The organism is Lysobacter sp. P5_B12, from assembly GCF_056400425.1.
This window is the reverse complement of record NZ_JBFULG010000003.1, coordinates 57,009-113,474: the sequence shown is the minus strand read 5'-3', so window position 1 is coordinate 113,474 and position 56,466 is coordinate 57,009. Positions and strand designations below refer to the sequence as shown.

Genomic DNA, 56,466 nt, shown 5'->3' with positions numbered 1-56,466 from the left:
TGCCACTCGTTTGATTTGAATACATTTTATGCGCGAGCGTGCAATTCCTACCCGCAATCTACCCCTCGGCTTCTAGAGTTAGATACAGATGGGGGGACCGCGTGCCGAAGGGATTGGAAAACTGCGCTCCTAGTATGCCTAGTGCGAGTGACCGCTATAGGGCAGAAGCGGACATTCGCACCTCTAACGGCCCGAGTCTTTCAGTCGCCTCACTTTCTAGCTGTTCGCAAGCAGGCTTACCCAAATAGTTGCGTGCAAGGAAAAGCGGCGCCGTAGGCGCCGCTTCGACACAACCACGTCTCTGCTGGGCCCGCGTTACTGGTACATGTTGGTGCCGATGGTCAGCGTGTAATTCGAACGCCGCAGGATGTCGCGTTCAATTTTGGTCGACTAGCCGGTCAGCGTGAACGGCGCGCGGGTCTTGGCGCCCAGACGCGTGTAGTTCTGGTACAGATTTCCGCTGTGAGTCACGTATCGCGTGCCAACCGCATGTGTCTCGCGGCCCGCGAAACTACTGCGATGACGTCTATTCGGTCCAAAGTTCCCGGAGCAACGCGCGAATGTTGAGCCAGACGGGGCCACCGCCACGCCGCACGGTCAGCTGTGCCCATGCTCTTTCGGCAGGCACCTCCACCACCGGCCAAGTCTCACCCGCCCATAGCTGTCTGATCGTGTGCGCGAACAAGCCAACTTCGACCGCCTCTTTGAGAAGGCGTTCGATGACAAAGCTTTCGGGGTCGTTGCCTAGTTCCATGGCCGGATCGTATGCGGCGGAACGTCAAGGCAGCCTTCTCATCGCGCGGCTAAGCCGCGCCGCCTTCCAGCATGTTTCATGAATCTCAAAGCCGAAGCCCCGCCACGGCGGGGCCTCGTGGATCAGCGCGAACGGGAACTGGGGAGATCCGCGCGGGGCTGGCGTCCCCGGTAACACCAGGCTGTCGCCAATTGCACGAGCGGCCCGATGCCAGTGGTGATCCTCCTAACATTTTGCCTAAGCCGCTCACGAGTTCGCAATACCTGTGCGCTTTCGGCCAGAACGGACGTTGGGGGCGCTTCAATCATTGCCAGTTGCCCATAAGAGCCGATCAGGTGTGCGGGAATCGCCTAAGGACGGGCGCCCCAATTAGGCTTTGCGCCAACGCACATCTCGGGCATTGGAATCTCTCATAAAATGAGCCCATCGCCGTGCTACATGCCTATCAATGAGAAGCCGCACCGTCAGATGGTTGGGGGACACTGGCATTCTCGAGGTGCGGTATGCCGGAGAGATCAGCTACGAATATCGTCTCGGCACCCTGCTGGAAATTGACCACGCGACACCGCCTGGTGGACTGCGCCGATTGTTGATTAACTACACGTCGGCACGGCCCGCAGAGACGCAACGTGAACCCGGTGCAGTCGCTGCATTCGGGGCGCGGATCGCGACGCTTCGATTCGCAGCAGGGGCGCGCGTTGCACTTGTGAACGACCCGAGCGACGTAGGTGCGCGAACGAAGAACGAGTCCATGTCTGCGGGGTTTTCCTTTCGCCAATTCGACGATCGCGTAGCGGCGGTCGCATGGCTTATGGAATCCGATATGCACGACACACCCTCCAGTGATCCGTGATCGCAGTTCAGCGATTGACCGCTTTCGGCCAAAAGCGGACGTTCGTTGCCGCGTTCGCTACGCGCTTCCGGTTGTGCCTGAGATTGTCGCGGCTGTCACTGCTAATAATGCCTTCGCCAAAGAACTGCTGGCGCGAAAGGCGGGCTACGCCATGCGCCTCAAGTTGCCGTTCAATTTCCGCACAAATCGATGCTCCAAGACCGGAGCAGGAAATGCCCCCGAGATACACGGCATCATTCTCATACGCAGGGCTGGGATGGTCGCCGGGGACGCAAGGAACGAGTAGGTAAACACCGTCCCCGCTCCGATAAACGTGCATCTTGTCCGCCGTCCGGAGTTCAGCGTCGGGGAGGCGCTCATCGCAGCCAGGTTGCCTCATGGCCCCGGCCCCGAAGGCTACGGATGGCCCCGTCTCTACCGTTTGTCGGTAATGCGTGGTGCCTCGCCCTAATGTCATCTTGTACGGCAAGGCGCCCGACGGACCATTCTTCGTATTGGTCCACGGCGGCGGCATCGCACAGTGCATGCTCCGCAACTGAACCAGGTTGATGTACTCCGGACACGCTGACGAAGCGATGGTTCTTCTTGGGGCGCAGATCGGAGTCGCGACTGCCATGACCATGCGGTGCTCCAACGTCAGTCTTGTCCCACATCGTTTTTAGGCGCGATTCGACTTGCCTCCACGGGACCTCGGCAAAATCAGCCGCGAACCATGCTCGTTCTGCATAGTGTTTTACCGCCAACCACGGTTCGGTAGGAAATGCGCGCCTCAAACTCATGACGTACTTGTCGAGGCCCAAGTCGAGCGCGGCGGACGATTTGAGAATTGTCATGGCTATCCCCTCATCTCTTCCAATCGTCACGAGGGCCGCCAGGGTTCCACGGCAAGCCATCGGTAGTGCGGCGGCGTAGCAGCGGAAAACGCGAAAGTTGAGGCCAGGCGCTGCGAGTAACGATCCGGTTCGGCTTCGGAGACGGCTCGATGAGCATATGGAGCTCATTGCTCACTATGCGCACGATGTTGCTCTTGAATTTCATTGTGCTTGCCAAGACCGCACTGCGACCTCAGTTGGCGAAGCGGTCAGGCGAGCTACTGAGAACCGGCGCAAGCTGCGCGGCTTGCCCACTATGGGCCGTAGCTGAGCGTTTGGCGTGATGAAGAGAGCCGGTTCGGCATGCCGCTGTACACGTTCGGGCGAGTTTCCATCACCCGCCACCCGAGCAGGTGGCCACTCCACACTTTATCCAGTGGGCAAACCGAACGCACCGCCGGGCGCTATGGCGTGATTGGCAGGGTCGACATCCTGCTCGGCGCTCCGGGCCTCACCGAGGAGGAAGCGCGCGTCATGCAAGCGAAGTTCGCGGGCGTGAGCTACTAGCCTGCCGTGTGTCCGCTTTGGGTCGGAAGCGGTCATTCGCTGACACCTGAGTAAAGCCGCGCCAGTAAAGCCGCGCCGCGAAGCGGCGTCGGCTTGGACGAATTGCACAATCACGCTAATACAGCATGCCACCGAATTTTAGTAGTACGGACTTACCGCGGAATAGACCGAAGTAGTTGGCGCCACTTTTGCATTCAACAAAGCGCAGGTCGTCGCCAGGCTGCATCATGGACATAGCCTCGGCCCATTCTGGAGAATCCGCGAGATTGGGGTTGCCGATCAGATCTGCGTAGTCCAGCGTCTGATAGCGCCTCATTGGTTCGGTGACAGAGCAGTTGGCTAGTCCCAGTTCGCGTCGCGTCGACTCCATCTCGGGGCCAAGTTGATGGGCACAACCCGCAATGAGCGTGAGCTGAGTATCGCTATCACGAGCACCGAGGTTGGGATTTTCGAGTTTCGAGAGCGCATGCCTGTGCCGCCTAACACCAGAATTTAGCCTACCCACGAAGTTGGTTCGGCTGGAATAAGCTGTTAGGCGCCATCCTGCCTTGATCTGACATCAGATTACGGAGCCTGGGGCCGGCTAACAAGCCAACGTATAACCGGACCCAGGGGATCATGGCGAACGGCACATGCAATGACCGCTATGGGTCGAAACCGGTCACCCCGTGACGATGCCTGCAATCGGCCAAGAGCTGACAGTTGGTGAAGCGGATACCGCATCGCCCAGATCACAGTGCACGTGTGTGACCTTATGGAACTGGTCATCACGTTGGCCTTGTGGAATCAACAAGAAGCCGCATGCGCACATGAACGACGTTCCGCAAGACATCTACTGCGTTGATGTTAGCAACGACCAGGAATTGAGATGGTGGTGCGACGAACTGGTTTGCACCGAATCTCAGTTGCGCAAAGCTGTTCGCAACGTCGGCCCATCTGCATTTGCCGTCCGGGAGCATTTGCAAGGATTGAATCAACCTCGCCAGAGATCTCCTCATCGAACGTGAAAAACTGGAGTCTCTGGTGCAATCTGACAGTGGTGTCTGAGGTGATGCTCCGATCTCGCGCCGCCGTACCGGATTCTTGTTCCGCCAATTTGATCACCGAGAAACGGTCGCTTCGGGAAAAGACACGGCGCCCCCTGTTCTCGACTTGTACCAGCGGCACAAAAAGCCCCCGTTAAACCGGGGGCAATTTGCGTTACGCCGGCCATACTATCTCGCCGACAACGTGAAGCTCCCGCCAAAAGGCTGTGCCTCGCTTAATTCCATGTCAGGCCGCCTGACTCTTGGCGGCAGGTGCCTTGCAGCATGGCGTCTGCGTTAGCCCAACCTCCCAGGAAGGCGCGCGGCGTCTTCGCACATCTGCCGCGCGCACGCATATCGCGGGTGTGCGTACGCCTGAATGCCGCAGCAGCGGGTCTGTGGAGGGTGCCACAAAGCCCCGTAGTGACCCCTATCGCCATCGCCAGCGATTGGTTAAAGCCGAACCTCCGCCAATGGCGGGGTTTCGTAGGATCAGCGCGAACGGACCTAGGGAGATCCGCGCGGGGCTGGCGTCCCCAAAACACACAGGCTGTCGCCAATCACACGATTCGGCCCGATGCCAGATAGTGATCCTCCAAACATTTGCCTAAGCCGCTCACGAGTTCGCAATAGCTCTGCGCTTTCGGCCAGAACGGACGTTAGGCGGCGTTTCAATCATGCCATTTGCCCAGTTCCCCATAACACCCGATCAGGTGGTGCGGGAATCGCCTAGGACGGGAGGCCCAATTGGGATTTGCGCCGACAGCTGACCCTCATGGACCGCCAGTCCAGCTCTGTGAAGGGACATTAATGCGGCATGTCCTCAGTGTCGGGCTGTCATTGGGTGATTGAAATGGAAACAGTCCAACTTCAAGTGAGTGCCTCGAACGGCGTGCGTCGAAACCCTGTGCGTCCGTCGTTGCTCAATTTACATGCGGTTCGAGGGAATGTTCCCGAGCCAAGACGAGGCGGTTTGGTCGAAGCGTTTTTGCCTCATCCACGCGGGGAAAGTACGCGTGAACGCAGCGAGACGACACCATTTTCAAATGCAGCTCAGTCAAGCCCTCATTACTGCGCCGTGCGTTGCGGGTGTATTGATTGCGACCCGCTCTTCGCAGGTAGCTGGACGTGAACTTGCTTGTCGCATTTCGGTGTCAGGATGAATCCTACTTGTTGGCACCGCATGCGGCGTCCGCTCCCTGGTACGAAAATCAATCCGTAGAGCTGCTTGGTGATGTCAGAGCCGATTCCTTCGATCAAGCGGTTCGTTTGACTATCGAAAAGGAAATTGGCAGATGGGAGTTTGCTTTGATTTCCAAAGAGAAATTCCATCATTCCTGGTCACAAGCTCAGGATCGAACGCTCACCGAGTCAGTCCCGCCAAGCCGCAAGCGGCGCGGTAGCCGCTCCGTGACGACTCCATGAGAGCGTTTGTGTCCAGCGCGCCAAGGAACGTAAACCGTGCCGGCGAGGCTAGCTCGTGCGTCGCAAACAAAGAACTATTAACGAACTCTTAGGGACGTCATTGCGTCCCGTGTGCACGGGTGGGTCTATTTCTGACCTTTCAGTTTCCGGCCGGACAAGAAATCGGACCCTCTAAGGCGGGAACCTTGGGAGAAGCCGCAATCCTCGAAGGTGCGCCCGCTCACCTTCCGCACTCGCTTCCGCGCGCCTAGTCGACGGGCACATTGCTAATCCACCTCCGAATGGGGCGGATTCCCCGGTTAAACCCCAGACGACGGACGCGACCGACAACGTACTCGACAGACCGCTCATTCTAGTCGCGGACGAAAATATAGATGTCGTGATCGCAGGACATCCGCCCAACGTCGGTCGACGGCGTTGTGTGGGAATTCGCCACACAACCACAGTCAGAAACCATCCGTAACACGTACAGAGTCAGCATCTTCCATCACTGCTGCCGTCAGCTCGTCCGGGAAGACCGATTGCATCACAGACCCTTTTCGATCGCACAGAGCCGACAGGGTGCTTGAAAGGCGATAGCGATTCGTCCGAAAAAACTCTGTGTCTGGGTCCAGCAGTTTTACGGAGAGAATAGCCAGCCGGTTTCTGTTGTCCGCTTTCGGCCAGGAGCGGTCACTCGCGCACGCCTCAGTTAACCGAATCGCGAACCGGCTTCGGCTCAAATGCATTGTTAGGCCGCTTGCGACGTGGCCAATAGTCCAGGGCGACGGCCGTAAAGCAGGCTATGAGCAGGGCACTGAACTCCCAGCCGCCCTCACCTGGGCCAAGGATGAAGAATCCGAGCTGCCAGTGAATCAGTGCGATGCCTGTTGCAAAAATCAGGACGAGCACTGCGCACATTGCGCGGACGAAAACACCCAATGCAATCAGAAGAACGCCCCCAGTCTCAGCAAGGTTGACGAGTTGTGCCTGAGCATGTGGGAACGGGAAACCAAAATGAGCGAGCGCGTCGCCGAGCGGCCCAACTTCGCCGTAGACGTAGCGGTGAATGCCGTGCGTGAAGATGATTGCGCAGACGACAAGCTTGACGAGATCAACGGCGAGGTGGCCGTCACGAATAATCCGGATCTTCGGCTTCATGGGTTCCCCTTCACGTAGCGACCCACGCACCTAATGGACGCACGAGGGTCAGGTTGATCTCGCGCCACACGCCTCCAGGTGGGATGCAAGCGCTCAATTCGAAAGATCTTATTGGCGCCAGGCCCGGCCAACAAGTCGGCAGGACGACCTCGCCGGAAGTGCGCGCGGCAAGTGACCGCAATGGGTCGGAAGCGGTCGCTCAGGCGTGATGTCCGCTATCGGCCATAAGCGGACATTCCCAATACTCAAGCACCGATTCCGTTGATTGAGTGCCTGGCTCGAAGGATTGCCTTGAGAGTGGCGAGTACCGAGGCCTAGCTGCTGTAGTCAGGAGCCCAATCCAAGCCGTCTGATGCTGGCTGGACAGCTTTGCGATGGCCTCTCCCAATCACCCTACCGATTCGAACCCGTAATCAATCTGATCGCATCAGAGATCTCGCGCTCTGAGTCGCGCTGAAGTTCCAGCTTTGACGGATCTGGATCGAAATTCATCATATTCGCGACCAAGACTCCGCCAGCATTAAGTTCTATCGGCTGGCCCATTGTCGCTTCGAAAAACTGCCTGACGGTTTCACGGCTTTCGGAATCGACTTGCATCACGACGTGATACGTGGGCGCGTCCGACAATCTTCCTGCTTGGTCCCTGGTCCTAACACCTTCGGCAATACCTGACTCAACGATAGTCACGTTGACGACGACGGACTGGCGACAACTTAAACGCGCTGCACTGCCTCGATCTAGAGGTTGAGCCGGAGGGGTCGGTGCACACAATTGAACGATGCCCGAACCATGTCGAACAGAGGTGGATTCCCTCGCGCAGGCGCATGCGCAAATCAGAAAGCAAGCCATCAATTTGGTCTTCATCAACGCACCATCCTGTTCATCCAGAGCGGCGGCGGACTGCGCCACCACTCTTAAGAATAGACGGAAATGAAACAGGCGAAACCAAGTCGCGTATTCGTCCGATGTCGTATGTCCGCAATGGTCGAAAGCGGTCACTACTTGACTAGCCGTCACCCGCGCGGACCGAAGGCGTCGCCGATGTCCGCTTTCGGCCAAAAGCGGACATTGAGCGCCAGCAGGGTCAGCGAGGTGTGTAGTACTGGAGATTCAGGCGGAGTCGACCCGCTGCGTCCTTCGACATCACGTCGCCTGCCCACAACGACGCCGGCAACCCGCGATATCCACGTGCCGGCGTGATGTCGACCATGACCCTATCTTTGCCGCCGCCCAGACAATTGGTGCAGCGTTTGATGCCGATTACACGAAATGCGGTCCCTTCGGGCAGGTCTTCGCACCAAAGCACCTCGGGGCCGCCGAAGCCGGGTGGCGCAAGGATTTCGACTTCGTCGGCGGGTGGCTTGTAGTTCTGGTCCATGGTGATGCCACAGGCAGGCATCGGAATCGCGAGCGCGTACTCCTTGCCCACGATGCCGCCGTATTCGGGCGCATGGGTGACATCGATGTACTTCGAGCGCGTGTAGGTCAGGGCGATGAAGGTCGCCAGGATCGCTAGGCCAACCGCCAAGCTAATCGCCGCACCAAAAACTGCGACGCGGGTGTTGCGTTTGGTGCGCCTGTCATTGCTCACGCAATCAGTTCCCCGTTCGATCCGCGCAGACTACCGGACCACATAGTTCGGCGCGACCGCATGTCCGCTTTGGGTCGAAAGCGATCATGGTCGAATGTCTGATTTAGGCCAGAAGCGGACATTCACTCGCCGCATCGACGGTGGCGCGCCAAGTTTTAGTAGAGTATCGGGGCAAACTTAAGAGTCACCACGTCATTTCGAATCAAGGGATAAAAATCTGTGCCCGTCGTTTCCTTGACTCCGGAGCAATTTACATACCGCAATTGATCTCCTTCCCGAAATTCGGCGCTCATGGTTATCCACCCGCCATGCGTTTCTGGAGAGAGGTTGCCCATCAGCCTGGAGCCTTCGATAACTTGGTTCGAGGTTAAAGGGACCGTTATCGCACAGCCATGCATCCGCATTCGGTCAGCAATCGACGAAGGCTCATAATTCCAGGTGAATCCGTAGACCGACGCGCAACTCGTTAAAGCCAAGATCGCGAAAAAAGGGAGCACGCGTAAATGGAACGCCCGCCCCCACCCTGGCTTCTTTCAAAAGTCATTAGCCGAGCATCATTGAACGAAACCTTGGTGCTCCCGAGCGCATCAGTAGCCTACAGACCGAATGTCCGCTTTCGGCCAGAAGCGGACATTCGGCAGCGCCTGAGCAGCCCTCAAGGTTTTGGCGCGTTCTTCGTTCGCTCCAGGAAATACGTAGCCGTTTCCTGATCTGGCGAGACTCCGTAGTCGCCGAAAGCGTAGGCCAGAGACAGACGCACACAAGCGAGGCTGTGGCCAGCCCCGCAGGCGAGCTTTAGCCAGTCAATGCCTGCGGGGAAGTTGCCTTGTTCGAGGTGGACATCAGCAAGGCCCGACAAAGCGTAGCTAGACCCCTGTCCGAATGAAACGACATAGAACTCTTCGGCGCGCGCCAAGTCGCCCCATACATGGAAGTGGGTAGCAAGCTGAAGGCTTGCGTCGGCATCGCCCGAAATGCTTCTGGCGATGAGCGTTTCGACTTCGTCCACTGATAGCGTCATGGTGAATCCGGGGGCGTGGAATTGCTGCGCATGTCAGCTATCGGCCAGGAGCGGACACTTCAATCCTCGAAGTACGGTTCCCCGTCAAGGAACCAGAGGTCGTACTTCGCGCTTAGCTTACGCATTACTGCGTCCACGTCCGTGGCGAGCTGCAATGCCTGGAGCGAATCCGCTCCGTAAGCGACATCCCCGATTTTTTCCGGAAGCCCCATCAGTTCCCAGCGGCATCCGGCGACTTGCTCGTCAACTTCAAACGCCACGCTGCCTTTCACAACGGGGAACGGCGCGTAGATGCATACCGTGAGGTCATGCCGCCGCCCAGGCTCACCCTTCGTGCTGTATTTCAACGAGCGCGTCGCGATGATTTCCACGCTTCCTCCGTCCTATTACGCGAGGCGAGCATAGCGGATGAGCACAGGCAGGCCGAATGTCCGCTTTGGGTCGAAAGCGGTCATCCCGGAGCCCGAGACGGCCTTCGCCCTGGCGAATGTCCGCTTGCGACCAGAAGCGGGCATTCGCGAAGGCTCTCCGGGCCGGTCCGTCAACGCTGCCCGGCAACCACTGAACGCCATGTCCACGCCCCTTTGGGCACGCTGGCGTCATGACGACGACACGCCTGCTGTGGACTGGGGGCTGGGACTCTACCTTCCGGTTGTTGTGCCTGCTGCTCGTGCATCGCAGGTCGGTTACGCCGTATTACCTCCTGCGCGGAAAGCGGCCCTCCACGCCGATCGAGGTCGACACCATGGCGCGCATCCGCGATGCGCTCGCCGACCACCATCCGCACACACGCGAATTGCTGCAACCGACGTTCTTCTGTGACGTGGCCGACCTCTCGCCCGACGCGACCATCACCGACGCCTACGAACGCATGCTGMGCAATACCTTCCTCGGCCGCCAATACGAATGGCTGGCCCGGTTCTGCACGCAGCAGGGCATCGCCGAGATCGAACTGTGCATCCACCGCGATGACAAGGCGCATGCCGTGCTCGAACCTTTCGTCGTCGAACGTGAGGAAGCCGGTGGCCGCACGTGGCGGCTCGACGCAGCTCGTGTCTCGCAAGCGGAGAACGCTGCGGACCTGCAGGTGTTCTTCCGCCATTTCGCGTTCCCGCTTTTCGAAACGACAAAACTGCAGATGGCGAGCCAAGCGCAAGCGCAAGGTTGGGAGTCACTCATGGCGATGACCTGGTTCTGCCATAACCCCCTGCGCAATGGCCAACCCTGCGGGTGCTGCCACCCGTGTCTCTACACTATCGAGGAGGGACTCGGTCATCGGTTGCCGCGCTGGAGCCGGACCCGGTCAGCGATTTATCGCAACTGGCTCTTGCCGATTAAGTCGCCGGTGGTGTCGATGCTCGAGATCGTGCCGCCAGTGCGGCGTGCGCTGGAGCGACGGCGGGCGCGCTGAAGACCCCCGGTCCGGCATTGTTGCCGCAGGGATGTCCGCTTTCGGCCAGAAGCGGACGTCCCCGATGTACCAGAACCAGCTTATGTGACCGTGGCGAAATGCTTGGCATGGAACCGCCTCCGCACGGGTTCGCAAACCAACGAAGCAGCGAGCCCACACAACGCGAACATTCTCTCGTTCCCTTCGCCCCAGACGTAGGCAGTGACCGCGGAGAGCACTGCGCCCAGAACGCAAATTGCTATGAACTGGCCTGTCTCTTGGGTGCGCGAGGGATGCAGCGCCCCCGCAATAGCTCCCGTCGCTGCCGCTGGGATCAGAAATAGCCTGCTACAGGAAACAGAGCGAGAAGCGCGGCCGAGTTCCACCCAGGCTTAGTTGCAAACGCTTCAAGCCCGATCACGAGCCCACCGACTGCGGGCCCAACCAGAGCGAATACCAAAAGACCAATTAGAGTCCGCTCAAGCATCTCGACCTCCGTATGTCTGAACCGAGTAGTGCGACCCATCCGCTCGCCAATAGGAGTCAACCGCGCTGAGCTTACGCACGCGGAATCCGGGCAGCACGACTTACGCATTGCGTCAGTCTGAAGCGAGGGGCGAATGTCCGCTATGGGTCAGTTGCACCACTGTCGCTCGCAGGGCACACCGTCGTCGTTACCGTCCATCTTCGTGTTTGGACAGTGCTGGACGAAGTACGTCGCTTCATCGCAAGAAGTCATCTGTGAGCACATTGTGCGCCCGTCGCACTTGAACGAGGAGATGGCGACTTCGCCCTCGCCAATTCGTGGGGCTGATGTAGATGCAACGCCTGCAGGAACCTGTTGCTCGACGAAGCTGCTCGCGGTCGCGGACTTGTACTTGCCATATCCGAACCAGGCGATACCAACGACGATGACAAGGATCAGGATTTTCTTCACTAGTTCCGACTCCCCTCGGTACGGCGGAAGCAAGCAGACGCCTGCGTCCGCGACGAACTCAAGTCTGCACGACACGAAGACCTAATGACTGACTGTCACCCCCGGAAAAACCGCCCTCCTGGAAGTTCGCTATCGGCCAGAAGCGGACACTCGCAACGCAAGCATCAAGCCGACCCGCGAAGAGGCTTCGGCTTGAATGCATTGTTGGACCGCTTTCGCTCGATGCTGAAAATGGCAATCCCCATGGAAAGGCCAGCGATGGGATACACGAGATCGAACAACGAAGCGGGACSATGCAGCGGTAAGTGCCACGCACGTACGTAGGGCATCAGGGTGGCCAATCCCAAGTAGACAGRCACTACCTGCCAGGCTCGGTACCAACTGCGTTTGCGCAGTAAAAAGATTGCGCCGAGGCCGACCACAAGGACCAGCATGCCGCCTTCGGCGATCGATGAAACAGTGACCAGCTCAAAGGCCGGTCCGTCACAAGCGGAGACTGAGGACCACCGACATGCGGCCGCGAAACCGATGAGGGAAATGGCCGTAAATCCCGCTACACCAACGACTGTAGCCAGCAAAATGCGAATAAGCATGGAAAACGCCCCTTACCATCAATCTGTTAAGCGTCCGCTATCGGCCAGAAGCGGACATTCGCTCGGCGTTGTGGCGCCGAAGCTTTCAGCGCCGATCAGTACGGAAGAGCCAACGGAACGCACCATACTTGGGTGCCGACAGGCTGGTTCCGCACAAGACACAGCGGGCCCAATCGCCAGCGGCGCCCCCTCCCTCCACGGCCTTCAGGACAGGTCTGCGGAGGTGGCCTCACCCACGTGGTCCGCCCCGCGCGCGATCACATCCACCAGTTCGGCAGTCCAGTCTTCCGCGAACACCTGCATGTGTTGCGAAAGCCAGTCGCTCGATCGTGCATCGGCAGGCAGGGCATACGCCTGCGCGACCCGATCCGCGCGAAGCCTGCGCCATTCCTGCAGCAGCGCGTCTGGTTGTGAGTGGCTGTGCACCAGGCTTTGCAAAATCAGGTGCTGCACCGCCACTTGTGCCTGGAGAATCGCAAGTTCGTCGCGCCAGTTGTCCATGTCCCGCTCCGGGCGATGGTTAATTCGGCTCGTTCCGGGCCGTCGCAAGCGATGCCTGCTGGATCTCGTCGACGACCAGGTCCCACGAGGGCTCGTCGGCGCCGCGCAGGTCTTCCCAGGCTTCGGCGAGCACGGGTTCCAGTTCTTCCCACGTCGCGTGCTCGCACTCCTCCTTGGCCGTACGGATGATTGCCGTCAGCAAGTGGGGATCCGCCGCGTTCGGCAGTGTGTTGAAGTACGACATGGCGCCACCGTTTCAAATGCAGAATGGGGTCGTTGCATTCCCTCAGTGCAGGAACCAGGTTTCGCGAACAAAGTCGCGTACGTGTTCCCAGGGCAAACGTTCCCGGAGGGGTGAACGCTCGGTCCACGCCTGGCGGGCTCGCGGCTCCACTTCGTTCCAGCGCAGGCCCCAGCAGAGCTTCTGCAGGAACTTGGCAAGGATGCGACCTCGGCGGCATCGGAGAGGAGCTCCCTGGTATCCATGGCATCCACCCGGCATAGCGGCCGGCCCACCCTCGTGAGCCGGCCGGAGAAACGCTCACTGCCTGGAGGTTTGGTCCTCCAGCACGCGGCCACCGAGGTGGTTCACTTGGATGCGGCGGGGGGTCGTTTCGGGTCGCTTTGGGATGGACACTTCCAGCACCCCGTTGCGGCCTTGCGCCGAAATGCCCTGGGCATCGGCGCTACCTGGCAAGGCGAATCGCCGATGGAAGACCCCGTAGCTGCGCTCGATGCGCGAGAAGCGATTGGTGCGAGATGCAGTCTCGCTTTTGCGCTCGCCCTTGATGGTGAGGATGCCGTCGTCCATCGAGACCTCGATGTCGGCAGGCTCCATGCCCGGCAAGTCGGCGAGTAGGACGAACCGCTCGGGCTCCTCGAGGACATCCACGCGCGGTGTCCATTGACTGGTGACGATGGAGCTGTCGTCGGAAGCGTCCTGTTCGAACCTGCCGCCTTCGAACATGCGGTCGACGACGCGGCGAAGTTCATTGTGCAAGTTGAGGCCCGTGGGCCAATCAGTCTGACGAACCATGTTCATGGCAAGTCTCCGAATTTTCCTGTGTTGATCCTGGTGGCGACGGGGGTTCCGTCGCGCGGGAAAATACCAATTCCGCTGCGAGTTTCAAGCCATCGGCGATGAGCGTTCTCAGGAAAAATTCAGGCAGATTTTTGCAGCGCACAATGCGGCGATGAGCCTCGGGAATCTGCTGAACACGTCAGCAGCCAGGGCTTGCCGAGCGTAAATTCCGTCCGGCAAAATTTCGCCTAGCGATCTACTGGCTGCGGCTCGTACAGGGGCTCCACACGACTGACGTAGCTGGAGACGCCAGCGCCGCGCGAACTAAGTATCGCGTTCGCGCCGATCCTCGAGACCCCGCCCTGCGCGGGGTTTCGTTTTTTCGTTTTTCATTCACCTCATGGGGGGGGTGAATTGTTCCGGCAAACCCCGACGCGCTCAAGGATGTGCGCCAGGCGAGAATTGTCGACAGACACGCCGAATGTCCACGGTCATGCCGAATGTCCGCTTTGGGTCGAAAGCGGTCACTGGGAGTGACTGCTGCTCACCGGGTGACGAGTCGGCGCGAGAATGTCCGCTTTCGACCCAAAGCGGACATTTTGGTTGGCGCAGCGACGGTGTGCTCGCCCTGTTATGGTGCGCCCAAGCTCGGCTAAATCAGCTCTGGTGATTCATGGATGACGTCAGGAAATCAACCCGCGAGCTTATCGAGTCCGCATTTGATGGTGTGCCGCGGCCAAAGACTTCACTCCGCCAGTTCGTACTCACGGATCAAAAGGGAATGTCCGGCACCGTCACCGAAGAAGAGTGGCGCTTGGCCAGCATTTCCAGAACGGATGCAAAGTGGCAGGACATTGCTGCCCTGGAGATTGAGCACTGTGATTGCCTGCTAGCGCACATGCAGGCCCAGGAGTTCCGCTACTACCTCCCCGCCTACATGATCTACTCGCTGGATCGTGCTCAGGACTTGAAGGACATGATCCCGGGGTCTGTTGTCTTCGGGCTGACGCCGAGCAAGCTTGACCCGGTGTACTCGGCCAGCCAGTACAGCCTCCTCAACGCGTTCCAACGGGAGGCAACCGCCGCATTCCTCGCCTATATGGCTGTCCATGCAGAAGAGTATTCAAAAAGAGATGCGAAGCACGCACTCTTGTTCTGGGATCTCAGCACCTAACTAGCGGCGAATGTCCGCTTCTGGCCGATAGCGGACATTCGAGCAATTACCGTTTTCGACCCAAAGCGGCAGTCGGCAGCCCCTTCGGCCCCATCAGGACCGCTCCGGCGCTCGAAGGCCATGAAGTTCAGAAACTGCGCGAACGGCACCGGCACCCATAGTTCAGCCTATGCTCGCTGGCGCAACTCGACTGATCGAACGAAGGCGGGACGCTGGGGCGGATGTACAGGTCCCTCGATGATGAGGTCTAGTGCCAACTCGCGCGCCCGCGCATGAGGCACAAATGCGAAATGCTTACGTTGCACCAGGTCAATCAACTCTATGCTGGCAGCCGGCGGCAGGCTGGTCGATTGAAGCTGCCCTATCGGGTTTGGATCCGCACCGAACCTACGCGCGGCGGTGGAGACCTCGCCCAAGCTTGACTCGGTCAGCACGAATCCACCTTGGCATTTGCAAACGAAAAAAAGCATTGCCTTTCTCCAAGAAAAGGGCCCCGCAGAATGCGGCGGAGCCCTTCAGTAATTTTGTTACTCGCCACGACCACCAGCGCGGCCGCCGCGACCATCGTCGGAACCGGAGCTACGTCCCGATGACGAGCCGCCGCGGTCGCTACTGGTGAACTGACCATCCTCGTCGCGTTCTTGGCCTTGCGTCTGTTGGCTGCGGTTACCACCGCTCCGGGAGTCGCCTGCCTGCATGTCGCGATCGCTATCCGAGCCGTCGGAGCCACGCGATTGACCGCCCTTGCGGCCGGCCTCGCGAGCCTCTTCCGAAGTAAACTCGTGCGCAGTGCCCTGGGCGTGTGCGGCGCGGCCGCCTTCGGACGCAATTGCACGCTGTTTGTCGTCATCCATCGACCCGAAGCCGCGGTTGCTGGTACTTTGGTCGCGGGTGCCCTGGTCACGGTCGCCTTGCTGGGTGTTCTGTGCCATCTCGTGTTCTCCTTAACGCTTGCCGGAGCCGCTCTTCGAGCTGCTTTCCCGGCCATTGGAACCACTGAAACGCGACGAACCAGACGTCGAACGAGAGCCGGACGAACGTTCACTCCCGCCGGTGCCCTTGCCGGGGGAGCTCTTGCCGCTGCTGCCGGAAGACTGGTCCTTGCCACTCGAATTGTTGCTATTGGTTGGCATGTGATCCTCCTCTTAGAGCGCACTCAACGCGCGCAGGAAGAATCCACATGCGGATGTCGAGAGCGCGCCAAAAATAGCCTGTTTTTAAGGCCGCTTCGCGGCCTTAAACTTAATCGTTCAACTTGCGTTTTTGGCACGCAGGGACTGCCTGCTCGGGGGCGAGAAGCGGTCATTCTGAGGGGCGCGTGGCAGAGTTCTACGTAATGGCCGTTAGGCGAAATCCGGAGTCATCGACAGGTTCCGATTTCCTGCAAGCCGTTCTCGAGCCGCTGGCAGCGATCTCTGCCCGCCGATACAACGCTCGTCGTCGTCAAGTGGCCGCGGATCGTAGGCCAAGTCCTTGCTTGGGGCAGCAGGTTGCGCCCACAGCTCACGTCGCATCTGCTCTGTATCTTCGGCGGTTTCGCGGCCCATCCTCGCCTGCACTTGTTCGAAGCGGCGCGCTTCTTCTTGCGTGGGCAGGCGAAACAGTTCGGCGGTCATGGCTGCGGCCTGACGCCCCATGGGGCGCAGGGTCATCGGCTACAACTGCCCACGCTGGGTGTCTCTAGACGGCTACGCTGGACTGCAGCACCAATTCGGCGGCGAAGATTACGAGATGGTCTGCGAGGAAAAGGGTCCCGTCATTTGCGCCTTGCCGAGGGCACCTGACCCATCGACACGTCACCGGGCCTCTAGGGCTGGTGTTGCGCAATGCAGTAACCACCACCCTCCCTCCCCCCAAACGCCAGAGCCCACCGGCGCGCGTACCAAGGCGATCGAGGGATGCGATCTCATGTAGACCGTGGGCGACAAGGTGCTCGGCCAAGGTGACCGCACCAGCGTCCGCTGTCGGGCACTGCGGACATCCGATCTAGACGCGCCCTCGGTCCGGTGTGGCGGCTGCCTAGCAGCGTCACTACGCGATTCTGCGAGTCCTTGCGATTCGCTGCGAACCCGCGTTCGTGCAGCAGCCTGGCCAAGGCCGGCGACGTGCGTAGGCCCCTGCAAGTCGCGGCCGTCGAGCGCCGTTTGACAAAGCGCACCAAAGCGTCGTGTGTCGGAGTGCGGGAGGTAAGGCGTGGTCCGCGCGGCGACCCGGTGCTTGATCAAACAACAGCACGGGGGTTGGCGGCGCGGCCTATTTTGATGGCGGCTCGGCTAACGGCAGGCGCACGACGAACTCGGCACCCTCGCCCGATATGCCGGTGCTGTGTGCGCTCACTTCACCGCCGTGCAGCAAGACCATCTGCCGCACCAAGCTCAGGCCGATGCCCAGGCCGCCATGCACGTGACCAGACACGTTTACGTCGGCCTGTGCGAACAGATTGAAGATACAGGGCAGTTGCTGCGGCGGAATGCCTGGGCCGTTGTCGCGCACGCGCAGCACTCCGCAATCGGCCTCACGCGAAAGGGATAGCGTTACGTTGCCGCCGGGGGGCGTGAACTTGGCGGCATTGTTCAAGAGGTTGGTGAGCACTTGAACCAAACGCGTGCGGTCTCCCAGCACCCACATCGTCTCACTACCGGGTTGGACCTCGAAGCAGTGGCGCCGCTCCTCCATGACAACCCGCACCGCTTCAACGCTCTCTTGAACCACCTGCTGCAACGTAAGCGGTCGCAAACTCAGTTGCACCTTTCCGCTGGTGATGCGGCCGATGTCGAGCAGGTCTTCCACCAGGCGCTTCAGGTGCGGCACCTGCCGGGCGAGGATGTCGCGCGCCGCGATGATGCGCGGCTTCACCGGCTCATCCATCTGCATGATGGACACCGCGTTGACGATGGGCGCGAGCGGGTTGCGCAGCTCGTGGCCGAGCACCGCGAGGAACTGGGTGAGACGGCGCTCCTGTTCCTCTAGCGCGTCGATGCGGCGGCGGTCGGTCAGGTCGCGAGTGACCTTGGCGAATCCGCGGTGGCGGCCCTCGGCGTCGTAGACGGCGGTGATCAACACGCTGGCCCAGAAGCGGCTACCGTCCTTCCGCAGGCGCCAACCCTCCTCTTCGTACTGGCCGTCGCGCAGGGCCATTTCCAGCTCCTGCCTTGGCCAGTCGATGTCGACCTTCTCCTTCGGGTAGAAGATCGAGAAGTGGCGGCCGATGATTTCCTCGGCGGTGTAGCCCTTCGTGAGCTGGGCGCCGAGATTCCAAGTAACGACGCGGCCGTCCGGGTCGAGCAGGAAAATCGCGTAGTCACGCACGCCTTCCAGCATCAGCCGGAACATCTCCTCCGACTGGCGCAGCAACTCTTCTTGCGTACGCCGCTCGGTGAGGTCGCGGGTGACTTTGGCGAAGCCGCGGTGGGCGCCGTGCTCGTCGTACAGGGCGGTGATGACCACGCTGGCCCAGAAGCGGCCGCCGTCGCGGCGCAGACGCCACCCCTCGTCCTCGAAGCGGCCAGTGCGCTTGGCCATGTCCAGTTCGTACGCAGGGTAGCCCGACGCGAGCTGTTCGTCCGGATAGAACAACTCAAAGCTGCGGCCGATGACTTCCGCTTCGTCGTAGCCCTTCAGCCGGCGCGCACCCTCGTTCCAGGAACGAATGCGGCCCTCCGTGTCGAGCAGGAAGATGGCGTAGTCGACCACCGATTCAACAAGCCACCGGAAGTCGGCGTCTGTGACGGGCGCGACTTCATGGCGTGGGATGCGGTCAATCGGGAGGGGCGTTCGCGCGTTCATCAACGGCACGATACGCCAGCTTGGTAAGGCGCGCACAGCCGTACGTGAGTGCACGCGGACTGCCGGCCAGGGTGTGTATCAGCACGCGGCAGCGATGGACGTACTTGAGCGCCGGCGTGGCAAAAGCTCCTAGACCCTGCTCGCGTTGCTCTGGGGTGGCTGCCGAGAACTGCACGTCGCTCACCACTCAGCGGGCGCGCGTATCAGGACTACTCCGCGCTGAGTGTCCGCTTTCGGCCAGAAGCGGATGTCGCAAACGGAGGGATGCGCGATCAGTTCTTCCGGCTTCCCTCTTCCAGTGCCCGCAAAGCTTTCTCCACACCGAGAGAACCGGAGACCTGGCTGGGAGGATAGTCCTTGAAGGTCGAAAGGAACCGGCCCATGAGTGTCGTGGCAGGCATCATCACCCACAGCTTTTCGCCCCACCATTGGCCGTACGACGTGGACTCCGTCTGATAACGCTCCCATGGATCGACACGCAAGTTGGTCACGAGCGGCACGTTCGTCGAGTCCTCCTTGCCACTAAACAGGTTGCCGACGATGGTCTTGAAGGTGATCTTCCACTGGTTGTAACGCACGGCCATTAAGTCGGCGTTGTCACTGAAATAAAAGAACTCGTGGCGCGGACCTTCGGTGACTTTGCCTTCAAAGAATGGCATGAAGTTGTAACCATCGAGGTGGTTCTTGAACGTCTTCCCGTCCGCCTCGTAGCCGCTGAGCAGTCTCTCTTTCAGATTCGGCTCGCCAGCCGCCGCCACGAGTGTCGGCATCCAGTCCTCGGCCGACATCACGTCGTTAATGATGACTCCCGGCTCGATGACGCCGGGCCACTTCGCAAGCATGGGCACGCGGAACCCGCCTTCGTAGACCGTCCCCTTCTCGCCGCGGAACGGTTGGTTGCCGCCATCGGGCCAGCTAAAGATCTCCGCACCGTTGTCGCTGGTAAACAGGACGATCGTGTTGTCAGCGATGCCCAGCTCGTCCAGCTTGGCGAGCAACTCGCCCACGATCCAATCCAATTCTGCCATCGCATCGGCGAACAAGCCGAAGCCAGTCTTCCCGTCCCAGTGTTTGGATAGATGCGTCCAGGAGTGGCACCTCGTGGAGTTGTGCCAGAGGAAAAATGGCTGTATAGCCTTTACCGACCGCTCAATGAAATCGCAGGAACGCTTCACCAGCTCCGCATCGACGTCTTCCATGCTGACCTTGGCCGAAGCATCCATGCCCGGATGCGGCGGGAGTGGGCCCTCATCTGTGATCTTCTGTTTGCCAACACGGCCCCAGCGCGCGTCTTTCGTCGGATCATCAACGTCGGTCGCAACGCTGCTGATGATGTTGCGCGGACCGAACATCGTGCGGAACTTCTCGTCCTTGGGGTACTCCGGATCGTAGGGTTCTTCCAGCGCATTAAGGTGGTAGAGGATTCCGTAGAACTCGTCAAAACCGTGGACTGTGGGCAGATACTCATTGCGATCCCCCAAGTGATTCTTGCCAATCTGCGCGGTCGCGTAGCCGAAAGGCTTGAGAATCTCCGCGATTGTTGGATCGGAATCCTGCAAGCCTTGCTTAGCGGCTGGCAAACCGACTTTCAGCAGCCCCGTGCGGAATGGAGTTTGCCCGGTGATGAATGCCGCGCGGCCCGCCGTGCAGGATTGTTGACCGTAGTAATCCGTGAACAGCGCACCTTCGCGCGCGAGTCGATCGATGTTCGGCGTGCTGCCGCCCATCATGCCGCGGTGGTAGGCACTGATGTTCCAGATGCCTACGTCGTCGGCCATGATCATGACGATGTTCGGCTTGCGTTCGGCGCCCATCGGAGACTCTCGCTATTGCGGTTGACAGCCCGCGCGAGAGGACAGTCTGGGGCCACGCGAATGGGCTCACCACCGGAAGTTCTACGCATCGAGCCTGAGTAGTTCTACCGGCTGACTTCGGCAGAGCTGAGGCCCGGAGTGACGGCCACCAATGTCCGCTATGGATCGTAAGCGGTCACTCCGCTCTGCCAGCCCGTCGAATGCAATCGGCGTCCGCTTTCGGCCACGGGCGGGCACTGGCGCCCCGCCCCAAGACGCCGTTGACTGCAGATATCGAGGTGAATCGCGGGCACGGAGCGATGCTCTCGCCGCATTCACGCGACCTGCACGCTGCATGCACGCGCACCGTTCCAGTTTCGCGATCCTGATCTCCGCGGATTCGTGCCATGTCCCGCCTCTCTGCTCGACCAATCGCGTTGCTGGCTTCGGTGCTGCTTCTCGGCACGCTGGGCGTCGTGCCCGGAGCGCGTGCAGCGACGCGCGTTGTCACCAACTGCAACGATGCAGGCCCCGGTAGCCTGCGAGCCGCGGCCGCAGCGGCGAACAGCGGCGACACCATCGACCTACGCGCGCTGACTTGCAACCGCATTCTGTTGACCAGCGGCGCCATCGTGTTCACGGGTCAATTCATCACCGTCATCGGTGCGGGTGAAAGCCGGATCACCATCGACGGCAACCACGCCAGCCGAGTGTTCGAACACCACGGCCCTGCTTCCGCGCCTTGGCCGTTAGACAACCAGGCAACATTGCGCCTGGTGCGGTTGACGGCGGCCAACGGCTTCGCGCTCGATCCGAACGGCGGGTTCGCCGGCATCGGCGGCGGTTGCATCGAAGCGGCGACCAACGTCCGCCTGGAGTATGCGCAAGTGCATCACTGCATCGCGCGCAGCCTGGATCCCATCGGCGGATTCGCGCAGGGCGGCGGTGTGTTCGCCGGCAATGACGCGATCCTATTCCATGCCGCCGTTTTCTCGAATCGGGCCGAAGGCGCAGACGACAACTCGGTCGGTGGCGGTCTCTACGTCTTCGGAACGTTGCATGTGTCCTACAGCGCGATCCGCGACAACTTCGTGCAAGGCGAAGTGGGTGGCGGCAATGGTATTAACTTGTTCCTGGATCGGGCGGTCATCCGGAACAATGTCGCGACGGGGAACATCGGCGGCGTCGCCGGCTTCAACGGTTACGTGACGATCAACAAGTCGACCATCAGCGGCAACCTCGCGCGACTGTCCGCCGCGTTGGCGGCCGGCGGCCCAGGGCCCGTGCTGATCAGCGAGAGCACGATCTCCGGCAATCGCTCCGCGTTCAGCCCGGCGGGATTCAGCCTCGACGGTCGAGGCGGTATCTCGGTGTTGGTGCTGAATTCGACCATCGCCGATAACATCGCGGACGCATCGTTCCTCGGGAATGAGCCTATCGGTGGTGTGGCAGTGTTCGGACCAGTACGCTTCCGAAGCACGATCATCGCCGACAACTACGTAGGCACCGAAGCACAGGACCTCTGGGCGCAAATAGCCTTTGGCGCGCGCGTGCTGGGCGACGACAACCTGATCGAAGTCAGCAACGCGCCGCTGCCGGTCGATACGATCCGGGCGGACCCGATGCTCGGGCCGCTGGCGGACAACGGCGGTCGCGCACAGACGCAGTCTCTCTCGCTCGGCAGTCCCGCAATCGACGCGGGAAACAACGCACACAACTACCAATTCGACCAACGCGGCGAGGGATTTCCCCGCGTCGTGAATGGTCGCGCGGACATCGGGGCGTATGAGCGGTGACCGTCGGCAGGGGTTCCAGAAGGATTGGATAACCCTGTGCCCGCGCGGCGGAAGTTAAGCAGACGAATGTCCGCTTTGGGTCGGAAGCGGTAATTCGGGGCTGCGAGGCCCGTCGAAGGATCCGGTGTCCGCTTACGGCCAAAAGCGGACGTGATCACCACCAATCTAGTACTTGGCGACGAAACGCTGGGCTTGGCGGCCACTAAGATGTGGCATCACGATTTCTTGGCGCTGCAATGCTCTTCGATCGCCCACGCACCATCTGCATGCTGGTCTACGACGGTGCGCAGTCGCTCGACATCACCGGGCCGCTCGAGGTGTTCGCGCTGGCGGGCCTTGAGGTCGCAGCCGAGGTCGGTTCGGTCACGTCGCCGTACGAGAGATCGCCGTGCTGTCGACCGCGACGCATCCTGTTCGGCTCGCTTCTGGCCTGCGCCTCCTGCCTGACCGGCCTTACGTAGACAGGCCGGCGACACGGACACGCTGCTCGTCTCGGGCGGCATGGGTAATGCCCTCGACGTCGTACGTGCGGACCGACGCTTGGTCGACTGGCTTCATACCGCCGGAATACGCGTAAAGCGACTCGGCTCGATCTGCAGCGGTGCCCTACTGCTCGCCGAGGCGGGGCAACTCGACGGGCGGCCGGCGACCACGCATTGAAGCGACGTGCAGGAACTCCGCACGCGCTACCCCCTCGTGCGCGTGCAGACCGATGCGATTTCGCCCGGCCGTCGCTTGACACAGCCTCGACCAGCGCCGCCCCACCATCCATCGGCAGCGGGCGAAACGACATGAGGCTGGGATGCATCGAAAAACCGCAGCGATCCTGCAGGGCGCGATCCTCGCCTGCTTGCTCGCGCTGGTCGTGGGCGCGTTGCTGTTCGCACATCGAAGGCCGTTCGATGCGGACACGCTTGAAATCCAGGCGCAATCCCTGCAATCGCAGGCGGCCGAGTTCGAGGCGACGGAACAACTGGCCCGGCAAGGCGTGGTGTCCTGGCGCTGGACCGCCCACCATCTCGAGCAGTTGCAGGAACATGTGCGGCAATCGCGCAAGACCCTTGCATCGAAGTCCGCGTCTCCCCACCTGGCAAGCGCGCTTGCGCGCCTCCAAGCGACGGCGGCCCGCCTCGACGATCGCCTCACGCACGCCCGACATCACCTGCCCCTCGCGTCGCCATGAGCCGCTTGCTCGAGATCTTCCTCGGGATACTCACCGCGATGGGCGGTTTCGTGGAAGTGGGCGAACTGACTTTCATGATGAACGCGGGACAGCACTTCGATTATCGGCTGCTCTGGATCGTCGTCCTGGGCACTGTGGGCATCATGGTTTACGGGGAGATCGCGGGCCGCATCGCAGCGGTGCGGGCGCAACCGGTGTTCAACATCGTGCGGGAGCGCGCGGGGCTGCGGCTCGGCGCGGTCACGCTCGTGTCATCGTTGCTGGTGTGCCTGCTGACATGCTCGGCCGAAATCGGCGCGATCGCGATGTTGTGGCAGCTGATGACGGGCTGGCCGTACCGGGCACTGCTCGCGATCGCGATGCTGGCGTTGCTAGTCGTCGTCTGGGCGCTGTCGTTCAAGGCGATCGAGCGCGTGTTCGGCCTCCTGGGCCTGATGCTGGTCGTGGTCGCCGTCGTCGCTTGGCGCATGCGGCCGGACGAAGCGCAAATGGCCGCGGGCCTGGTGCCCACCGTCCCCACGCACGACAGGATGCTGTACGCGTACTACGCCGTGGCGCTCATCAGTTCGGTGATGCTGCCCTACGAGACGTATTTCTACGCCTCGGGCGCGATCGAGGACGCGTGGACGCCAGGCGACATCAAGCTCAACCGCGGCATCGTGATCATCGGCTTCACGCTCGGCAGCCTGCTGGCCGTGTCCCTGATGGTGATCGGTTCCGAGTTCTTCGGACCGCGCAACATCGAAGCCGCGCTTCCGGGCACGGCCGCGCTGGCGGTCGGCAGCGAGCTGGGCCGGGCGGGTGTGTGGGTCCTGCTCGCCGGCATGTGCTTCGCCTTCGCCGGTGCGGCGATCGAAACCGCCTTCTGCTGCGCCTACAACCTCGCCCAGTTCTTCGGTTGGCCTTGGGGCAAGCATCGCAAGCCGCGCGAGGCACCGCGTTTCGCGCTGGCGTGGATGGTGGTATTCGTCCTGGCCGCGGCGATCGTCGCCACTGGCCTGGATCCCATCCGAATCGTCGAGTACTCAATCGTTTTTTCCGTGGTGATCCTGCCGCTGACCTATTTTCCCCTGATGGCGATCTCCCGCGACAGCGCGGTGATGGGCGTTTACAAGAACGGTTGGCTCTCGAACACGCTGGGCTGGTTCTTCTTCGTGGTGACCAGCATCGCGGCGGTTGCGGCGATTCCGTTGCTCGTGCTCACCCACGGAGGCGAAGGATGACCGGCCCGGCTTATCTCGATCTCTGCCGGCAGGTGCTCGACCACCAGCTCCTGGATTGCGAGGACCTCCCCTGCGGCACCGTCGACGATATCGAAATGGAGGGCGGCGATGATGGAAGGCCGCTGCGCGCCGTGGCATTGCTGGTCGGCCCTGGCGCGTGGGGACCCCGGCTGCCGGCATTGTTCGCATGGATGAGCGCGCGCATTTTCGGCACGCGTTGCACACGCGTGCCGTGGCATGAAGTGGCCGAGGTCGGCGAACAGATCCGCCTGCGCTCCCGGGCCGCGGCGCTGGGGCTCGGCACCGTCGACCGCAAGCTCGGTCTGCGCCTGGCGAAGTTGCCAGGCAGCGAGAAGGCATCGACATGAGCGCGTTGCGATTAAGCCAACTGAAAGGCATGGCGCTGTTCGCACGAGACGGGCGTCGCATGGGCCACGTGTTCGAAGTGCGCAGCCCTGGCGCAGCGGAAACCGAACCACTGCATGAGACGCGCGAGATCGGACACGTCCTTGTCGGTCGCTACGGCCTGCTGGATCGGCTCGGCTGGCTCGAACCCGATCGAGACGCGATTCCATGGAGCGCGCTGGAGCTGCGCACCGACGGTTTGCACGTGGCGCTCGAACTGCCGCCGGGGCCTTCGTCTTGAATCGCGCCCTGTCGAAGCGGTTTGTCTTCGCCGTTGCGCTTCTGTGCACGTGCGTTCACGCCGCCGAGCCCGACGGCCAGTGGACCATGGCACCGGGCGACTACGCGAACACGCGCTTCAGTCCACTGGCGCAGATTACGCCCGCGAACGTCGGCAAATTGCAGGTCGCCTTCACCTTCTCCACCGGGGTGAATCGTGGGCAAGAGGCGGCCCCGCTCGTGGTCGGCGACACGATGTACATCGTTACACCCTTTCCGAATCGGTTGATCGCGCTGGACCTCTCGAAACCGGGCGCTCCGCAAAAATGGATGTACGACCCAAAGCCTGACCCGGCCTCGCAAGGCGTGGCGTGCTGCGATGTCGTGAATCGCGGGGCGGTCTTCTGGCAGGGCAAGGTGATCATCAACACGCTCGATGGCAACACCATCGCAGTGGATGCGGCGAGCGGCAAACCGGTGTGGCGCACGAAGCTCGGCGACATCAACAAGGGCGAGACCGTAACCATGGCGCCCATGGTGGTGAAGGGCAAAGTGCTCGTCGGCAACTCGGGCGGTGAGATGGGCGTGCGCGGTTGGCTCACGGCGCTCGACGTCAACACCGGCAAGGTCGCATGGAAGGCCTGGAGCACCGGGCCCGACAGGGATGTGCTCATCGGCCCTTCGTTCAAGCCGTTCTATGCAAGCGATCGGGGGCGCGACCTCGGCGTGCATACGTGGCCCGGGGAAGCGTGGAAACTTGGCGGCGGCAATTCGTGGGGCTGGATTTCGTACGACCCCGCGCTTGATCTCATCTACTATGGCACCGGTAATCCCGGACCCTGGAATGCCGAGCAGCGACCCGGCGACAACAAGTGGAGCGCCGGCATCTTCGCGCGCGATCCGGACGATGGCAGCGCGAGATGGTTTTACCAGTTCAGTCCGCACGACCTGTGGGATTACGACGCGGTCAACGAAAACCTGCTGCTGGACCTTCCCATCGACGGTGCGAAGCGAAAGGTACTCGTGCGCGCCGAGCGCAACGGCTTCGTGTACGTCATGGATCGGGCAACAGGCCAGGTGCTGTCTGCGACTCCGTACTTCCCTGTCAATACAATCACGCACATCGACCTGAAGACCGGCCGTCCGGCGTACAACCCGCAGAAGCAACCCAAGACCGGGCGCGTCGTGCGGCAGGTATGCCCTGCATCTCCGGGAGCCAAGGACTGGAATCCCTCCGCATGGTCGCCGCGCACCGGGCTGCTGTACATCCCGCACATCAACCTGTGCATGGATTTCCAGCCCAACGAAGTGAATTACATCGCAGGCACGCCTTACGTCGGTGCCGACGTGAAAATGTATGCGGGGCCCGGCGGCAATCGTGGCGTGGTGACTGCGTGGAATCCGGTGACACGCAAGGCTGCCTGGGAGGTGAAGGAAGATTTGCCGCTTTACAGCGGCGCGCTCGTTACCGGTGGCGACATCATGTTCTACGGCACGATGGACGGCTGGTTCAAGGCGCTCGATGCGCGCAGCGGCAAATTGCTGTGGCAGTTTAAGACCGACAGCGGAATCATCGGTCAACCGATCAGTTATCGCGGACCTGATGGACGCCAGTACGTCGCGATCCTGTCCGGCATCGGTGGATGGGCCGGGGCCATCGTCGTGGCCAACCTCGATACGCGCGATGCGACCGCGGGCGGCGGATTCGCCAACGCCGTGAAGGATCTCAAGACACGCACGTCACCTGGAGGCACGCTCTATGTGTTCGCGCTTCCCATGTGAATTGTGTGCGGTGTTCGTGATCGCCGCGACACTTTGCGGTGGTTGCGAGCGAGAGCAGCGAGAATACGCGAAGGCGCCCGAGCTGCAGGGCGCGCATCCGTCGCTCACGACGCTGCAACCGGGCGGTCGATTACCGGAGGCGGTGAGTGCAATCGGCGGACACTACGAACGCAATGCTTTCCATATCTCGCAAGGCGGGCGTTGGTACAAGTCGTTCAATTGCGCCGGATGCCACGGCGCCGGGGGCGGCGGCAACATGGGCCCGGCATTGATGGATGACCAGTGGCGCTTCGGCGGCAATATCGACCAGATCCACGCCAGTATCGTCGAAGGCCGTCCGAATGGGATGCCGGCGTGGCGGGGCAAACTCACCGATGCGCAGGCTTGGCAGCTGTCGGCCTACATCCGTGCGATGTCCGGTAACGTTGGCAAGGACCGCGCGCCGAGCCGTCGAGAAGGCATGTCCGCCGCACCGCCCATGACGCAGGTGCCGAAGCAGCCGCCCGCCGGCGGTGATTCGTCCGCCGCGAATCCGCCGCAGCCATGACGGGGCCGCACGCGCATTCGATGCTCGCCGCGTCGGCCGACCAGGGTTCGGCGATCGCAGATGTGTGGACGTTGATGTTGTGGATGTGCGGCACGGTCTACATCGCGATCCTGCTCTGGCTCGGTTACGTGCTACTGACGCGTGTTCGCGCGACTTCGACAGGGCACGCGCGCGACCCGTTGCTGCACAAGGCGCTGATTGCCTTCGCGGTCCTCGTCGTCGGACTGCTCACTTGGATGGTCACGGCAAGCTACCTCACCGACCGCCGCCTGCACGCCGGCAATGACGCTTTGCAAGTCCGCATCACCGCAAAACAGTGGTGGTGGCAGATCGAATATCTCGATGCCGATCCCCAAAAACAATTCATGACCGCAAACGAGCTGCACCTGCCGCGCGACCGCACCGCGAAGATCGAGCTACGCGCGGGCGATGTGATCCACAGCTTCTGGGTGCCTTCTCTGAGTGGAAAGGAAGACCTGATTCCAGGGCATGCGAACGCGATCCTGCTGACCCCGCGCGTCGCCGGGCGATTCCGCGGCCAATGCGCGGAATTTTGCGGGTTGCAACACGCGCACATGGCCCTCGATGTGCAGGTGGAATCGGCGGCGGACTTCGCGAGATGGCAGGCGCGGCAGCGTGCGCCGTCGTTGCCGCCAGCGACGCCGATCGGGCAACTCGGCGCACGGACCTTCGCGCGCATCGCCTGCGCGAGTTGCCATGCCATTCGCGGTACCGATGCGGCCAGCCTCGTAGGTCCCGATCTCACGCACGTCGCGAGCCGCCGCACGCTCGCTGCCGGCACCCTACCGATGCGACGCGGCGAAATGGCGGCCTGGATTTCTGATCCGCAGCATTTCAAACCCGGCGCGAACATGCCGGCCGTCCCGCTCACACCGACCGAAACCACGGCTATCGTCGATTATCTGATGGGGTTGTACTGATGCACGCATCCGACGGCCCCGACAATCGCGACGTCGCCCTGCTCAACACCTGGGCCGACGGACCCGGCTTGCTCGGCTTCCTGAAGACGGTAGACCACAAGCGCATCGGCCGGAGGTACATCGCAACGGCGCTCGTCTTCTTCGCGCTGGCGGGCTTGTTGGCGCTGGCGATGCGCACGCAGCTCGCCGTTCCTGAAAACAGGTTGCTGGGGCCGGACCAGTACGACCAGGTGTTCTCGATGCACGGCACGGTGATGATGTTCCTGTTCGCCGTACCGATCATGGAAGCCGTCGCGGTGTTCGTGCTGCCGATCATGCTCGGCACGCGCAACATCGCTTTCCCTCGACTCAACGCCTTCAGCTACTGGGTGTATCTGTTCGGCGGGATCATGATCTTCATCGCCTTCGCGATGAACATCGGCCCGGAAGCGGGATGGACGGGATACGTGCCGCTGTCCTCATCGGATTTCTCTCCGGGAAAGCGCACGGACTTCTGGGCGCAGATGATCACCTTCACCGAGGTTTCCGCCTTGTGCATCGCCGTGGAGATCGTCGGGACCACCATGACGATGCGTGCTCCGGGAATGACGCTCGCACGCATGCCCTTGTTCGCGTGGGCGATGCTGGTGACGGCGTTGATGGTGATCTTCGCGATGCCATCGGTCATGCTGGGCAGCACCTTCCTGATCACCGATCGGCTCGTCGGCACGCAGTTCTACAACCCGGCCGAAGGTGGCGACCCGTTGCTTTGGCAGCATTTGTTCTGGTTCTTCGGGCATCCGGAGGTGTACATCATTTTCATGCCGGCACTCGGCATGCTCTCCGTGCTGGTGGAGACGTTCTCACGTCGTCCGATCTTCGGCTACACCCCGATGGTGCTCGCACTCGTTGCCACGGGCTTTCTATCGTTCGGGCTGTGGGTGCACCACATGTTCGCGACGGGCCTCCCACCGCTCGGCAACAGCTTTTACACCGCCGCGAGCATGTTGATCGCGGTACCCAGCGGCGTGCAGGTGTTCTGCTGGATCGCGACGATGGCCACGGGCAAGTTGTCGCTACGAGTGCCCATGCTGTTCGTCCTCGGGTTCTTCGCCTTGTTCGTCCTCGGCGGCATGACCGGCGTGATGCTGGCCTCGGTGCCACTCGACCTGCAGGTGCACGACACCTACTTCGTCGTCGCGCACTTCCACTACGTGCTGATCGGCGGCGCGGTTTTTCCGCTGATGGGCGCGCTGTTTTTCTGGTTCCCGAAATTCACCGGGCGCATGTTGTCCGAATCGATGGGAAAGTGGCAGTTCTGGTTTTTCCTCATCGGGTTCAACATCACGTTCTTCCCGATGCACTGGCTCGGGATGATCGGCATGCCGCGGCGTGTGTACACCTACCAGGCAGGCCTAGGGTGGGATCTGTGGAACCTGATCGCGACGGCGGGTTCCTACCTGATCGCGCTGAGTGTTCTGCTGTTCGTCATCAACGTGGTCCGCAGCATGTTGCGTGGCGAAAAGGCGCCGGCCGATCCCTGGGGGGCGCCCGACCTCACCTGGGCTACGGAGTCGCCTCCCCCGCCGTACAATTTCGCTGCGATCCCCATCGTCGAAGACCGCCACCCGCTTTGGACCAACGATGTCGGCGCGCCACGCGGCGACCTGCCCGCGCTGCAGGGCACGCGCACCGACGAACGGGAAGTCCTGCTCACCACGCCGATCGACGCCTTCCCGGTCAATCGCTGGAAGTTGCCCGGGCCGGACATCTGGCCGCTGTTCTCGGCGATCGCTATCACCATCGCGTTCGTCTGGTCGATCTTCGATCAATGGGGTTTCATCTGGGGCGCGATCCCCGCCGGCATCGCCATGACGATTTGGTTCTGGCCGCGCAAGTCGCAACCCGAATCGCAAGCCTCCGATGAAGAGGGCGAGCCCGAATGACCACGCGCCGCTGGCTGCCGACGGGCGATGTCTCCGAATTGCCGGACTACGCGTTCGGCCCGACCTCGCTGGGCTACTGGGGCGTCGTCGGCTTCATGCTGATCGAAGGCATGGGCTTCATCCTGGCGCTCGGCGTGTACTTCTACCTGTTGCGCAACGAAGCCAACTGGCCGCCGCACAGTGCGCCTCCGCCATTGTTCTGGAGCACGGTGTTCACGGTGGTGGCGGTGCTCAGCGAAATCCCCAATCGGTGGCTCGAAGAGAAAGCCCGGCGCCAGGACACGCGCGCGGTTCGGATCGGCATCCTGCTCCTGATCGGGTTCGGCCTCGCGCTCATCGTGCTGCGTGGATTCGAAATGCACGCGATGAACGTGCGTTGGGACGTGACGGCATACGGGTCGATCGTGTGGGCCCTGCTCGCGCTGCATACGTTCCATACGATCACCGATGTCTACGACAGTGGCGTGCTGGCGGCGATCCTAATTCCGCAGAAGATCGACGGGCGCCGCTTCTCGGACGTCCTGGACAACGCCATGTACTGGCGCTTCATCGTTTGGAGTTGGGTGATCCTGTACGTCACGATCTACTGGACGCCGCGATGGGTGTGACGCGTCCCACCCCGCGCGAGCCAGGCATCTCGCGTCGTGCACCCTGGGCGGCGTTGTTCTCGTCCCTCAGCGGCTATGCACTGCATCATCAGGTGCTGTCGGACATGTTGCGGTTCGACTGCCGGCTCGGCGACGGCCGCCTATTCCTGCTCGCGGCGATCGGCGTGGTTGCGTGGATGGCCGTGGGGTGCGCGATTTCATGGCGCGCGGTGCGTGGCCTGGATGCGGTGGAATCGCGGAGCGGCGGGCGCCGGTTCCTGGCGCAGCTCGGGATGCTGTCGGCGTTGTTGTTGTCGATCGCGGTCGCCTGGCAGACGTTCGCGGGGTTCGTGGTCCCGGCATGCGGAACATGAAGCTGCTGCGCTCCCTGGTCGGTTGTCTTGCGCTGTTGCCGTTGCACGCACTGGCACATGGCGTTGCGGCGTCGCCGGGCGCCGGCTGGACGTTCGATGCATGGATACTCGTTCCGTTGCTCGTCAGCCTGCTCTGGTTCGGAATCGGCTTCGCGCGGTTGCGTGCGCGTTCGGTGCGCACCGGGTCGAAGCAGGCAGTGTTGTTCGGGCTCGGGTGGCTCGTGCTTGGCGGCGCGCTCGTCAGTCCGTTGCATGCGGCGGGCGAGCGTTCGTTCGCCGCGCACATGGTCGAGCACGAGTTGCTGATGCTGATCGCGGCGCCACTGCTGGTGATGTCACGTCCCCTCGGCATGGCCTTGTGGGCCCTTCCGCAACGTTGGCGTTTGCGACTCGGCGAAGCGGGATTGAACCCGCGCTGGCAACGTTGCTGGCAAACGATCACCGCGCCCGTCGGGGCGACATTGTTGCAGGCCGTCGCGCTGTGGGGCTGGCATGCGCCGCCGGCGTTCGATCTCGCACTCGCCTCGCCGGGATGGCATGTCGCACAGCATCTGAGTTTCCTCGTGACCGCCCTGCTCTTCTGGTGGGCCGTGCTGCGTGCGCATCGCGCCAACGTGGGAATGGCGGTCGGATGTCTGTTCTTCACCGCGATCGTCTCGGGTGCACTGGGCGCGTTGATGGCCCTTTCGACCAGCCCTTGGTATGTCGGCTACGCGAAACTCGACTTGGATGCCTTCGGCTTGAATCCCGCGGAGGACCAGCAGCTGGCCGGATTGCTGATGTGGGTGCCGGGCGGACTCGTGCACGCCGCGGCGGGCGTCGCCCTCCTTGCGCGCGGATTGAACGCGGGCGTCGTGGCCGTGCTCGGACTGGCAGCCATCGCGCCGGCGGCACGTGCGGAAACCGTGTACGTCAGCGATGAGGAAGCGAATGTCGTCCACGTGATCCAAGCGCCCAGCTGGCGCGTTCAGGCCCGCATCGCCGTCGGCAAGCGGCCCCGCGGCATTGCGATCGATCAGGCCGGAAAGCGCCTCTATGTCGCGGTCAGCGACGATGATCGCATCGATGTCGTCGACGTGAAGGCCCGCAAAGTCGTCGGGCACGTTGCTTCCGGCCCCGATCCGGAACGCTTCGCGCTGAGCCCGGACGAGAAGACGATCTATATCGCCAACGAGGACGATGCCCTCGTGTCCTTCGTCGACGTCGCAACGAGCAAGCTGCTCGCCGAAGTGCCGGTCGGCGCCGAACCCGAAGGCATCGCCGCCAGCCCGGACGGGCAATGGGTCGTGTGCACGTCCGAAACGGCAAGCCTGGTGCACTTCATCGACGCCAGGACGCACGAGGTGGTCGACAACATCCCCGTCGGCACGCGCCCACGCGACGCGGTGTTCTCGAGGGACGGACGCTGGCTGTGGGTCTCGTCGGAAGCACGGGCGAACGTTGCCGTGTTCGACATGCGCACGAGTCGGATCGTGCGCACGATCGATTTCGACCGCGATTCGCGCGCGCCCGACACCGTGCAGGCAGTCGGCATTGCCTTGACCGACGACGGCACGCGCGCATACGTCGCGTTGGGGCGCGGCGACCAGGTCGCCGAAATCGATGCGCGCACCGGCCAGATTCTGCGCTACTACCCGGTCGGCCATCGGAACTGGGGGGTCGGGCTCTCGCCCGATGCGACACGCGTGTATGCGGCGAGCGGCCTGTCTGGCGATGTCACCGTCATCGATGCGGCGACCCGGCGCACGATGGCGACCATACGCACCGGCGGCAAGCCGTGGGGCGTGGCGGTGGGGCCATGAAGCGCTGGCTGCTGCTCGCGTGCGCTTTTTGCTGGATGCCCGCGCTGGGCCGCGAGCTGCGCGTCTGTGCCGATCCCAACAACCTCCCCTTCTCCAATCGAGCGGGCCAGGGTTTCGAAAATAGGATCGTCGAGCTACTCGCGCACGATATGGATGCGACGGTGCGATACGTCTGGTGGCCGCAACGTCGCGGTGCGATCCGCAACACGCTCGACGCAGAGAGCTGCGACATCATCCCGGGCATCGTCAGCGGCATGGAGCGTGTCGCGACCACGCGCCCGTACTACCGGTCCGCTTACGTCTTCGTCGTGCGCGCGGACGGCGCGCTCGGCGATCTCGCTTCGCTCGACGATCCGCGACTGGCGAAGGCGACCGTAGGCGTACAGCTCATCGGCGACGATGGCGCAAACACCCCACCGGCGCATGCGCTCTCGCGCCGCGGCCTGATCGCCAACGTCCACGGGTACATGCTCTACGGCGACTACGCCGGCGGCGCGCCGCAACGTGCGATCGTCGATGCGGTGGCGGCCGGCGACATCGACGTGGCCATCGTCTGGGGCCCCACGGCAGGCTACTTCGCAAAAGACGCGAACAAGGCGCTGCGCATCGCACTCGTCACGCCGTGGCTCGACGGCCCGCAATGGCCGATGCGCTTCGACGTATCGATGGGAGTGCGCAAGGCAGATGTGAGCCTTCGGCGCGAGCTGGACCGCGCGCTGGAGCGCAATGCCGCCGAAATACGCAGGATCCTGCAGGACTACGGTGTGCCGACCATCGAGGACCTGCCACCCGGAGAATCCTCGCCGGCCGTGACTGCGACGCACCCTTGACGCTTGCGATGTCACGTTGGCGCGAACGACGGAGCGCGCCGTGCCCAAACTTCGACACACCGACTGGCCCGATCGCCTGTGGATCGTGCGCCACGGCCAAAGCGCCGGCAATGTCGCGCGCGACACCGCCGAGTCCTCCGGTCTGGAACTGATCGACCTCGCGGTGCGCGATGCGGACGTGCCGCTGTCCGCGCTCGGCGTGCAGCAGAGCGAGGCGCTCGCGCGCTGGTTCGCAGACAAGCCCACGGCCGAACGCCCCAACATCTTCATATCCTCGCCCTTCGTCCGCGCGCAGCAGACTTGCCTTGCGGTCGCGCGCGCCACCGCCTTCGACGAGGGCGACGTCCTGGTCGACGAACGCCTGCGCGAGAAGGAATTCGGCATCCTCGACCGTTACACGCGACACGGCATCGTCGCGCGCTTCCCTGAGTTGTCTGCGCAGCGGAAGCTGGTCGGCAAGTTCTACTTCCGGCCGCCCGGCGGCGAAAGCTGGTGCGACGTGATCCTGCGCCTGCGCAGCATCATGGAAGTCCTGCGGCGCGACCACGTCGGCGACCGCGTCCTCATCGTCGGTCACCAGGTCATCGTGAATTGTTTCCGCTACCTGCTGGAATGCATGAGCGAAAGCGAGGTGCTGGCGATCGATGCCAAGGGCGATGTGCCCAATTGCGGCGTCACCGAATATGCCATCGATCGCGGTGCGGCCGACGCGCGCTTCGGGCTCGTGCAGGCCAATCTCGCGTTGCCACTGACCGAAGCCGGGGCACCCGTCACGACCGCGCCCGACCAACCTGCGGGACCGAAATGAAAGTCCGGCACGTGACCACCGCAATGCTCCGGCGATGGCCCCTGCCCTCGCTCGGCGGCGACGACAGCAAGGAAGAACGCGGACGCGTGCTGATCGTAGGCGGAAGTCGCAGCGTGCCGGGTGCGGTGCTCCTGGCGGCTACGGCGAGCCTACGCGCAGGCGCGGGCAAGTTGCAGGTCGCCACGGGTCGACACGCCGCGCTCCCGCTGGCCATCGTCCTGCCGGAAGCGAAGGTGACGGGCTTGCCGTCGAATGCACGCGGTGAGATCTCGGGACTCGATGCAACCGTCCTGCACGCGATCGGCAATGTCGATGCGGTGCTGGTGGGGCCAGGCATGGACCCCGCGCGCGGCACGCTGCGCATCGCATCGGCAATCATGCGTCGCGCAAGCGCCGTGGTCCTCGATGCCGGCGCGATCGGAGCGTGCATGTCGGCTCGCGCCGGCGATCTCGTGCTGACGCCGCACACGGGCGAACTGGCGGGATTGATCGGCACGGACGAGCGCGTCATTGCAGCGCAAAAGCTTGCGATCGCCGCGGAGTGCGCGCGCGCTTCGCGCGCAACGCTCGTCCTCAAGGGCGCTGACACGGTGATCGCGTCCCCCGATGGCGATGTGTGGGTGCACGCTGGCGCTTGCGTGGGGCTGGGCACGTCGGGATCCGGCGATGTGCTGGCGGGCGTGATCGTCGGGCTGCTCGCGCAAGGTGCGGAGGCCGCCCAGGCGGCGGTGTGGGGTGTAACGCTCCATGCGCGAGCCGGGGCGCTGCTGAGTCGTGCCCAAGGCCGGATCGGCTTCCTCGCACGGGAAATTCCCGCGTGCATTCCCGGCGTCATGGATGCGATGCGCGGCGGCTGATGCCGCAATATCACGCGCCAGACTTCGACCGCCCTACGCGCAGCGCCGCAAGCGCTGCGCGAAACTCCAATAGCGCGGGACATCGTCGAAAAGGTCCTGGCAGCGGCCGAGGCGGTCCTCACCCAGATCGGTGAGCTGGACACCGCGGGAGGTCTTCGACGAGGCACGCAGACAGGGCAACCCGACGCCCGATCCGTTGAGGGCATTCAGTGAGGCCGGCCGGCTTGAGCTGCAGAACTGGTGATGGCCGGTCAAATAAACCACGCGCGCCCGGACCGGGCCAACAATCGAATGTCGCTTTGGGTCGAAAGCGGTCATGGTCGAATGTCCGCTATCGGCCAAAAGCGGACATCGCCCGCGGCATCATGGTCGTGAGAACCAGTGGCATGCATATGCGAGACAGAAACTCAGCTTCCATCGGATAACCGGAGGCGGAGCCAATGACGGAATCAATGCCGCATCTTGGGCATAACGCCGTCGTGGCGGCGAATGGGGAATGCAGGAGACGTATGGCGACATACCACGCCCAAATCGCAGTCAAGCCGACAATGGCGCCATGCGTTCCGTACTTCCGCAGCTAGCTCGGTAGTCGTGCCAGCGCGCTCGCAATGTCACTTTGGTTCGAAACGGTCGTTCGACAGGGGTCCCTGATGGGGTCCATCGGTGTTAAGAGGCATCATGACCGCGACTGAGCCAGGCGATCGCGCCAGCGCGGCCTTTGAAGTGGCGCACCTTGACCCGATGGTGGTGGCAATTCCCTCGGTGGGCGCAGCGTGGATATCGGGTGGATTAACTAGCGCGATCCTCAGCCAGCTCATGCTTGATTCACTTCGCATCCGCGCTTCCAGTCGCTCAAAAACCTCCACCGAAGGGGAGTTCACCCAGGCCTGCGTGTAATCAATCAGCACGCGGGTGAGCTCGCCCTCACTTACGAGCGGGGCTAGCACGTCTAACGTGCCGATCCTGTCGTGGAAGGTGACCGGCCCCTGATAACCCAACTCGACCCGGCGCCCTTCTGGGTGGACCTCGATCCGTCGCTGAATCATTTTCGTAGCCATGGGTGAACTGCAATTTTATGCACGCGCCACGATGGTTGACGATCTGCCGCTGCCCTTAGGTGGGCCGCCACGGCGCGGGTCTCGCCCATGTTCCGCTAGGTCGCTAGACTGGCCCAGGGGGATACCTATGAGCCAAGACACTCTTGTTCTGGTCCAGTTTGTCGGCGGGCCATTCACGGCGATTGCCGCTGGATGGCCGAGGTACCGGAGTTATTCGAGCATCACCTTTCTACCGGCCACGTCGCGGTCTACAGGTTGCGGGTTGCGCCCGTGGGCGCGGACTGGGTCGCGCGGACCTACACGCCCGCCGGCATGTCTGACAGTGTGTATCTCGATCAGTTCGCGACACTGCGGCGACCAATCCCTAGCGGAACGCTCGGCTGAGTCTTTGCGGCATCGGGAGATTTGCCCCAAAGGACAATCGCCGCGTGAGACGAGGTGCGCGTAGGCTCGCCCCATGAACGAGTCCGATTTCTCGTGGCACCCGATCCTTCCCCACTCCCTCACCGATGCGGGGATGCATCTGAAGCGCGGCGGCGCACTAGGCGACACCTATGCGGCCGTGACCTGCATGCCCGGCCGCCCATGGTTAGCGATCTTCAATCTGCATCAAGACACGACGCGGGTTCGCAGCGTGACTTGCGAGAGCGAGATGGAGGCGATCCAGATTGTCGAACACTGGCTCGAAGGGGTCGTTGGGCGGTCCGACTAGATGCCACTAGCCGCGAGGCGAGCTGGGATCATTTCCGTAGGTCCGCTCGTCTCGCCATTGACCATTCGCACCTTGGACTCTGACGCCCGTTAGCTCTCCGCGTTCGTGATACGCGTGAGCTGCATTCACGGCTGCGCTTATCGCGTCCTGCTGCGTCTGATAGATGTATTGACGATCGCCGCCTTGGCCATCGAACGTTACTTCCCATCGGGTGCCCGAGTTCACGACGTAGTAATAGAACCTGGCCATCGCTGTTGTTCCTGGACGATTTGTTTCCCACCGAACGGAACGGGCGCCGGCCTGCGGCCAATGCTCCTAGACCAGATATCGAAGGTCACCTCGTGTCTGTTGTCACCGAGTGGCCATGTCCCAATGTCTGTTTGAAAAACCCAGTCGGCCCTGCCGTCCAAAAGCATTCATTCCCTGGGCTTCAGCATCAGCCTCTCTCGTGCCATCCACGTCGGAGCACTCACCGACACGGGATTGCTTGGACTGGCCACGATATCGCGCGCCGCAACGGTCGTGCTGCAATTGGTCACTGCAGCTATCACTCTCGGTCAGATTTCTCTCCGCGTCGCTACGCGACAAACGGATATGCGCGGGACCGCCTGTCCCACCAAGGATCGGCGGCGTACCCATTGGATTGATCACCGACTGCGTGACCACGATGACGGCGGGCGGGGCCTGTCGCCGTGATCGAAGGCCATCTTGGCTATCGGCGAGATGCAGGCTTCGTCACTCCCATAGCATTGCCAACCGGGCGACGCTCGATCCGTTGGCAAATCCCATGACGCCGCCCAGGGCGATGGGCGTTCGGGACGTACCGTTTCGACGAAAGCTTCCCGCCGCGCCTGCAGAGGATCTCGCCGTGTGGCTCGCAGCGCCCCAGAAGGGTGCGCGCTTTCGGGCGTGGTTATCTGTGCTCCTGGACGCGCAGTCATGCCGCCCATTCGACACCGGGAGCGCATCCGTTATCGCGCGAGGGCGCGAGGTATCCGACCACAAAACGCCCCGGCAAGGGGGGGGGCCGGGACGAAACCCTGATCGGATGGATCGTCTTGGGCCATTACGTCCCAGGACTCCTTCCCTGGAGGGGAATACCCCGAAAATGCGCCGGCCTGCGTTAGCACGCCCTCTAGGAAAACTGCGGGTTTTTAACTCTGATTCACCCTCGGGCGATCGCTTTGGCTCGGAGACCAATTCGGGTACTTGAAACCGGCTTTTCGTAGCGCTAGTTTTCGCACTCCGTGGCTCACCAGTGGGGGTGTGACATGCGGGACTTCAGCCACGACGAATCGTTGACGCCAGCCGCCTTCGCGCTCGTGCTTAGAGAGGTCTTCAGCGGGGAGCCGTGGGCCGAAATTGAGCCCTACGCGGAGCGTGCGTGGTCGCAACTTCCCGCCGCACAGCGTTGGGAGGAAATACGCGAAAGCGTCCTCCAGCACTTCGAAGGGCAGGCTGCCTAAAGTTGGCGCCTATACGGGGCGCACGGTGTGTCCAAGCGCCGTCTGCCCGAAACCCAACGGGCTCCCGCACGCGGGGAGAACAGGTCCATAGTAGGCACGCCTAGCTCACGGATCGCTTTCGCTGGGTCTCTCAGAAGCGTTCCATTCCGCTCCGCCCCCGGTGGCGCGAATCAGCGGTCCTGGAGGCCGCCAGAAGTCGCCCAGAAGTAAGCGCCGACGCCGAGCCACCGTCATCCTCCAAAGTCTCGCGCCGCACCCTGCCCCTACGCGTACGGGATGGCCGCTCTTGTCGGAAACGCCATTGCTGCGCCAGCGCAGAACAGGCGCTCTGCCTTGGCATCTGGATGAACATCCCGACGCCTGGAAGCGTTGAATTCGAGTCACTTGAAGGTGAACTGTTATGCACGCGCAACATGTTTCCACCGCTCTGGATGTCGAAATCCAGTCCTTCGCGGCAACGCTCAACTTGTGCTTTCGTAACGTGCAATGGGAGGTCGTTAGCTACTACGCAGAACACGCGTGGCAAGCATCGGATAGAGCAAACGCCAAATGGCCAGAGGTAAGAACTCGCGTTCGCGCCGCTTGGGAATTGGGCGTCGCCGCGCGTTCTCCCAAGGGGCGTCGTGTCTTAGCAAGTGAGGTTGCRCCCCCTTTAACCGGGGCGCGCGGCGTGTCGGTGAGCCCGGACTTCGGCGGGTGGTCGTCGGGCATGACCGGGCCGACTCCGGACTCTTTGTCGCTAGCTAGCAGCGCTGGACCACCCGCCAAGCATCTAACACAAGCCGCCCTAACCTAAACGCCGGGTGAGCATTGGCCGGAGATCATCAACCCGCACCAAGACAGACGCATCGAAATTCGGATCTTCCCATTCTCATCCGGGGTAGCTCTCAATCCTATTGAACGAAAAGGCCCCCACCCAAGGTGGCCTTTCCGTTTTCGCATACGCCCTGTTATTCAGCGCACACAGATCAAGTCGCCCCCCGCAACCCCACCCTGATCTCCACGCGCCGGTTCTTCGCCTGGTTCTCCGCCGAGTCGTTCGGCACGAGTGGGTTGTTCGGGCCGTACCAGAACAGCACGATGCGGTCGCTAGCAATGCCGTGGGCTTCCTTCAGATAGCGCCCGACCATTTCCGCGCGGCGACGCGAGAGGCCTTCGTTGTGGTCGCGGCCGCCGACATCGTCGGTGTAGCCGGCGACTACCGCAAACGCATCCGGCTTCACACTCATAAACTCCGCGATCTTGTCCAGTTCCGCCTTGTCGTCCGCGGCGAGTTCCGATTTGTTGGTAGCGAAGTTGATGTCGTCAGTCTTCAAACCGGTGATTCGTTGCTGGGTGGTCGTGACGACTTGTTCGGTAACCTTGACATCGTAGAGCGCGCCCGTCGTGTACTCGGGACGATTGACGAAATCGGCCAGCGGAATCAGGCGTGAGCAGTTGTTCAGCGAGGCGATGTCGTCGCGCAGCGCGGCTTCGCGCTTGGGCGTGGCGGTGCTGATCACGTAGAAGCAGATGTCGTAATTTTTCGCCAAGCGCCTGGCGGTTCCGCCGGGATCTGCACCAGTGTACTCGCCATCCGAGAACACGAAGACCGCGGTGCGTCCCGTCAACTGCTTCAGGATAGGCTCGAGTTTTTGCAGCCCGCTATTCAACGCCGTAGCCCCCCCGCCCTTGTCGCGCACCGACGCGAGCGCGGCAGCGACCTTTTCGCGGTTGTACGGCTGCACCGGATAGTTGTCCTGCCAGTTCGTGTACGTGTAAATGCCGATGTGGTGCCCGATGTCTGGGAACCACGTGTTGCGCTGTTCCAGCACGTCCTTCATCACCCGGATCTTCGGCGTGTCCGTTCCCGCGAATTTCTCGTTCATCGAAGACGATGTGTCGAGAAGGAAGATTGCGTTGTCCGCGACCTTAACCAGCTGCTCTTTCTTCACCACGTTGTTGACGAAATCATCCTTGGTGAGCACCTCGATCGCCAACGACGACTCGGCGAATACGCCAAACAAAACCCCCGAAAGAATCCCCATGGACAGTTGTGTCAGACGCTTCATGTTAACTCCTTGTCCTGCGCGAGCGTACCGTGTCTCAGCCGCCGCTCGATCACCCGCCAGGCTTGGTTTGCGGTCGTTGATGTTCGAGGTCTCGTGATCGCCTCAATCAGTCGTATCCCATCACCTTGATGGTCGCGCTCGTCTTGCCGCCGCCGATCGTGTAGTAGATTGTCGTCGACTTCAGGCGGGCCTTGAGGCCCGGCGCGTTGTACGGTGCGGTTTCGCCGCCGGATTTCAGTGTGCCTACATTATCCATCGTCGCATCGGGCCGGTTGTCCCAATGCAGCACGAGCTTGCTGATCGTGACGTCCGCGCCATCCACGCCGATCTTGACCTGCTTGACATCCTTGTCCCAGCGGCCGCCTTGGCTCTTGATCTCCACGCTGGGATCGGCGGCCTGGATCGTCTGTTGGCCCAGCGAGAACCATTGGTCCTTTGCCATCGCACTCGGCGTCGACAGGAGCGCTAAGGAAGCAATGGCCACAATGTTGAGCAAACTGCTTTTCATCGATGTGTCCTCAGTTTTTAAAGATTGGCTTGGCATGCTACGCAAGCCATCGTTGCGGCCGGTCACCGCGCGTCGGATGCCAGAGCGTTTTAATGCTTTTGTTCCGCTCACCTAACGTCTCCATAAACTTTCGCATCAAGGCCGCCGGGATATCGTGCGTGGCGCGCCGACTCCCTCTGAATTCCTTTGATCACTGCGGCCCAACCGAGTCGAAGCATTCGGACATCCCAAGCGTCAAGCCTCATAGCGCCGGGGCCCGAAGCGCAAAGCCTCGATTTCGCGGAAAGCCGTATTCGTAGCTCAATTCGGTTCTGCTGTTCCGCAATGAGAATCCCGATGCGGCTCAATCCATCCGTGCTCCGTTCCGCTTTAAGTACGCGACTAGCTAGATCCACCGGCGTAGCGCTTGCGAATCAGTCAACATCTGACGCAACTTTTCGCGCACTGGGCCTACGTACGCCGGGGACACTTGCCGCACGCGGATACACAGGTCGTCCGTCGTTGCTCCTGATTCCGGGTTCTCCCATAACACCTGGGACGTGGAGCCGTCGCTCGCGCGAACCGCCCTGGCGCCCAGCACCCAATCAAGCTTCACGTCTTCCAGGTTGGCGAGCTTCGGCTTCATGGGCGGCAGGATGATGTTGCGCCTCCGAATTGGTCAGCGCACCCGAAAAAGAACTGGGAGCGGCTCCGTAAAACTACGGTTCTCAAACCTGTGTGGCTCCGCAGTTTTGCCTCGCAACACAAACTCGTCCGGCAAGGCGCGGAAAGCGGCGCGGCCGAGTACTGGAGGTGCCCGGCCGCGCCTTCCACAACCGTTCCGCTGGAGAACGATCATGGCGAGCGATAGCGTAGTTCAATTCCCTAAGTCAAAGAAATCTCGACGCGGCGGCTCATCGCTCGGTTTTCGGTGGTTTACCGTGTTCTTCCGCTCAAATAACGCCTCCATAACCATACGCGAATCAATTCCGACGCATCGACTCGTCCGTTGCGGCCCGTGTCTTGCCGTACGCATCTTGCAGCGTAGTCATCAACCCCGCTGTCGACACACCGATCATCAGCACGCCGTTGATCGCTTCGAGCGGGCCCAGCAGTCGGAAACGTTCGGACATCACGATGTCGCCATAGCCCAAACTCGCGAAATTCACGGCCGAGTGATACACGGCCAGATCCAGCGCATCGAACTCGCCGAGGAGGCGAAACACCAGAGCCCATATCACCACCTGTGCCAAGTTGCCGATGACCAGCAATGACATCACGGCATTCAGCGTTACGAGCGTGCGCCATGCGGAAGGCGAGGTGCCAAGGTAGTTGCGTCGCAGATAATGGCGCATGGCCACTACGATCAGCACCGACTGCAGCAAAAGGCAGACGGCCATCGTCGACAGCCCGATCACGACATTCAGCAACATCATGCACCTCCGGCGCTATGCCGCGCGCAATCGCCGTGCGGCATGGCCCGCACGCAACCGTTCGAGCACCACGATCGCGAACCACGCGTACGAGGTCACCGCGACAAACAGAAAGAAGCGTTGAGCGAATGCAGACCGCACATCACCACCGTTGCTGTCTTCGACGGCGGGACCGATGAGGATGAGCATCGTCACGCCTACGTTGACCCAGAACGACGGCTGGAATCGCGTCGGGATCACGCCGTACAGTTTCGCGCCTACGTACACTCCGAACAGCAACATCCAGAGAAAGAACATCCACAGGGTGGGCCACGCCTGCAAGGCGAACCAGAACGCCATCGCGAAGACGCCGGCCAGGAAGGTGGAACCGAGCAGCTCCTTGCCGGCTGCACGTGCGGTGACTGCCGAGCCCTGCTGTCCGAGCATGACAGCCTTCATGATGATCGCCATATACAACGACGGATTGGTGAAGGCCATCAGCACTGGCGGCAGGACGATGATCATCGTGCGCAGGGAGATCCACGCCGTCCAGTACGCGTCAGTCTCCGGTAACTTGGCGGGAGGCGCGACGATCCGGTCTTCGGGGACGAACGGATAGACGATCGATTGGCACGCGATGGCCATCGCGATGCCGATCAGCATTGCCTGGACGACGGATCGGGCCAGGGCGTGTTCGACGAGTGCGGCGGCGGGAATCATCGTCAGGCCAATCGTCAACAAGGTCGACACCAGGCCTTTCCCCATCCCCACGCCCAGGTAGGTGCTCACGAACAGCCCCACGGCGATTAGCATCACGCCGGACCATGGGTAGTAGCGAAGCACCGGCGCCAGCACCAGCCCAGTGCCCAGCGTGATCGACACGACGACCAACAAACCCAACAGGCTTTTCGGCCCCATCGGCGCTGCGGGCGTTGCAGTGAGGAGGATCGCGAACAACGGTGCGAGGAACGGCAATGGCATGCCGAAGCCATAGGCCAGCGCCAACGACAGCCCCATCACGGCTGCGATCCGGAACGTCCGCCTGGCGGCCAATGGCATCACGATCGTCAGTACGCGTAGGACAACATGCTCGCCGCCCGGATGTAGAGCTTGCCGAGCAGGCGCAGGATCCCGCTGCCTTCTCCGTAGGCGATGACGGAGGCTTGGCCGCCGACACGCAATGCCGCGGGCAGCGCGGGATCCTGTCGCGCGTCGAAGCCGACGATGACGGGGAATCGCTGCGATTGCCGCAGCCAATCGCGACTGTTGTCGATCGAAGGCAAGGTGCCCGGCGGCGGCGCGTTGCCGGCACTGACGCCCAGGCCGATGCTGCGCACCCTGCCCTTGAACACGCGCCCGGGGAGCGAGTCGAACACGATCTCCACCGGCGTTCCCGCGCGCATGCGGCCGAGGTTGTTTTCGGTGAACTCGGCGTTGATCCACACATCGCCGACCGCGACCAGCGTCAACACGGGACTGCCCGTGCCGGCATAAAGGCCCACGTCGGTGCGCAGATCGGTGATGACACCGGCCGAGGGTGCCTTGACCACCGTGCTCGCCAAGTCCAACTCCGCTTTGTCGACCGCCGTGACTGCGGTCTCGAGCACCGTGTTCTCGTCGACGTCGGCTCCGCCCATCTGTTCGATGGCGCGGCGGATGTCGGCTTCGGCCGCAGCCACCTGCGCGATGGCCTGTTGCAGGCCCGCATCGGCGATTTCCTGGCGGCGCACGGAGACCGTGCCCTCGTCCCCTTCGCGCAGCCGGCGCAGGCGCATCGCATCCTGTCGCGCGGCCAACTCGGCCGCGCGTGCAGCGCGGAGCTTGGCGCGGGACGCTTCCACCGTTGCAGTGCCGGCGCCGACCTGCTTGTGTGCGTTGGCCAGATCCGACCGCGCCTTGGCCAACGCGATGCGGTATTGGGAAGGGTCGACTTCGAACAACACTTGCCCGGCCTTCACTGTTTGGTTGTTGGCGACCGCGATTTTCGTCACCGAACCGGCGACCGTCGGCGCGACGCCGACGACGAAGCCTTCGATCCTGGCCTGCGAGGTGTACGGCGTGTAGCGATCGGCGACCAGATACAGAACGAGGCTGACGACGATCACGACGGCGATGATGCGTCTGCCTTTCTTGACGGTCGCCTTGGCATCGCCGGGGGCAGGCTGTGCTTCGCTCATTTCGCGTCGTCCGTGGGTAGCGGGGCGCGCAACAGGTCGCCCCAATGCGTCCTGTCTTCCATCGTCGTGCGCGTTTGCTCGGGCACGATATCGTCCATCGGCATGTCCACCCATCCACCGCCGACCGCCTTGTACATCGTGATCACGGCGCTGATGTGCGCGCTGTCATTGAGCAGTTCGCGTTCGGCTTGGGAGAACAGGACCCGCTGCGCGTCCAGGACGCGATCGAATCCCGCATAGCCTTCCCGGTAAAGCGTGTTCGCAAGTTCGAGCGAACGCTCCGCCGCGCGCGCCGCGTCGTGCAGCGGTACCCGCTGTTCGCCGGTCTTGACCACGCTGATCGCGGCATCGTCCATCTCCTGCGCCGCGAGCAGCGCGCTGTTCTGGAACAGCGCGATCGATGCCTGCAGGCGCGCATCCTGCAGGCGCACGTTGTTGCGGATGCGGCCGTGGTCGAACAGATTCCAGGTCAGCGCGGGGCCGGCCGTGATGCGCGTGATATCCGGCGTCCCGTCCAGCGTATCGGAGGACCATCCGATGCTCCCCAGCAGCGTGATGGCCGGGAAGTAATCGGCCTTCGCGATGCCGATCTGCGCCGACTGCGCGGCGACCTGCCATGCCGCCGTGCGGACATCCCGGCGACGCAACAGCAGTTGTGCCGGAACCTGTCCGATCACCGCCTTCTCGACGTCCGGCAATGGGCCGCCAACCGATGCCAGTTCCGGCAGTTCGCCCGGCGGCCGCCCCAGCACGGCGCACAGTGCGTTGCGCAACCTGACCAGATCGGCTTCCTGCTCCGGGATGGTGGCGAAGGTCCCGAGGTATTGCGCTTTGGCCTGCTGCAGGTCCAGCTCCGATTCCTCGCCCTCCAGGTAGAGGCGCTCGGTGATGTCCAGGCTCCGCTTCTGGATGGTGGCGTTGTTCTTCGCGATCTCGATGCGCAGCAAGGTCGTGCGATAGCCATAATACAGCGTGGCCACTTGGGCGCTCAGCAGCACCTGCACGTCCTGCTGGTTCGTGATCGACGCGAAGAACCCCGCTTCCGCCGATTCGACGCCGCGCCGGAAACGTCCCCAAAAATCCAGCTCCCACGCCAGATCGAAGCCGGCGCCGTACGCGGTAAAATGCTCGTGCTTGCCTGGCCCTGTTTCTGCGCTTTGGCGATCGTCGACGTAGGTGGCTGCTCCGCTGAGTTGCTGCACTTGTGGGAACTGGTTGCTGCCGGCGATGCCGAGTGCGGCGCGGCTCTCCAGGATCCGCGAGCCTGCGATGCGCAGCGATGGATTCTCGCGACGCGCGGTTTCAATCAGCCCGTTCAGCACCGGGTCGTTGAAGGCCTGCCACCAGAAACGCAGGTCGACCTGTGTCTGCTGGTCGGCGTTTCCGAGCTGGCCGTAGAGGTCGGACTGCCAGGTTTTCAACCAGCCGACTTCCGGCTCCTGGTAGTCCGGCCCAAGCGTGACGCAGCCTTCGAGCAGCAGCACGACAGACGCAAAGATCAACGCGGTGCCGACGCGTCGCATGCCGCGATTACCCGGGAGTGTCGTCGGTGTGCGCGATCGCAGCGGGCGCCGTCGCGCCCGCCTCGGGCACCCCACGATCGACCCACTGCATGAAGATCTGATAGCCCACGGCCAGCAGCACCGCACCCAGGAACAGGCCGGCCATGCCGCCGGTCACCATGCCGCCGATGGCGCCGATCAGGATGACCAGCATCGGCGCATCCACGCCGCGTCCGAGCAACATCGGTTTGAGCACGTTGTCGGCCAGGCCGGCCACGATGAACCACGCGCTGAAGAGGACCTTGAAGGCGGTCGAGCTTCCATCTTCCGCCATCCACAGATACGCCACCGCAGGAATCGAAACGAGCAGCGCGGGCAATTGGAGAATGCCGAGGAACATTGCGATCAGCGCGAGCACGCCCGCCCCCGGAACGCCGGCGAGCACGAAGCCCACGCCCAGCAGGATGGCCTGGATGAAGGCGACACCCACCACGCCGGTCGCGACGGAGCGGATTGTGGCGATGCAGAGCGTTTGCAACTGTGGCCCCTGCTCGGGACCGGTCAGCCGTATGAAGATGCGTCGGAATACGTTACCAGCCGCCACCGCGTAAACCATCAGGATGCCGGCCACGACGATGGCAAGGAGGAACATGCCCGCCGTCTTCGCACCGCCGGCGGCCATCGACAGCACCTTTTTCGCGTAGCCCTTGATGACTTCGCGATTCTGTTTCAGGAATTTCGGCAAGTTGCTCGCCGCAGCATTCCATGTAGCGAACACGCGCGGACCGATGATCGGCCACTGAGCGACCTTTGGATCTGGCGACTTGACCGCCAGCGTGTCGCCTTCCACGCGGTCATATACCTCGCTCAACTCGCTGGTAATGGTCGTGCCAAGCAACACGATTGGTGTGCCGAGCAACAACAGGCTCGACAGCACGAGCGCGGTGGCGGACCACCCACGCCGTCCGCCGAACCATCGAACCACGCGGACGTAAAGGGGATACAGCGCAATCGCCAGAATCATGGCCAGGGTCAACAGTCGGGCGAACGGGGAAAACACCCGCACGCACAAGTACACCAACAAAACGATCAGCACGACCCGAAGCAACGTGTCCGTCAGGTCATGGGTCACCAACTTGCGAAGGGTGGACTGCTCGACTTGCATCGGACTTCCTCCGGGCCGCCGAAGCCCAATGGTCCCATCTGAAGGCCGTCGCCTGAATTGGCCGTTGGACCAACGCCCCCGATCGGGTGTTGGATGCGACCCCAGCCATACGCCAATGGCAGAGATCGGGAATGGACGCGGTCAACGGCCACCTGCGGGCGTGGTCAGGTCCTCCTCCAGGAAGCGCAGCAGTGCCTCCAGAAGCGCCTCGCGTGGGTACGCGTTTTGCGTCACGAACATGGTTCCGATCATGGGGTGCGAACGAGAGATGGGCACCGCGACCGCCCAGTGGTCGGCATTGAGATAGCCGACGAGCGTGCTACCCGGCACGAGCTGGTCGTAGAAGATCACCTGACTGTCGTTGCGCGCGTCGATGCGCGCCAGCTTCCTGTAACTCGACTTAAGGATCGACGAGATGCGTTCCGGTTGCGGGAACGTGGCGAGCGAGTAGTAGTGGACCTCGCGTGGCAACGGATGTTGCGCGAGCCACGCCTTGCGGGTCGCGGGCCGCAGGCTTTCCACGCCGCCCCCATCGCCGGGCCCACAAGCGGCGCCCGGAAAGTGTTGCAGCATGTCGGCCTGGTATTGCTCGGCATCGTCGGCTAGCGCCGAACCACGGATCGAGCCTGCCGCGCTCACCACCGCCGCCACCCTGCTGCGGATCTCCGGATAGGCGACGATGGCTTCAAGGATGTCGGGCGCGCCCTTCGAGTAGCCGATCAACACCAGACGTGGCGGTGCCGTCGTATCGAATGGCATGGCCATGATCGCGTCGCGGATCTGGCGCGCGTTCGTCTCGATGCCCGATAATGCATCGACCTTGAGCAATGCCAGGTCGTATCCATATCGGCGCACGTGTTCTGCCGATGTGCCGGGCGCCTCAAGCCACTTCGCGAAGCATTCGTAGCCGATGCCGGGCACCAGCGCCGCGATCAGGTGCCGTTTCGACAGACCGAGATCGACGGGGCGAGACGCTTCGACAGGCTCATCGCCGACGCGCGCCAGTGCTTCTTCGCAAGGCCGGTAGTCCGGAAGCGCACGCCCGTGCGCCTTCAGCACCGCGCAGAAGGTCTCGCGAAAACGCGCGCGCTTGTCTTGCAGGCCCGCGTGGATCTCCGGCGCGATATCGGTGGAATACGGCACGCCCGTCGTTGCGCACGCGCCGAGCAACAGGCACGCCGCAACAATGATCGCGTGGCGGATGCCGAAGTCATTCGTGTGCATCGCGGCCTCGCTCGATGAAGGGGACCCAGTCGAGAATTTGCACGTCGGACAAGGCGAGCGGACGCGTGCCGAAGAACAGCACCGCGCGGAGCCCATCGGTGTGGTAGTGCGAACCCTCGACCTTCGTCGTGGTCAACGCGTCGGCATCGCCGGCACCAGTAATGAACCCGAGCTTCTCCAACCCGCCCGAGTACATCATGTCCTGCACCATGAAGTTCCTGGCTTCGTCGACATCCGGGTGCAGCACGGCGCTGCGCGCTTCGCTGGATGCGAAGCGGCCGCCGACCGGCCGCCCGACTTGCGCGACGTAGACGGGCTTGCCGTCGAACAGCATCGGTGTTGCCCACAGGCGTATCCAGGTCGCGGACGAGCCGGTCTGCGCCTGTTTGCGCGCGACAAAATCCGGCTCCCGTGCGAACACGCGCTGGTTCTGATCGGCCTCGCGTGCATCGCGCCTGTAGTCGCGCCGGATGCCTGCAGCACCGATGTCGGCCATCGTGCCGATCAGCACAGCGTTCAACGGGTCGCCCGGGGCCGACCCGCTGGCATCGATCGCGCAACACGGCAATCGCTCCAGCGCCGATCGCAGCGCATCGAGGTCCTTGAAGTCGACAAGCGGCGCCTGCGGATGTCGGAACGTGAGCGGCGCCGGCCCGTCATGGCCGTCCGGATGCAGGAACAGCGAGAAGGGAATCAGCGTCTTCCTGCCGAACAGGTCGATATTGACCAGCGTCGTCCCACGTTGTGGATTGATGAAGATCACACCCGCGTGCGTCGCGGCGGGCGGAATCGGATTCTCGAATGCGGCGTTCTGGAGCATCTCGTCGATGCGCGCATTCGTTCCTCCGGAAAACGCATGGTGCATCGACCACGCCACTTCCAGCGGCGAGAAGTAATCCGGGTCGGTTCCCGATCGAAGCAGCCACAGCGGTTGCGATGACCGGTTCTCGACTTCGATCCAGATGGGCTGCACTTTCACGCTCTCGATTTCGGGGCCGAACATCTGCCGGCTGGTCTGTGTGCCAACGACGAGTGCGCTGATGCGCACGTCGTCCCGCGTCGTCGACATCGCCGTCGCCGTCACCGTGGTGGCGCGCGCACGCAGTGCGGCATCGTCCACGCCCGGCGGGGCTTGCCATGTCGCGCAGCCAACCACGGCGAGCGAGAGTGTTGCTTGTGCGAGCACGCGTTGCAGCGACAAGCCCATCACGGCGCGTCTTTCGCGGGCCTAGCGCCGAGGATGTTGTCCTCGAAGATTTCGATCTCGTCCAGGGAGGTCGGCGCACGGTCGAACACCAGTACGAGGCGAAATCCGTCGGTGTAATATGGATCGGTGGTGAGGTTCTCGCGCGGTGCGTCCCGCGGCGCGGCGCCGACGCCCGTGGCGTATCCGATTTTCGTCAGTCCCTGCGAATAAGCCATGTCCTCGCCCAGCGCACCACGCGCTTCATCCACGTCCGGGTCGATCTTGTGCGTGGTGAGCGTCGGCGAATGGAGGGTGAGTCGGCTGCCGATGTCGCGGCTGATCTGGCCCACCCATACCTGCTTGCCCAGGTAACGCATCGAACTCAGCCACAGCCGTAGGTGGTTGCGCTGGTGAATCGTGTCCCGCGCCTTCTGCAACGCAAAGTCCTGGGCGCGCCCAAAGAAATACAGGTCGCTGATCGGTGCATAGGCATAGCGCTCGCCCGAGAGGCCAGACGTGATCATCTTCGTGATCGAGCCCGTCCACTTCTGCTCGGTGGGGCGCCAGCCGCGTCGCACGAACGCGGGAAGCACATCGTCGAACCCGCCGACGACGACCAGATTGAGGGGATCCCCATTTCGGTCGCCGTCCTTGTTGGTGACGCAGCACGGCAGGCCCGCCAGTGCCTGCAGGAAAGAGGCCTGCGTGCTGAAATCGACGGTCTCCCGATCACCACGAATCTCGCCCCTGAAAATGCCGCTGACGTGATAGTCCGCGCGGAATCCGGGAATGATCGTGAGGATCGAGAACGTCTTGGTGCGCTGGTTGGCCACCAGGTCGATCTGGACGAGCTTCCCGCCCTCATCGAGATGCGTCAGTACGAATCCGGAGACCGTCATCCCCGGATGCACGGGATTATGGAATGCGAGCTCGCCAAAACGCCGATCGCGCGCGACCGCCTGCTCAGGCGAACCGCCCGATGCGAAGGCTTCGGCCGCCTCCGAAGCCGGGAAGAAATTCGGATCCAGTCCCGGCGACATCAGGTAGTAGTCGCGGTCTTCGTGATTCTCCACCTCGATCCAGACCGGCTGGATCGACTTGGTTGCCAAGGGCACGCCATATACGACTGCGCTCTCCTCGGCTGACAAGGCCGCGGTAGAAACGTGCACGCCGCCGTCGACGCGCGCCACCGCCCGCTGCCTGTAGCCCGCCACGTCGAGCGCCGCTGCAGGTGTGGAGGCGCAGCCTGCGAGCGCGGCCGATACGACCGCGGCTGCGAGCCACGTCCTAGGCAAGCTCTTCATTCGCAGAACCCAAGTCACCGGGAAATCGCATGGCGGGACGGCGCCATCAAAGAAATGCAACGGCACGCCTGCTTGTCGACGGACACGCCACTGCGCGTCTGCAGAGCTTGTGGAACACAGAAGTGCCACGAACGCGAGAGATCATGTCTTGACCTTGTGACTCCGTTGGCATCGAATCCCCGGGTGTCCAGAATTCCACGCAGTTTGGGAACGCCTCTGGCGGTTTGCGCCTTCCTGCTTGCCGCGTGGTCGATGCCCGCCCGAGCCCAGCAGTGGCGGACTGTTAGCGTCAAGAACGACATTCGGGTGGAGCGCCGGAGCGTTCCAGGCGAACGTTACGACGAACTTCGCCTCAGCACATCGCTAAACGTTTCGCCGAAGGCGATAGCGAACTACCTGTTCGGAAAGTTTCTCGATCAGAGTAACAAGAACGTCACTCGCACCTTCATACAACGAGGTCGAGACGTGACCATTTGGTCGGACGTCCTCAGCATGCCGATGACCCGCGACCGATGTTACTCCGTGCGATTCGAGCGCCACGACTTCGCCAATGGGGAGATCCGGGTGGAGTTCGCATCCATTGCCTTTATTGGCGAAAAACCGACGCCCGACTGCATCGCGCTACGCGCGCGAGGCGAATGGATCATGACGCCGACGGACGCGAAGACACGGTTGACCTACATATCGCTGACGGATGTCGGCGGCAATATTCCGGTCTTCCTGGCAAATCGTTCGCTTTCGTCGGCCGCGATCCTGAGCATTCGCAAGGTGGTCGCTGGCGCATCCGGCCTGCCCCTGCCAGAGGGAATCGCCGACTGAGCACCAACCGTTGACACAGCCGCCGATTGGAACCGGCGAAATCGTCCAAGGTCCAGACGGGCGGTGATGCGTCCAGCGGGCGGCGGGTAACACGCCCGCCCATCAGGTAGCCGAGTCGCCTATGAGCGCGCCAGTGTCGTAGTTGTAGATTGGCGTCGCTGCGTTCGCGCCTTGGACAGTTCGAATGGCTTCCAGACGCATCGAGTGTGGCGCATGGCTCTCCCCGCGCGACGATTCCGTCAGCACCGACCAGACGCCAGCGCCACTCTGTGTGCCACCGGAACACCTCAAAGCCCATCGCCCGTCCCCATCTGCATAGTGCTTTAAGGCAAACGCGCGTCCCCATCCTGAGCCGGCCATGCCTCCGCCGCCGACACCGAGGAATCACCCAAGGGGCTGGTTCGAACCTGTTGGGTCAAATCACGCACGCAGTCGGACAGACAACGGCGCAAAGCGGGCTTGCGACCCGATGCAGGAGGCCACGATGCGAACGACGAAGCTCCATCGTGATGTCAGCGACTTGGCCCGCCGGTGTCGTTGGAAGGCGCCGAGAACCTACCACCTTTGGGCTCGATGTGCAGGCGCTCGGCAATGCGCACAAGGTCGACCAATGAGCGTGTTCCGAACTTGAACATGACGCGCCCGCGATGCACCTTCACGGTTTTCTCCACCACGCCAAAATCGCTCGCAACTTGTTTGTTGAGCCGACCGGCAACCAGGTAGGGCAGCATTTCGCGCTCGCGCGGAGTCAAGGTCTCCAACGCGGCAGCTAGTGCATGGTCTCCCGCCACGCGCGCACGGCAAGCTTGGTCGATCGCAACCCCGCGCTGAACTGCGTCTAGCAGTGCGTCGGCATCAACCGGCTTTGTCAAGAAATCAATCGCACCGTCTTTCATTGCCTGTACGCTCTCAGACACGGCGGCGCAGCCCGACAGGAAGACGATCGGTAAATCTAGTCCGAGGGTGCGCATCTTCTGCTGGACGGCAAGCCCGCTAGTGCCGGGCAGCGCCAGGTCAAGGATCAGACAGCCCGGGGTGCGGGGATCGTGGACATCGAAAAATGCGGCTGGGTCGGCATGCTCCTTACTTGCGAGCCCGGCGCTAGCGAGCATCCGAGCGACCGCTCGACGGATGCTAGGCTCATCGTCCAGCACATGTATCAGGGGATCGCGGAGATGCACTTTCCCGCCGGCGCTTGGAGGGAACGAATGTGGAACTGTGAAATCCATGATGTTTTCCGACCGCTTGCGCTAGTTAGGACCGAGTCCCGCTCTTGACGACGGGCCAGCTCAGAAATAGACAGTAGGACGACGCTGAGCGAAAGGCGTGCAATGCCTATTCACCTAGCACCAACTCCTGACCGTTCTCTCTACGCAATACGGAAAACAGCGACAACACGGCCTCTTCCAATGGACGGGACGATGAAGCTCTACCGGGCCGCCGCATATCCAACAGGTGATGGCAGATTTAGGGCCGTCGTACTCGTGAGCGATGAAAACGACCCAACCTTTGTCCGGGAACGGGAAGTTCCCGGATGGGAATGCACCACAAGGGACAACGCCTTCAGGGCCGCGGCCGACTATGCCGAAGTACTCAGGGAGTACGACGTCTCGGTAATTTCGCCACGCAGGAAGCTGGATTTCAAGGGCCCACAGCGGTAGCGAGCGATGCGCAAGAACCCTCGAGCGCGCTCCTCTTCTTCAGCACCCTGAGCGGCCATAGGGCGCTCGTTCGATTAACTTCAAGCGATTGCTTCGCGGGAGAACTCAGGCGGCTGTAGCCTCCGGATCCCGGCGGAAGCACTGTGCGGGGCCGCGACCACGTAATCCAAACGAAGGCCGGTTCTGGATCGGCCCGCGTTCTTCATTGTGTCGGCACGGCGATCCGCACCGTAGGACCACGCCGGGAGGCGGCTAGCCGACAAGCGAATGCGCTCTCCCCAGCCGTTCGCGCCCCCCACTACCGAGGCCTCGCTTCTCCTAGCGGGGCCTCGGTTTTTGGGATTTGCGGGAGTGAAACGGTGCTAGCCCTGGTAGCGATGATCTGGGCAACGCGCCGCCGTCGAACGTCGACGGCTTCGAGGCCGGCTTTGATGTAAGGCGGCCCCGGCTTTTTCGAAAACGATCGTCGTCGAATGCCCGCTAATACCAGATGCGGATGATGCCCCGAGACCTCACACGCGATTACGCGTGGGACCGCTTTTCTTTCTTGTTCTCCCGAAGCACCGCCTCAAACGCATCTAGAAGGGTCTTTGTGGCCGGCAATTCGCTGAGCATGTCTCGTTCCAGGATTGGCGCTACTTCGTTCCGCGCGTTCCGGAAGGTTCGCTCCAGCGTGCTCGGGGCGTGATGCGTGCGGAATAGCGCGATCAGCGCGCATGCCATCGTTTGGCGTAGGGCTTGGGCATCGTCGAGCTTCATTGGGGTCCTCCCGAATGCCGCCGCGTCGCGGCATCAAGGCCAACGAAAAGACCGCGGCAAGATGGCCGCAGCTGCCAGAGCGCCGCGATGTCTGCTGCGGGTGGATGGCGGTCACCATGTGACCACATGTCACCGGCGACTGAAAAAAAGGTCCTTCGAATGATCGCGTATGACCCCCCGCAGTGAATCGCCTAGAGGCGCTCTTACCGGACGATGCCCACTTGCTCGGATCGCATCAGGAATGCGCCAAGACGGGCAGTGCGACTCATCAATGATCGCTTCCGGCCGCAACATTAAAGCCTCCGTAAGTGCAATTTCGTACTCGATGTTCTATGTAACGCTCGTACAAAGTTGTGTTCAAGTTGTGCGATGCCAGTTCGATGCGATACGGCGTGCGCGGGTTGCGGTCGAGAAGGCGGGCAACGTGGGAGCCGACGGGTTTGACGCCCTGCTTGTGCACATAGATCTCGAACTCTTGGTAGAAGGGATCGGCGAGCTCGGCATCCAAACGGTCCATCGTCGCCCGGTCACCCGCGGACAGATCCGCACGTAGGGAGGCGTCGCGTTCGAGCAGGAGGCGTTCGAAGTAGCGATGCGATTTGCTCCCGCGCAACGTGCGCGCCATCGACCAGATCGCACGGTTGCGCTCGTTGTAATACTCGAAGCCGCCACGATGCCGCAGGGCGGCGGCGGCTTCGGCGCCGACGTCATAGACGACGAAATTTTCGGCCTGGTTACTGAGGTCGTCCAGCTTGGTGCGGTCCAGGGCGTAGATGAATCCAGGTAGGCCCATGAACGCTTGGCGACCGGCCTGCGCAGCGGCGACGGCGCGGCCGTCATGGGTAAAGCGGCCGGCGGAAGATCCCAGCAGGATGCTGCGGGTGGTGTGGAGGCGGTTGAATGTGCCGATGACGATTTCCTCCGCATCGAATTCGGAGTCGAATGCTTTCCTGCCATACAACTCTGCTTGGGTTGCATACTGCGCAATCTGTCGGCCCACTCCGCACTCGCTACGCACCTGTCCGCTGTAAAACGCCTCGATTGCAATCGAGTTGGCGCCGCGCGGTTGGTAACCACGCCCGAACAACGCGATCGGCTTCCAACCGTCGCGCGCCGACCCGGTCGGGCCAAACCCAATCCACCCCATCTGAACGGCCGAGAAGCGGTAACCCGGATTGCCCACCAGCCGGTCGACCGCTCGCCGCGTTGCTGTGCCCAACGCGAAACCGTACGCACACTTGGTCGCCGGGTGATGGAGTAGAAAGTTGCTCAGGCGAGCGCGCGATTCCGCGCCCAGATGTTCGGGAATGCGAACCACGAGATCGCCGGCGGCTTTCGCCTCGGCCAGGCCGGCGCGATCGCAAGGCGTGCCTGGCTTGATCTCGATTGCCGCGGCGTCCGTGGCTGCGAAGCGCCACCCCAGACCTTCAAGGAAGCGCTGCGAGCAACCTCCCGTGTCCTGCGCAGCGATCGGAGTCGCGAGCAGCAGCATCGCGACTCCCACAGAGCGGAGGGTCGAATCAATGCATCGCGGGACAGAAGAAGGCGCGTTGGGGAGGCGAAGAAGTGGGACCGCGCGGGCCACGGCGTGAGGCAACACGTGAAGAACGGTAGCCGTGTTCGACTTCCGTGAATGCTCCTTTGTGCCGGAATTAGGCACGGGGCTTGCATTCAATAGGTTATGCATCACCAGCGGTAGATGTATCCGAGCTTCAGCCCGCTGTCGATGAAATCGAAATTGCCTACGAAGTCTGATTTGTTTGCATCGACGCTGATCTTGCTCACCGTGTAGTCGAGCGAGAAACCCGAACGTTCCCACGG

The 56,466-nt window shown here is 62.3% G+C and carries 57 protein-coding genes and 1 pseudogene (1 of these 58 cut by a window edge); 25 read left to right on the top strand and 33 right to left on the bottom strand.

What is annotated here, in order from left to right:
- Positions 1 to 526: 526 nt before the first annotated feature.
- A complete protein-coding gene (locus AC1DOM_RS06680) occupies positions 527 to 754 on the bottom strand; it encodes a hypothetical protein (protein WP_498961512.1) in 228 nt (75 codons plus the stop codon).
- A gap of 448 nt (positions 755 to 1,202) precedes the next feature.
- Between AC1DOM_RS06680 and AC1DOM_RS06675 the strand changes: the two genes are divergently transcribed.
- The 3 genes from AC1DOM_RS06675 (at position 1,203) to AC1DOM_RS06665 (ending at position 5,436) form a co-directional block, all read left to right on the top strand.
- Positions 1,203 to 1,607, top strand: a complete 405-nt coding sequence (locus tag AC1DOM_RS06675) for a hypothetical protein (RefSeq protein WP_498961510.1) — start codon at positions 1,203 to 1,205, stop codon at positions 1,605 to 1,607.
- 2,053 nt (positions 1,608 to 3,660) lie between these two features.
- Complete coding sequence (locus AC1DOM_RS06670; protein ID WP_498961937.1) at positions 3,661 to 3,993, top strand: DUF3606 domain-containing protein; 333 nt, start codon at positions 3,661 to 3,663, stop codon at positions 3,991 to 3,993.
- A 1,146-nt stretch (positions 3,994 to 5,139) separates the two neighbouring features.
- On the top strand, positions 5,140 to 5,436 hold the full coding sequence (locus AC1DOM_RS06665) for a hypothetical protein (RefSeq protein WP_498961508.1): 297 nt from the start codon (positions 5,140 to 5,142) through the stop codon (positions 5,434 to 5,436).
- Positions 5,437 to 6,123: 687 nt separating this feature from the next.
- Here the strand turns inward: AC1DOM_RS06665 and AC1DOM_RS06660 are convergent.
- From AC1DOM_RS06660 to AC1DOM_RS06640, 5 genes are all read right to left on the bottom strand, one after another.
- Positions 6,124 to 6,576 carry a DoxX family protein gene (locus AC1DOM_RS06660; protein ID WP_498961506.1) on the bottom strand — a complete coding sequence of 151 codons (453 nt, stop codon included), beginning with the start codon at positions 6,574 to 6,576 and terminating at the stop codon, positions 6,124 to 6,126.
- Between the two features lie 393 nt (positions 6,577 to 6,969).
- On the bottom strand, positions 6,970 to 7,575 hold the full coding sequence (locus AC1DOM_RS06655; RefSeq protein WP_498961504.1) for a hypothetical protein: 606 nt from the start codon (positions 7,573 to 7,575) through the stop codon (positions 6,970 to 6,972).
- 85 nt (positions 7,576 to 7,660) lie between these two features.
- Positions 7,661 to 8,167 (bottom strand): hypothetical protein, encoded by a 507-nt coding sequence (locus tag AC1DOM_RS06650; protein ID WP_498961502.1) that lies wholly within the window; start codon positions 8,165 to 8,167, stop codon positions 7,661 to 7,663.
- Between the two features lie 655 nt (positions 8,168 to 8,822).
- On the bottom strand, positions 8,823 to 9,188 hold the full coding sequence (locus tag AC1DOM_RS06645; protein ID WP_498961500.1) for an SEL1-like repeat protein: 366 nt from the start codon (positions 9,186 to 9,188) through the stop codon (positions 8,823 to 8,825).
- 59 nt (positions 9,189 to 9,247) lie between these two features.
- A complete protein-coding gene (locus AC1DOM_RS06640) occupies positions 9,248 to 9,559 on the bottom strand; it encodes a hypothetical protein (protein ID WP_498961498.1) in 312 nt (103 codons plus the stop codon).
- A gap of 230 nt (positions 9,560 to 9,789) precedes the next feature.
- On the opposite strand from AC1DOM_RS06640, the gene AC1DOM_RS06635 reads away from it, so the two are divergent.
- Complete coding sequence (locus AC1DOM_RS06635) at positions 9,790 to 10,599, top strand: hypothetical protein (protein WP_498961496.1); 810 nt, start codon at positions 9,790 to 9,792, stop codon at positions 10,597 to 10,599.
- 613 nt (positions 10,600 to 11,212) lie between these two features.
- Here the strand turns inward: AC1DOM_RS06635 and AC1DOM_RS06630 are convergent.
- The 5 genes from AC1DOM_RS06630 to AC1DOM_RS06610 form a co-directional block, all read right to left on the bottom strand.
- Entirely contained in the window at positions 11,213 to 11,515 is a 303-nt protein-coding gene (locus AC1DOM_RS06630) for an excalibur calcium-binding domain-containing protein (protein WP_498961494.1), read from the bottom strand.
- 164 nt (positions 11,516 to 11,679) lie between these two features.
- The gene (locus tag AC1DOM_RS06625; RefSeq protein WP_498961492.1) at positions 11,680 to 12,108 is read right to left on the bottom strand and encodes a hypothetical protein; all 429 of its coding nucleotides are present in this window, start codon (positions 12,106 to 12,108) and stop codon (positions 11,680 to 11,682) included.
- A 204-nt stretch (positions 12,109 to 12,312) separates the two neighbouring features.
- Positions 12,313 to 12,609, bottom strand: a complete 297-nt coding sequence (locus AC1DOM_RS06620; protein WP_498961490.1) for a hypothetical protein — start codon at positions 12,607 to 12,609, stop codon at positions 12,313 to 12,315.
- Positions 12,610 to 12,628: 19 nt separating this feature from the next.
- Positions 12,629 to 12,853: a hypothetical protein gene (locus AC1DOM_RS06615; protein ID WP_156643033.1), complete on the bottom strand. Its 225-nt coding sequence runs from the start codon at positions 12,851 to 12,853 to the stop codon at positions 12,629 to 12,631.
- Between the two features lie 297 nt (positions 12,854 to 13,150).
- Entirely contained in the window at positions 13,151 to 13,651 is a 501-nt protein-coding gene (locus AC1DOM_RS06610; protein WP_498961488.1) for an Hsp20/alpha crystallin family protein, read from the bottom strand.
- A 652-nt stretch (positions 13,652 to 14,303) separates the two neighbouring features.
- On the opposite strand from AC1DOM_RS06610, the gene AC1DOM_RS06605 reads away from it, so the two are divergent.
- Positions 14,304 to 14,804: a DUF6714 family protein gene (locus AC1DOM_RS06605; protein WP_498961486.1), complete on the top strand. Its 501-nt coding sequence runs from the start codon at positions 14,304 to 14,306 to the stop codon at positions 14,802 to 14,804.
- A 527-nt stretch (positions 14,805 to 15,331) separates the two neighbouring features.
- On the opposite strand, the gene AC1DOM_RS06600 is transcribed toward AC1DOM_RS06605, so the two are convergent.
- The 4 genes from AC1DOM_RS06600 to AC1DOM_RS06585 all read right to left on the bottom strand — a co-directional run bounded on the left by AC1DOM_RS06600 (position 15,332) and on the right by AC1DOM_RS06585 (position 20,404).
- The gene (locus AC1DOM_RS06600; protein WP_498961484.1) at positions 15,332 to 15,736 is read right to left on the bottom strand and encodes a KGG domain-containing protein; all 405 of its coding nucleotides are present in this window, start codon (positions 15,734 to 15,736) and stop codon (positions 15,332 to 15,334) included.
- Between the two features lie 411 nt (positions 15,737 to 16,147).
- Positions 16,148 to 16,420 (bottom strand): hypothetical protein, encoded by a 273-nt coding sequence (locus AC1DOM_RS06595; protein ID WP_498961482.1) that lies wholly within the window; start codon positions 16,418 to 16,420, stop codon positions 16,148 to 16,150.
- A gap of 637 nt (positions 16,421 to 17,057) precedes the next feature.
- Entirely contained in the window at positions 17,058 to 18,590 is a 1,533-nt protein-coding gene (locus tag AC1DOM_RS06590; protein ID WP_498961480.1) for a sensor histidine kinase, read from the bottom strand.
- A gap of 272 nt (positions 18,591 to 18,862) precedes the next feature.
- Positions 18,863 to 20,404, bottom strand: coding sequence for an arylsulfatase (locus AC1DOM_RS06585; protein ID WP_498961478.1), 1,542 nt, complete (start codon positions 20,402 to 20,404; stop codon positions 18,863 to 18,865).
- A gap of 386 nt (positions 20,405 to 20,790) precedes the next feature.
- Between AC1DOM_RS06585 and AC1DOM_RS06580 the strand changes: the two genes are divergently transcribed.
- The 17 genes and pseudogenes from AC1DOM_RS06580 to AC1DOM_RS06500 all read left to right on the top strand — a co-directional run bounded on the left by AC1DOM_RS06580 (position 20,791) and on the right by AC1DOM_RS06500 (position 35,662).
- The gene (locus AC1DOM_RS06580) at positions 20,791 to 22,179 is read left to right on the top strand and encodes a choice-of-anchor Q domain-containing protein (protein ID WP_498961476.1); all 1,389 of its coding nucleotides are present in this window, start codon (positions 20,791 to 20,793) and stop codon (positions 22,177 to 22,179) included.
- Between the two features lie 266 nt (positions 22,180 to 22,445).
- Entirely contained in the window at positions 22,446 to 22,640 is a 195-nt protein-coding gene (locus AC1DOM_RS06575; protein ID WP_498961474.1) for a hypothetical protein, read from the top strand.
- A gap of 16 nt (positions 22,641 to 22,656) precedes the next feature.
- A pseudogene (locus tag AC1DOM_RS06570) lies at positions 22,657 to 22,839 on the top strand (DJ-1/PfpI family protein); the annotation flags it as partial.
- 142 nt (positions 22,840 to 22,981) lie between these two features.
- Positions 22,982 to 23,362: a hypothetical protein gene (locus AC1DOM_RS06565; RefSeq protein WP_498961472.1), complete on the top strand. Its 381-nt coding sequence runs from the start codon at positions 22,982 to 22,984 to the stop codon at positions 23,360 to 23,362.
- Positions 23,359 to 24,585: an NRAMP family divalent metal transporter gene (locus AC1DOM_RS06560; RefSeq protein ID WP_498961470.1), complete on the top strand. Its 1,227-nt coding sequence runs from the start codon at positions 23,359 to 23,361 to the stop codon at positions 24,583 to 24,585. Before AC1DOM_RS06565 ends, AC1DOM_RS06560 begins: the two co-directional genes overlap by 4 nt.
- On the top strand, positions 24,582 to 24,953 hold the full coding sequence (locus AC1DOM_RS06555; RefSeq protein WP_498961468.1) for a hypothetical protein: 372 nt from the start codon (positions 24,582 to 24,584) through the stop codon (positions 24,951 to 24,953). The genes AC1DOM_RS06560 and AC1DOM_RS06555 overlap by 4 nt, the downstream gene beginning before the upstream one ends.
- Positions 24,950 to 25,231 (top strand): hypothetical protein, encoded by a 282-nt coding sequence (locus AC1DOM_RS06550; protein ID WP_498961466.1) that lies wholly within the window; start codon positions 24,950 to 24,952, stop codon positions 25,229 to 25,231. The genes AC1DOM_RS06555 and AC1DOM_RS06550 overlap by 4 nt, the downstream gene beginning before the upstream one ends.
- A complete protein-coding gene (locus tag AC1DOM_RS06545; RefSeq protein ID WP_498961464.1) occupies positions 25,228 to 26,991 on the top strand; it encodes a methanol/ethanol family PQQ-dependent dehydrogenase in 1,764 nt (587 codons plus the stop codon). Before AC1DOM_RS06550 ends, AC1DOM_RS06545 begins: the two co-directional genes overlap by 4 nt.
- A gap of 10 nt (positions 26,992 to 27,001) precedes the next feature.
- Positions 27,002 to 27,538, top strand: a complete 537-nt coding sequence (locus AC1DOM_RS06540) for a c-type cytochrome (RefSeq protein ID WP_498961462.1) — start codon at positions 27,002 to 27,004, stop codon at positions 27,536 to 27,538.
- Positions 27,539 to 27,612: 74 nt separating this feature from the next.
- Positions 27,613 to 28,479: a cytochrome c oxidase subunit II gene (locus AC1DOM_RS06535; protein ID WP_498961935.1), complete on the top strand. Its 867-nt coding sequence runs from the start codon at positions 27,613 to 27,615 to the stop codon at positions 28,477 to 28,479.
- Positions 28,479 to 30,404 carry a cytochrome c oxidase subunit I gene (gene ctaD, locus AC1DOM_RS06530; protein ID WP_498961460.1) on the top strand — a complete coding sequence of 642 codons (1,926 nt, stop codon included), beginning with the start codon at positions 28,479 to 28,481 and terminating at the stop codon, positions 30,402 to 30,404. The genes AC1DOM_RS06535 and ctaD overlap by 1 nt, the downstream gene beginning before the upstream one ends.
- Positions 30,401 to 31,012 (top strand): cytochrome c oxidase subunit 3 family protein, encoded by a 612-nt coding sequence (locus AC1DOM_RS06525; protein ID WP_498961458.1) that lies wholly within the window; start codon positions 30,401 to 30,403, stop codon positions 31,010 to 31,012. Before ctaD ends, AC1DOM_RS06525 begins: the two co-directional genes overlap by 4 nt.
- 53 nt (positions 31,013 to 31,065) lie before the next feature.
- Positions 31,066 to 31,365 carry a hypothetical protein gene (locus AC1DOM_RS06520; RefSeq protein ID WP_498961456.1) on the top strand — a complete coding sequence of 100 codons (300 nt, stop codon included), beginning with the start codon at positions 31,066 to 31,068 and terminating at the stop codon, positions 31,363 to 31,365.
- A complete protein-coding gene (locus tag AC1DOM_RS06515) occupies positions 31,362 to 33,167 on the top strand; it encodes a PQQ-dependent catabolism-associated beta-propeller protein (RefSeq protein WP_498961454.1) in 1,806 nt (601 codons plus the stop codon). Before AC1DOM_RS06520 ends, AC1DOM_RS06515 begins: the two co-directional genes overlap by 4 nt.
- Complete coding sequence (locus AC1DOM_RS06510; RefSeq protein ID WP_498961452.1) at positions 33,164 to 33,997, top strand: substrate-binding domain-containing protein; 834 nt, start codon at positions 33,164 to 33,166, stop codon at positions 33,995 to 33,997. Before AC1DOM_RS06515 ends, AC1DOM_RS06510 begins: the two co-directional genes overlap by 4 nt.
- 40 nt (positions 33,998 to 34,037) lie before the next feature.
- The gene (locus AC1DOM_RS06505; protein ID WP_498961450.1) at positions 34,038 to 34,805 is read left to right on the top strand and encodes a histidine phosphatase family protein; all 768 of its coding nucleotides are present in this window, start codon (positions 34,038 to 34,040) and stop codon (positions 34,803 to 34,805) included.
- On the top strand, positions 34,802 to 35,662 hold the full coding sequence (locus AC1DOM_RS06500) for an NAD(P)H-hydrate dehydratase (RefSeq protein WP_498961448.1): 861 nt from the start codon (positions 34,802 to 34,804) through the stop codon (positions 35,660 to 35,662). The genes AC1DOM_RS06505 and AC1DOM_RS06500 overlap by 4 nt, the downstream gene beginning before the upstream one ends.
- Positions 35,663 to 35,695: 33 nt before the next feature.
- Here the strand turns inward: AC1DOM_RS06500 and AC1DOM_RS06495 are convergent, their stop codons facing one another.
- Positions 35,696 to 35,980 (bottom strand): hypothetical protein, encoded by a 285-nt coding sequence (locus AC1DOM_RS06495; RefSeq protein ID WP_498961446.1) that lies wholly within the window; start codon positions 35,978 to 35,980, stop codon positions 35,696 to 35,698.
- Between the two features lie 293 nt (positions 35,981 to 36,273).
- On the bottom strand, positions 36,274 to 36,720 hold the full coding sequence (locus tag AC1DOM_RS06490) for a hypothetical protein (protein ID WP_498961444.1): 447 nt from the start codon (positions 36,718 to 36,720) through the stop codon (positions 36,274 to 36,276).
- A gap of 457 nt (positions 36,721 to 37,177) precedes the next feature.
- On the opposite strand from AC1DOM_RS06490, the gene AC1DOM_RS06485 reads away from it, so the two are divergent.
- Complete coding sequence (locus tag AC1DOM_RS06485) at positions 37,178 to 37,432, top strand: hypothetical protein (protein ID WP_498961443.1); 255 nt, start codon at positions 37,178 to 37,180, stop codon at positions 37,430 to 37,432.
- A gap of 6 nt (positions 37,433 to 37,438) precedes the next feature.
- Here the strand turns inward: AC1DOM_RS06485 and AC1DOM_RS06480 are convergent, their stop codons facing one another.
- The 12 genes from AC1DOM_RS06480 to AC1DOM_RS06425 form a co-directional block, all read right to left on the bottom strand.
- A complete protein-coding gene (locus AC1DOM_RS06480; protein ID WP_498961441.1) occupies positions 37,439 to 37,681 on the bottom strand; it encodes a DUF2188 domain-containing protein in 243 nt (80 codons plus the stop codon).
- A 2,185-nt stretch (positions 37,682 to 39,866) separates the two neighbouring features.
- Positions 39,867 to 40,949: an OmpA family protein gene (locus AC1DOM_RS06475; RefSeq protein ID WP_498961439.1), complete on the bottom strand. Its 1,083-nt coding sequence runs from the start codon at positions 40,947 to 40,949 to the stop codon at positions 39,867 to 39,869.
- A gap of 106 nt (positions 40,950 to 41,055) precedes the next feature.
- Positions 41,056 to 41,457: a DUF2541 family protein gene (locus AC1DOM_RS06470; protein WP_498961437.1), complete on the bottom strand. Its 402-nt coding sequence runs from the start codon at positions 41,455 to 41,457 to the stop codon at positions 41,056 to 41,058.
- Positions 41,458 to 41,842: 385 nt separating this feature from the next.
- Positions 41,843 to 42,082, bottom strand: coding sequence for a hypothetical protein (locus tag AC1DOM_RS06465; protein WP_498961435.1), 240 nt, complete (start codon positions 42,080 to 42,082; stop codon positions 41,843 to 41,845).
- A 337-nt stretch (positions 42,083 to 42,419) separates the two neighbouring features.
- A complete protein-coding gene (locus AC1DOM_RS06460; RefSeq protein ID WP_498961433.1) occupies positions 42,420 to 42,869 on the bottom strand; it encodes an ion channel in 450 nt (149 codons plus the stop codon).
- A 15-nt stretch (positions 42,870 to 42,884) separates the two neighbouring features.
- Positions 42,885 to 43,907, bottom strand: coding sequence for a DUF2955 domain-containing protein (locus AC1DOM_RS06455; RefSeq protein WP_498961431.1), 1,023 nt, complete (start codon positions 43,905 to 43,907; stop codon positions 42,885 to 42,887).
- Between the two features lie 8 nt (positions 43,908 to 43,915).
- Positions 43,916 to 45,025 carry an HlyD family secretion protein gene (locus AC1DOM_RS06450; RefSeq protein ID WP_498961429.1) on the bottom strand — a complete coding sequence of 370 codons (1,110 nt, stop codon included), beginning with the start codon at positions 45,023 to 45,025 and terminating at the stop codon, positions 43,916 to 43,918.
- A complete protein-coding gene (locus AC1DOM_RS06445; RefSeq protein ID WP_498961427.1) occupies positions 45,022 to 46,509 on the bottom strand; it encodes an efflux transporter outer membrane subunit in 1,488 nt (495 codons plus the stop codon). The genes AC1DOM_RS06450 and AC1DOM_RS06445 overlap by 4 nt, the downstream gene beginning before the upstream one ends.
- A 46-nt stretch (positions 46,510 to 46,555) precedes the next feature.
- Entirely contained in the window at positions 46,556 to 47,692 is a 1,137-nt protein-coding gene (locus tag AC1DOM_RS06440; RefSeq protein WP_498961425.1) for an AI-2E family transporter, read from the bottom strand.
- A 141-nt stretch (positions 47,693 to 47,833) separates the two neighbouring features.
- Positions 47,834 to 48,835 (bottom strand): lipase family protein, encoded by a 1,002-nt coding sequence (locus AC1DOM_RS06435; RefSeq protein WP_498961423.1) that lies wholly within the window; start codon positions 48,833 to 48,835, stop codon positions 47,834 to 47,836.
- A 67-nt stretch (positions 48,836 to 48,902) separates the two neighbouring features.
- Positions 48,903 to 50,123, bottom strand: coding sequence for an LssY C-terminal domain-containing protein (locus AC1DOM_RS06430; RefSeq protein WP_498961421.1), 1,221 nt, complete (start codon positions 50,121 to 50,123; stop codon positions 48,903 to 48,905).
- Positions 50,123 to 51,406 (bottom strand): LssY C-terminal domain-containing protein, encoded by a 1,284-nt coding sequence (locus AC1DOM_RS06425; protein ID WP_498961420.1) that lies wholly within the window; start codon positions 51,404 to 51,406, stop codon positions 50,123 to 50,125. The genes AC1DOM_RS06430 and AC1DOM_RS06425 overlap by 1 nt, the downstream gene beginning before the upstream one ends.
- A gap of 183 nt (positions 51,407 to 51,589) precedes the next feature.
- Between AC1DOM_RS06425 and AC1DOM_RS06420 the strand changes: the two genes are divergently transcribed.
- A complete protein-coding gene (locus AC1DOM_RS06420) occupies positions 51,590 to 52,225 on the top strand; it encodes an SRPBCC family protein (protein WP_498961418.1) in 636 nt (211 codons plus the stop codon).
- A 512-nt stretch (positions 52,226 to 52,737) separates the two neighbouring features.
- On the opposite strand, the gene AC1DOM_RS06415 is transcribed toward AC1DOM_RS06420, so the two are convergent.
- Positions 52,738 to 53,454 (bottom strand): response regulator transcription factor, encoded by a 717-nt coding sequence (locus AC1DOM_RS06415; protein ID WP_498961416.1) that lies wholly within the window; start codon positions 53,452 to 53,454, stop codon positions 52,738 to 52,740.
- A gap of 192 nt (positions 53,455 to 53,646) precedes the next feature.
- On the opposite strand from AC1DOM_RS06415, the gene AC1DOM_RS06410 reads away from it, so the two are divergent.
- Positions 53,647 to 53,886 (top strand): hypothetical protein, encoded by a 240-nt coding sequence (locus AC1DOM_RS06410; protein ID WP_498961414.1) that lies wholly within the window; start codon positions 53,647 to 53,649, stop codon positions 53,884 to 53,886.
- A 522-nt stretch (positions 53,887 to 54,408) separates the two neighbouring features.
- Here the strand turns inward: AC1DOM_RS06410 and AC1DOM_RS06405 are convergent.
- The 3 genes from AC1DOM_RS06405 to AC1DOM_RS06395 all read right to left on the bottom strand — a co-directional run.
- The gene (locus AC1DOM_RS06405) at positions 54,409 to 54,645 is read right to left on the bottom strand and encodes a hypothetical protein (protein WP_498961412.1); all 237 of its coding nucleotides are present in this window, start codon (positions 54,643 to 54,645) and stop codon (positions 54,409 to 54,411) included.
- 268 nt (positions 54,646 to 54,913) lie between these two features.
- Positions 54,914 to 56,137, bottom strand: a complete 1,224-nt coding sequence (locus tag AC1DOM_RS06400; protein ID WP_498961410.1) for a hypothetical protein — start codon at positions 56,135 to 56,137, stop codon at positions 54,914 to 54,916.
- A 194-nt stretch (positions 56,138 to 56,331) separates the two neighbouring features.
- Positions 56,332 to 56,466, bottom strand: the end of a protein-coding gene (locus AC1DOM_RS06395) for a putative outer membrane beta-barrel protein (protein WP_498961408.1). The gene runs 693 nt beyond the window's last position; only the last 135 of its 828 coding nucleotides appear in the window; its start codon lies beyond the right edge, outside the window; the stop codon is at positions 56,332 to 56,334.

Bases quoted from the DNA above. Each gene is read 5' to 3' on its own strand.
- AC1DOM_RS06575 (WP_498961474.1), top strand. From the start codon at position 22,446: ATGCTGGTCTACGACGGTGCGCAGTCGCTCGACATCACCGGGCCGCTC.
- AC1DOM_RS06595 (WP_498961482.1), bottom strand. From the start codon at position 16,420: ATGACCGCCGAACTGTTTCGCCTGCCCACGCAAGAAGAAGCGCGCCGC.
- AC1DOM_RS06465 (WP_498961435.1), bottom strand. From the start codon at position 42,082: ATGAAGCCGAAGCTCGCCAACCTGGAAGACGTGAAGCTTGATTGGGTG.
- AC1DOM_RS06680 (WP_498961512.1), bottom strand. From the start codon at position 754: ATGGAACTAGGCAACGACCCCGAAAGCTTTGTCATCGAACGCCTTCTC.
- AC1DOM_RS06400 (WP_498961410.1), bottom strand. From the start codon at position 56,137: ATGCTGCTGCTCGCGACTCCGATCGCTGCGCAGGACACGGGAGGTTGC.
- ctaD (WP_498961460.1), top strand. From the start codon at position 28,479: ATGCACGCATCCGACGGCCCCGACAATCGCGACGTCGCCCTGCTCAAC.
- AC1DOM_RS06550 (WP_498961466.1), top strand. From the start codon at position 24,950: ATGAGCGCGTTGCGATTAAGCCAACTGAAAGGCATGGCGCTGTTCGCA.
- AC1DOM_RS06645 (WP_498961500.1), bottom strand. From the start codon at position 9,188: ATGACGCTATCAGTGGACGAAGTCGAAACGCTCATCGCCAGAAGCATT.
- AC1DOM_RS06500 (WP_498961448.1), top strand. From the start codon at position 34,802: ATGAAAGTCCGGCACGTGACCACCGCAATGCTCCGGCGATGGCCCCTG.
- AC1DOM_RS06470 (WP_498961437.1), bottom strand. From the start codon at position 41,457: ATGAAAAGCAGTTTGCTCAACATTGTGGCCATTGCTTCCTTAGCGCTC.
- AC1DOM_RS06675 (WP_498961510.1), top strand. From the start codon at position 1,203: ATGAGAAGCCGCACCGTCAGATGGTTGGGGGACACTGGCATTCTCGAG.
- AC1DOM_RS06610 (WP_498961488.1), bottom strand. From the start codon at position 13,651: ATGAACATGGTTCGTCAGACTGATTGGCCCACGGGCCTCAACTTGCAC.
- AC1DOM_RS06660 (WP_498961506.1), bottom strand. From the start codon at position 6,576: ATGAAGCCGAAGATCCGGATTATTCGTGACGGCCACCTCGCCGTTGAT.
- AC1DOM_RS06485 (WP_498961443.1), top strand. From the start codon at position 37,178: ATGAACGAGTCCGATTTCTCGTGGCACCCGATCCTTCCCCACTCCCTC.
- AC1DOM_RS06455 (WP_498961431.1), bottom strand. From the start codon at position 43,907: ATGCCATTGGCCGCCAGGCGGACGTTCCGGATCGCAGCCGTGATGGGG.
- AC1DOM_RS06565 (WP_498961472.1), top strand. From the start codon at position 22,982: ATGCATCGAAAAACCGCAGCGATCCTGCAGGGCGCGATCCTCGCCTGC.
- AC1DOM_RS06425 (WP_498961420.1), bottom strand. From the start codon at position 51,406: ATGAAGAGCTTGCCTAGGACGTGGCTCGCAGCCGCGGTCGTATCGGCC.
- AC1DOM_RS06495 (WP_498961446.1), bottom strand. From the start codon at position 35,980: ATGACCGCTTTCGACCCAAAGCGACATTCGATTGTTGGCCCGGTCCGG.
- AC1DOM_RS06460 (WP_498961433.1), bottom strand. From the start codon at position 42,869: ATGTTGCTGAATGTCGTGATCGGGCTGTCGACGATGGCCGTCTGCCTT.
- AC1DOM_RS06410 (WP_498961414.1), top strand. From the start codon at position 53,647: ATGAAGCTCTACCGGGCCGCCGCATATCCAACAGGTGATGGCAGATTT.
- AC1DOM_RS06590 (WP_498961480.1), bottom strand. From the start codon at position 18,590: ATGAACGCGCGAACGCCCCTCCCGATTGACCGCATCCCACGCCATGAA.
- AC1DOM_RS06580 (WP_498961476.1), top strand. From the start codon at position 20,791: ATGTCCCGCCTCTCTGCTCGACCAATCGCGTTGCTGGCTTCGGTGCTG.
- AC1DOM_RS06475 (WP_498961439.1), bottom strand. From the start codon at position 40,949: ATGAAGCGTCTGACACAACTGTCCATGGGGATTCTTTCGGGGGTTTTG.
- AC1DOM_RS06600 (WP_498961484.1), bottom strand. From the start codon at position 15,736: ATGGCACAGAACACCCAGCAAGGCGACCGTGACCAGGGCACCCGCGAC.
- AC1DOM_RS06415 (WP_498961416.1), bottom strand. From the start codon at position 53,454: ATGGATTTCACAGTTCCACATTCGTTCCCTCCAAGCGCCGGCGGGAAA.
- AC1DOM_RS06440 (WP_498961425.1), bottom strand. From the start codon at position 47,692: ATGCAAGTCGAGCAGTCCACCCTTCGCAAGTTGGTGACCCATGACCTG.
- AC1DOM_RS06535 (WP_498961935.1), top strand. From the start codon at position 27,613: ATGTTGTGGATGTGCGGCACGGTCTACATCGCGATCCTGCTCTGGCTC.
- AC1DOM_RS06450 (WP_498961429.1), bottom strand. From the start codon at position 45,025: ATGAGCGAAGCACAGCCTGCCCCCGGCGATGCCAAGGCGACCGTCAAG.
- AC1DOM_RS06405 (WP_498961412.1), bottom strand. From the start codon at position 54,645: ATGAAGCTCGACGATGCCCAAGCCCTACGCCAAACGATGGCATGCGCG.
- AC1DOM_RS06510 (WP_498961452.1), top strand. From the start codon at position 33,164: ATGAAGCGCTGGCTGCTGCTCGCGTGCGCTTTTTGCTGGATGCCCGCG.
- AC1DOM_RS06430 (WP_498961421.1), bottom strand. From the start codon at position 50,123: ATGGGCTTGTCGCTGCAACGCGTGCTCGCACAAGCAACACTCTCGCTC.
- AC1DOM_RS06480 (WP_498961441.1), bottom strand. From the start codon at position 37,681: ATGGCCAGGTTCTATTACTACGTCGTGAACTCGGGCACCCGATGGGAA.
- AC1DOM_RS06605 (WP_498961486.1), top strand. From the start codon at position 14,304: ATGGATGACGTCAGGAAATCAACCCGCGAGCTTATCGAGTCCGCATTT.
- AC1DOM_RS06555 (WP_498961468.1), top strand. From the start codon at position 24,582: ATGACCGGCCCGGCTTATCTCGATCTCTGCCGGCAGGTGCTCGACCAC.
- AC1DOM_RS06670 (WP_498961937.1), top strand. From the start codon at position 3,661: ATGCCTGCAATCGGCCAAGAGCTGACAGTTGGTGAAGCGGATACCGCA.
- AC1DOM_RS06490 (WP_498961444.1), bottom strand. From the start codon at position 36,720: ATGGCTACGAAAATGATTCAGCGACGGATCGAGGTCCACCCAGAAGGG.
- AC1DOM_RS06620 (WP_498961490.1), bottom strand. From the start codon at position 12,609: ATGGACAACTGGCGCGACGAACTTGCGATTCTCCAGGCACAAGTGGCG.
- AC1DOM_RS06515 (WP_498961454.1), top strand. From the start codon at position 31,362: ATGAAGCTGCTGCGCTCCCTGGTCGGTTGTCTTGCGCTGTTGCCGTTG.
- AC1DOM_RS06560 (WP_498961470.1), top strand. From the start codon at position 23,359: ATGAGCCGCTTGCTCGAGATCTTCCTCGGGATACTCACCGCGATGGGC.
- AC1DOM_RS06615 (WP_156643033.1), bottom strand. From the start codon at position 12,853: ATGTCGTACTTCAACACACTGCCGAACGCGGCGGATCCCCACTTGCTG.
- AC1DOM_RS06585 (WP_498961478.1), bottom strand. From the start codon at position 20,404: ATGGGCGCCGAACGCAAGCCGAACATCGTCATGATCATGGCCGACGAC.
- AC1DOM_RS06525 (WP_498961458.1), top strand. From the start codon at position 30,401: ATGACCACGCGCCGCTGGCTGCCGACGGGCGATGTCTCCGAATTGCCG.